This is a genomic window from Secundilactobacillus yichangensis (assembly GCF_016861565.1).
Classification (GTDB): domain Bacteria; phylum Bacillota; class Bacilli; order Lactobacillales; family Lactobacillaceae; genus Secundilactobacillus; species Secundilactobacillus yichangensis.
The window spans coordinates 169,952-227,622 of sequence record NZ_BOLK01000002.1; the positions used below are offsets into that span (position 1 = coordinate 169,952).

The window sequence follows — 57,671 nt, forward strand, 5'->3', positions numbered from 1 at the left end:
GCCAGAAATTTGCTGACCCGCCCGCACTGGAATAATTTGCGTCTTGTTGATATAAGGTAAAATCCGTTTCATAAACTGGGGATTACCATTCATACCCAACGGGATATATAACCGTTTAACGTGCATCCCTTGCAGCACATCGCCAACGTCGCCAACGTGGTCAGCATCTTGATGTGACAGGCACAGATTATCGATCTGCGAAATTCCCTGACTCTTTAAGTAGTTGATACTGATACGCTGTGCACGGCTGCGACCACTCAACTTCTTACCGCTGAAATTGACCCGGCCACCGGTGTCTATCATCGTCACTTGTCGATTATATGGTGAACGGACTAGAAAACTGTCTCCCTGACCGATATCAAAGAAAGTAACTTCACCAGAAGGCGGAAAGTGAATCACCAGAAAGCTAGCCAGATATAATACGCCTAAGGCTATACCAACCCAGCGCTTAAACCGCTGCGTCATGAGCACTAACGTTAAAATAGTTAATGCACCAACTACCCATGCAGCAGGCTTGCCAAAAACAATCATGCCAGGTAAAGCATCAATGAGATTCAAACCTTGTGTGAAGAGCGTCAATAGCCATTCTGTTGCATTGGACAGCCAAGGCATCATCTGCCCGCCTATCCCAGCCACAAGCACCAACGGGAAAATACAGGCGCTAAATAAGGGCAGAATCAATAAGTTAACGAACATGGTTAAAACATGCCACTGATAAACGTGATACAAAATTAACGGTAAGCTTAGCAGATTTAGCATAAAAGTCGTTTTAAAAACGCCAAACTGCTTAGTGAATAACAGACCGAAAGCCAAACCAAAACTCAGTTGTCCGCCTAAGTGCATCAGCAAAGCTGGCTGAACAATTAGTCCCAGCAGCAAACTAATGCCCCAAGTCGTTAACCCTGTCAGCCGCCAGCCCAAAAGCTCTGCCAGGAGGCCTAAAATCACCACAGCAACCGCTCTTAACAGACCCACTTGAGAACCAGCAATAACGTAGTAGGTAGGCAGCAGCCCCAGTAAAAATAGCGAGATCGGTGTCTGGGTAAACCCTAAGCGACGGCAAAACCAACTGACAGTGGCCACGATCCAAACAATATGAAAACCAGAAATACTAAATAGATGGATTAACCCCAAATCAGTGACCGCACTTAGTGAGTCATAAAAATCAGTCGCTCGCCAACCTAAGAATAAACCCTGGACGTACAATCTTAGGGTCTTAGGTAGCGTCTGCGTATACTGAACTAGCCGTGCCCGTAATGCATGGCAAGCATTGAGCCACCAAGTAAATGGATTGGTTGCAGTCGCTTGTCCAATAGGTGTTATTCGATCAATTTTAACCGTGTTAAAAATTCCCTGATCAATTTGATACTGGCGAAAATCAAATTCGTTGGCATTTGTTGCTGGCTGAGGCCGCGAAATATCACCATGGATCAGCATCTTAGTCGTTTGGTTAATCCGTAGTCGCTCAAGCTGCGTTTGATCATCCGAAAAATATTGTCCCTGAATCGTTCGACCATCATCGGTATGGCCGCTTAACTGAATGCGGCCCTCTTCGACCCGTAATTCATCCGGGTGAACGGTTAGCTGCAACGAAGCTCCCGTTTGATCAGGCATGGTATTCATTTTTGCCCGCTGCTGGGTCTGCCAGAAAAGGCCACTAAAAATGAACAGCACCACGGCTGTCCACACTAAAAGCTGTCGATCGCGTAAACAGAGTATCCGCACGATCCAAATCAATGTCAAAATAACCGATAGCCAGGTTAGGCCAAAGAAACAGCCACTTAAACACCCGGCCAAAATAGCTAGCCAAATAAGCTTATGATTGATGTTCCTGCAGATAGGCATCAACTGAAGCACGTTCGATTGCTTCGGAATCCAGGGTCACTTGATCAAGTTCAACACCCTTCATCTTAATTAACGACATGGCGTACGGATCATTATGATAGTTATGGAGATACGAAATCTTCTTGATCCCAGCCTGTAAAAGCATCTTGGTACACTGCAAGCACGGAAAATCAGTCACGTAAATTTCAGCACCATCCGTTGCTTCACCAAATTTAGCACACTGTAAAATTGCGTTCATTTCAGCGTGAATGGTTCGCAGACAATGCCCATCTACCAAATAGCAGCCTTCATCGATACAGTGAACGTCGCCTGAAACTGAGCCGTTATAGCCACCCGCAATAATTCTGCGATCCCGGACGATCGTTGCACCAACTGAAAGCCGGTTACAGGTACTCCGACTCGCTAATAAGACTGACTGCATCATAAAATATTGATCCCAAGGAATTCTTTTATTAGCCATAAACGGCCGCCTCCATCATCTAATTGTCTGGTTAAGTATACCAAATTTTATTGGAACATGATATTCCTAAACAGTCAGTTGCGGTTTTAGCCGTTCTAACGTCTTGTCGCCGAAACCGTTCACGTTTTTAAGTTCATCAGCTGATTTGAAACCGCCATGTTCTTGCCGATAATCCAATATTTTCTGGGCTTTTTTCTCCCCCACACCGTCCAGTTGCTGCAGTCCATTTAAATCAGCAGTATTCAAATTGACCTGAGGTGCTTGGCTTTCAGAACTGGCACCGCCGCCAGTGGCAGAAGTACCGGCGGCAGATGCAGGCACCTGTTCACCGTGCTTTGGAATATAAACGACTTGCGAATCAGTCAATTTTTGAGCCAAATTAACCTGCTTTTCATCGGCATTACTAGCAAAACCACCAGCTAACTGAACGGCATCAATAACCCGCATCGATGATTCTACTTTCTTCATCCCAGGCTGTTTGACAGCACCCTTAACATCCACGTACATTGTTGTGTTCACGCTGGTCTGGCTAGTGGCCGTAACAGCATCAGATGAGCTCGCCATACCTGACTCTGACATCATCGACTGTGATGCAATCTCTGGCTGCGCACTAGAAACGGGCCGATTCCCAAATAATAAAAAGCTAACGGCAATCATGGTCGATAGACTGAGGCCAATAATCAGCCAAGTCTGACGGTTACTATTCTCTAGCAGTTCCCTTAACCTATCCACTTTTCTCCCTCCCTTCTTTCTAGAACTAACTACGGGAGAAAAATGAAGAACGTTCCAAAAAGCCAGCTGACTTTTTGAAACGTTCTTATTTAATGATGGGTATTCAGATAATGAACCGCTTGATTGAAGGTTGAAACCGGAACAACTTTCATGTGCGGTGCCACTTTTTTAGCCGTTTTTTTAGCTAATTGATAGTTTGTGACGTGCCCAGGCTCAAGCTGCAAAACGGCTTTAGTCGGCTTTAAATAAGGCGCAAAGAAGATGGTTGCACCAGCCTTTTTAGCAGCAACGACCTTTTTATCGATGCCCCCAATTTCACCCACCGTACCATCTGGATTAATGGTCCCGGTACCGGCGATATTTTGTCCATGTCGAATATTTTTATTCGTCAACTGACCGTATATCTGCAGACTGAACATTAAGCCACCAGAGGGCCCGCCAATTTGGCCGGGGTTCACTTTGACGTTGGGTTTAGTCTTGATTTTGACATTGTCAGTCAAAATAATGCCGATACCAGTTTTACCGCTGGATAATTTAATGAGGGGAGCCGTTGTGGTTTTCAGCTTACCATTATGCTGATACTGAACGCGCAGCTGATCACCGACAGATTTCTTGGCAATGTACTTTTGAAAGCCAAACGCATTTTCAAAGTGGTGACCATCCACTTTGGTGATGGTATCCCCCACTTTTAAGTGACGTTTGAACTGCGAATTTTTCTGCACGTCCATGACATAAATTCCTAAGTAATTCTTGGTCACTTTTTTATGGGCTGCTTTAACGGCCACGGCTTTGGCTTCGTTAATAGCACTTTGCATGTAAAAATCCTGCATTTTCACATATGTATCATTACTTTGACCACCCGTAACACTTTGGGCGCTCTCAATTGAAGAATACGGGGATACCTTAGCCATCAGGTAGGTCACGGGATGCGCTTGTGCTAACTTAACTGAAGTAATCATAAACTTGCCAGCATGCTTATCAGGGTGGTCCTTAATCTTAACAAATGATTTCAAGTTGTCAGCAGAACCAGGTGATTCGATGTATTGAGGCATTGGCCAAAAAAAGCCCACCAGAATCAAAATGGCTAAAACAATGCTGACGCCATACTGAAGAATTTTTTTTCGAGTTTGTTTTTTCATATTATTCTGACCTTTGCTTTTGATTTAAAGCTTCGGCAACAGTCGGCGGAACCAATTTAGAAACGTCACCTTTGAAATGAAGCACTTCTTTAAGTAACGACGAAGAAATAAAGGCGTACTTGGGGTTGGTCATTAGGAAAACTGATTCAATCGAAGCATCCAAATAATGGTTCATGCTAGCAATACCTGCTTCATAAGATAGGTCCCGTGAATCACGAATACCACGAATAATCACGTGGGCCCCCACTTTTTTTACAAATTTCACGGTTAGACCATCTTCCGCCTGAACGGTAACGTTTGGTAGATAGTCAACACTCTTTTGAATCAGGGCAACCCGTTCCTCAGGAGTAAATAACATATTTTTGCTAATATTGATGCCAACTACAACGATCACCTGGTCAAATAATTTACTGGCCCGTTCAATGATGTCTAAATGGCCTAAGGTAAGCGGATCGAAACTGCCCGGATAAACTGCTACTGTCATTGACTGGTGCCCCCCTGATAACGATAAACTGTAATTTTGGTAATGCCATAAGATTTTTCGACAATTCGGGTGCAATCACCAATTTCAGCTGGTAAATCAGCTTCTTGATTAGTTTCACACATAATCCGACAATCTGGGTTCAAGAGCTGACTGGCAATCAATTCATGAATCTCCTTAACGATCTTTTGTTCGCGATAAGGCGGATCAAAGTAAACCATGTCAAAACTCTGATGCTGTGTTTGAAGCTGCTTTAGCGCAATCTCAGCATCACGTTTAATCACCGTAAACTTGTCGGGTTCTTTGGTCACTGCAATATTTTGATCGATTGTTTTGATAGCTGCACCCTGTCGATCAATCAATACTGCGTGCTCAATTCCGCGCGACACACCTTCAATACTTAGGCCACCAGAACCGGCAAACAGGTCTAAGCTTCTCCCGCCATCAAAGTACGGCCCAAGAATATTGAAAACTGCTTCCTTCACTTTGTCTGTCGTGGGCCGAGTTTTCATCCCGGGCACCGCTCTTAACCGACGGCCCCCATACTCTCCTGCAACAACCCGCATTACTCTTCATCCTCCTCAAAATTAATTTGGTCGTCCTTGGCTTCGGGTTCACCAGATAATCCCAGTAAATCCATTAATTCATTGCGAGGAGACTCAATAATCCGTTTAACAAAGCGCAATTGTTTGAGACGGCTGATCGTTTCTTTAGCATCTTCTTCATTAACATAAATGATGGCGTACCGCATCCGCTTTGAGACATATTCAAGGTGTCCATAGCGCTTAAGTTGACGAACTTGACGCAGACTGGACACGTAAACAACTAAACTGGTTCGTGATTGAATATCCATGATTTTAACCCCGCTTTCTGCGTTCCTGTGCGCTGATATTTAACACAATTCCTAACGAAAGTGTCAGTGAAAACATACTTGACCCGCCGTAACTGATAAACGGAAATGTCACACCGGTAATCGGCAGCCAGCCAATCACCCCACCAACGTTAATAAACGCCTGTACAGCAAAGTAAGTGGCAACTCCGTAGCAAACCAGCGTATTAAACGAATCGTTTGATCGAATACCAATCCGGATAATCTGCCAAATGATAATCCCTAATAAAATCATAATAATCACAACACCGATCAGCCCAAGCTCTTCGCTGGTGATTGCCATGATGAAATCGGTGTTCGGTTCGGGTAAATACCCCCGCTTTTGAATGGAGTTACCCAGTCCAACACCAAATAACCCACCGTTGCTTAACGCATAATATGAATTAACAAGTTGCTGACCAGAACCGTTGGCATGCCCAAAAGGATCAACGAAAGCAACTAGCCGCGCGAGCTTATACGATTTAACTGTTCCTGATTCCGAAAGTTTTAGGGCGATGGGAAAAATAACCGCAACGATTGCAGCGGCAACCCCGCCTAAAATCCAATAACTTTTGACAAATGAATAACCGCTGCTTAAGCACATAATAAAGACAATGGTCGAAATGATCACGGCACTCCCCATATCTGGCTGAATAAAGACCAGTCCAATCAAGACAGCACTCATGATTACCGGGACCCACATGCTTCGCCACCAATGACCGTCGACAATATCTTCAGTCACATCCGCCATGGTCAACGCCCGCCCCATTAACAGAATCAGGACAACTTTAACAAATTCAGCGGGCTGAATGCTAAATGGACCGAGATGGAACCAGCCAGCCGCACCGTTAATCGTTTGACCGACAAACAATAAGCCAAGCAAGGCACCCGCCAAAGCAAGATACAGAATAAAAATAATCTTGCCGCTCTTTAAAAAATAGTACGGGATCATAAACATAAACAAAACGATGCACATGCCGATCAGCACGAAAAACAGTTGCTTAAATAAATAGCTGATTGGAGTCGATCCCATCTGTACCGCAACGTTAGAACTGGCTGAATAGACCATCACCACACCGATACCGCACAAAATCAGATAAGGGATGATTAGCCAATAATCTAAATCCTTTAATTTTTTAAAACTGAAGGCATCCTTCGTTTCCAATACCTTTGATAATAACCAATTTCGCATCTAAAAAATCCCCAAACTACTCCACTAAATTTCTTAAATAAACTCTCTTGATTATAGCATATTGGCCGGTTTTGTTGTAAATCCGTATCAAACCTTTAAAATTTAACGGATTAATAATATCAAAATCAACTGCAACAAAGATTATTCTCAAAACACGCTGAAAACACAAAAATCGCACTTCAAATTGAAGTGCGATTTCATTACCTTACTTTAAAACACTTAGTCATTACCGTGCTTTTTCCGCTTAGCTAATCCAAGTAAACTCATAATGCTCATCAAACCAATGCCTAATGCTGACCAAGCACCGGCAGTTTGTTCATTAGTTTGCGGCAACTTCTTCGTGCTACCTGACGAAGCGGTATAACTCTTTGCCGACTGTACAGTACCACTAGTCTGAGCCGACGTTGGTTGAACTAATTGTCCTGAAGCATCCGCCTTAACGTTCCCAGAACCGTTCGTTGCCATCCCGCCATTTGCTTGAGTGGCGGTTTGAACGTTATTTGATTCTGACTGGTTTGGCGTCCGGTCGTGATCAGTGGTCTTGCCGTTCGGCTGATTAGGTACGGATGTCCCGCCATCGGTTGTATTCTTCGTTTCCGGTGTGGTTGGCATTGGTGTCTCTGGTGTGGTTGGAGTCGGTGTTTCCGGCGTATTTGGTGGTGTTACCTGATTATCAGGTGGTGTTACCCCACCGCCATTATTCGGAATTACTGGATTTGGTGTGTAATAAACCGTGTCAGTGAGATTTTCACCGCTCTTGCCAGCAACTGGCTTTGGATACTGTCCGTCAACACTGGTATCGTCAGCAGTATAACCCGGAATAATCGGTGAAGTTACCTTGCTATAACCGCCTTGAGGTGTTGCGACACTTTCACCAGTCACCTCATCCGTCTCAACGTTCCAAGTCAGTGTCTGAACAGTTGGCTCGTGAACTGGCGTTGTGGTTCCCTGAATGTAATAATTGATCGTTCGAATTGTTGTGGTAGTGGTGTGAGCAATGCCGTGAACAAGGTGAATCGTTATCTTGTTCTGAGCCTCATCCGGCGAGAACTTATAATCAACATTACCCTTTTGATTCTTGCTCAGTTCATACCCGTTTGGCACGATCACATTAAACTGACCTGTCTGGTCAACAACACCATCTAGGGTAGTCCCTTCAACAACCTTGCCGTTTTCTACGTCGTCAACATACGTGACAATCATTTTTGCTGAATTTGGATTGTACGTAACCGTGACTGGTGTTAGTGCCTTGTTGGCAACATCAGTCTGGCCTACTACTGCTTGACCAACTGAAACTTGATCCGGCGTATAACCCGTAAGCGTACCTGACGTTACCGCATTAAGACCTTCGCCAGTTCCGGTAGTTGGCGTCCAATCACTATAGGTGATAGTGCCAGTAACCTCATCAACGGTTCCCGTTCGGGTGTAGTCCTGATGCTGGTTAACCGGATTGAACGCCTGGTCACCCTTGTGATGATCAGTGGTGTCATTGCCGTAAACGTAGTTGATTGTCCGGGTGATTGTTGCTTTCAACTGATTATTCTTCGGGTCATTCGTTGGCGTAATTGTCTTAGTGGCGTGCTTAATATAGACGTTATAGCTTTGGTCAGTTTTGCTGTCTTTATCAAAGAAACCACTGGCCGCACCATTATCCTGGCCGACCTTAACGTAATTTGCCGGCAACGTAATCGGATTGGTATAAACGCCATCCGTCGTACCATTCAAGGTTTGTTCGGCCGTTGTCACCTCATCACCATCAGTTGGTACCCAGCCTGACGTCTTCGTTGAGCCCGTGACATCAATATAGTGGATCTGAACTGCCTGAGCGTTCGGATTATACTTTACTGTAACTGGTGTCAATGCCTTGTTAGTCACATCTTTCAAATTAACTACTGCTTGCTCAACCGAAACTTGATCCGGTGTGTAGCCAGTAAGCGAATCTGAGGTGACCGCGCCAAGACCTTCACCGTCTCCGGTCGTTGGCGTCCATGCAGTGTACATAATATTACCTGTAACTTCATCAACAGTGCCCGTTCGAGTATAATCCTGATGTTGTTCAACTGGGCTGAATGCCTGATCACCCTTACGGTGGTCAACGGTGTCATTGCCGTAAACGTAGTAGATTGTCCGCGTAATGGTTGCTTTCAGCTGATCATTCTTCGGATCGTTCGTTGGCGTGATGGTCTTAGTCGCATGCTTGATGTAAACGTAGTAGCTTTGATCCGTCTTATCATCATTATCATACGTACCGCTGGATGCACCAGCATCGGCTGCAACCTGAACGTAATTTGTTGGTATCTTGATGGTATTCGTATAGGCCTCATCAGTTGTCCCGTTCAGTGTTTGCTCAGCAGTTGTTACTTCTGTGCCATTGTTTGCGGTCCAACCTGAAGTCAGTTTCGATTCAGTCACATCGATGTAGTGTATCGTCACTTTTTGTGGATTAGCGGTATATTTAACTGTCACTTTTTGGTCCGTTGGCTTGATAGTGACTGTCGAATTTTTAATTTTTGACACTGTTGACTGGTCTGGAGTATACCCCGCAACTACAGGTACCGTGACTTCTGCATAATCACCGCTAGGCGTATAAGTCGTCGTCTTAGAGACTTCATCCGTGGTTATTGCCCAAGTAATTGGCTGAGGTGTATCTCTTGGAGTCTTATTAGCCGGCAAACCAGTATAAGTGATTGTCCGCGTAGTTGTCATGCTACTCTGGTCAATTTTATGAGCCAGTTTGATGACAATGTTATCAGTATCATCAGTGGTTAATGTATATGGCACCATGTTAGCTTGACCCGTTGCCAGAACGTACCCATCTGGTACCGTTACGGTATATGACCCAATGTCATTGATACCACCCGAAATTGTTTCCGGTGTACCAACAGTTTTATTATTATCATCGGTATCAACGTAGGTAACCGTTAAATCAGCAGCATTGGTTAAGTCATATTGAACGATATCGCCATCAAAATAATATTGTGAAGTAGCACCAAATGCCGCAACCTTATTAGGTTTATCCGTCCCGTAATCACCATGATCTGAATTGACGATGGTCGTCTTCAGGCTGCCATCTGAATTTTTAACCCAGTAATAACCCTTTGAAATCAAAGTATTAATCAAAGCTTTATCGGTATCACTCAAACTGCTTTCAGCAGCGGTTAATTTATCCTCAGTTGAAGGGAAATCACTGGCATTTAATCTATCCGTATTATTAACGAGTGTTTTGCTTAAACTATCAAGCGGAATGTAGTGATCGCCAGTGGCGTCTTTGTAGTGAATTCGTGCATTGACCGTCGACTTACTGATGATGGTAATGGACGTAGCCTTATTGGTCACTGATGCAGCCGCTCCATTCTCATACAAAATCGTCTGTAAATAACCAATTTGCTTATCCGGGGACGTAATGTTATTAAAGTTGGCCGTGGTGCCAGTCAATTTAATTCGACCGGTAGCTGCATTGTTTGGTACTTTACCTACTTGAACAATTACCGACCGTATCGCTGACCAGTCACTCACTTGGTCAGCCGGTACGTATCCGGTAGTATCTACCGCCGTGCCCGTCTTACCGTAACGATTGGTGCTGTAAAGAACGGTTGATGTCAACGGATCACTACCAGTTCCTGCACTTGTTGTAAAGGTTGTTGGTACGGTAACAGCATTTGGCCCACTCAGCTGGAAGGTATAGGTTGAGCCCTGATCATCACCCGTTTCTGGCAGGTTAATAGCAACTGAAGCATCCTTAATTGCTGAGGCTGCATTCACTAGATTGGTATAGAAATCAAGCTCATTATTGCCATTGGCAACGGCCGTTCCAGCATTCTTAGGCATTTCATCTTGGTTGCCTTGAGCCATTGAAGCCACATACGTACCGGTGGCTGCGTCGATGGTCCAAAGAAATCGATTGCCTGCCATTGCTACCGCGTTAGCATCACCATCAACAAATGTCAGGTCGGCGTTAGGATTAGGATTGGTTTCACTCTTATCATTAGCAGGATCGCCAATTTTCGAATCTGTTGCCTTAGTCGTATTTGAAATAGGTGTAGTCGGCGAAGTCACATAGTAATATACGTAAGATTTACCCGGCAACGCATCAGCATCATTGCTTAAATGAATGACATCCTGAAATGTGTCATCGGTAAATACTGACAGTCCAGTGCCCGAAAAATCGACTTTAACACCGGTTTGCCCGTTGCTGGTTTGGTAATATGAAATTTTAGCGCCATTCGATACTGTATTGCCCGAAGCATCCCTTGCTTTCATATCTAAACTATAGATATTAGTTCCAAGGGGTAAAACAAAGTACAGCGTTGGCTGATAAATCAGGTCGATGGTTTGACCACTAGAGCCATTAGCGACAACACTAATATAACCACTATCTTGCTTACCTGGTGCAGTATTATCTGTACCGTCTTTCCAGCCCCAAGCGCCGACACGTCCCATAGGGCTAGAAACTGTCTCGTTCGCCCAAGAATCCATGCTATGTGTATCTTCTGGCATTTGAATATTGATATTAAACTTCAATCCATCACCGTTTTTAACGTTTGAACCATTTTCATATTTGGCATCAAGTTTACCCAATAAATGAATGTAATTGTCCTTGTGAGCAGCATCTAGATTACCTGGCTCAGTCCCCGTTGTCGCGCCCGGTGCTAGGTAGTTTGGCGTCAGTACGATTTGCTTTATTAGCGAAGTCGTGTTGCCTTTGGAAATGGTCCCGCCTGCGGCTACGGTTCCCGTTTCAGTCGTTCCATCTGCAAGTATTAAGGTGTACCCATATTCAGTTGTTCCAGGTAAGTAAGCGTTCCGATTGACGATTTCCTTTGGTACCACAACACCTGTAGCATCGACACCATCCGGAACCGTAATCGTCATTTTAGCATCGGTAACAGGTGTTGACGATGTAACACCAAACCCAAAACTGCTCAGATACAGTGGATCATTACTGGTATCTGTATCAAGCACTAATTTGTCTGTAGCCTTACTACTATTCCCAGCGGCGGTAACACTGCCAACGGCTGGCGCTACGCCATCACCCTTAGCTGCAAGTTTTTCAGTCCAAGGATTACTTGTTGCCGTTAACGTTTGACCATTAGGGATCTTTTGAGTGATCGTTGGATTTCCAGTGGCAGTTAAAGTCTGTACAGTATCAGTTAATTCGTTCGTGTACTTACCAGCAAGATAAAAACCATCCTTACCCACTGCAGTGTTTGCGGGTACTGTGATAATAATATTACCACTGCCAGCATCTTGTTTGATCGTCGCAGTTCCCGCTGCAAATCCATTCATAGTATCAGTCAACGCACTATCCAGAGTAAACCCTGTTGGTACCGGAATCGTAATGGTCGTGCCGTTTGTGTTCAATCTCGAATTGATACCGTCGCCTGAATCATCTTTGAGTCCTGTGGAATCGGTGACGTTAACCTTATACACGTAGTTCGTATTAGGAATAACGGCGTCTACTGAAAACGGATTGCCATCAGCATCTTTACTGGTTAGTGCCGGCAACACCCGCGTTGGGTTTGAAATTGCCACACTTGGCTTGATCGTTTGCGTTAACGTCAATGGGTCTACTGGACTGCCATTAAGTGTTGCCGTGACTTCACCATTAGTATCTTTACCAATTTGATCCGGAGTCAATTTAGGCAACTCCCCTGAATCTACTCCATTATCTACCTGTTTCAAGGTGATCTTTTGCGTAAAAATACCGCTTTGATTAAACGTATTAGTTACCGTATAGGTGCCATCAGTATTTTTCACGTACTGAGTAGTTCCAAAACTATCTTGCAATTTTTGAATACTGCTCCACTCTAAGTCGTCTAAGTTGGTGGGCACGGTGATAGTGACGGTATCTCCTGTATTAACTGTCATCTTAGCCGTGATCACGACATCACCAGCCTGCTGACCATATCCTACCTTGTTGGTCGAGGTAGTTAAGATCACCGTTGACTTTACATCACCTGCCACCGCTGCAAATTGCTGCGGCTTACCCGTCAGCGCGTATAACTGAGACGCAACCGTCTTCACCTGCGTTAAGTCTGCTTCACTTGGATCAACTAACAATGATTTTAACTGTGATTCAAGCTGAGCTACTTTAGCGGCATCAACCTTAGTAGCCACTGTATCCGTAGCTGCCGTCTTTGACTGGACGGCTGGTTGAATCTGTGCATTCGTTGTTTTAGCCCCAGTACTTGATTCCACCTTAGTCTTGCTAGTATTAGCTGAGTCATTTACAGCACTACCCGCTGCTTTAAAATCAGTTTCGGGAACCTCAGCCTGCTTGACTTTACTTGCTGAATCATCAAACCCGTTATTTCCGGGATTAGACTCAGAATCTTTTGTAGACTGATTCTGTTCTTGTACATCGTTCTTTAATTCTGCTTTCTGATCAGTTGACGTTGATGCCGCTATAGCTGTTGAATCTGTCTGCTTAGTTGCATCTGTACCATTTTTAGAAACCGGGTGATTAGAACTATTACTATCAGAAGCGGTTACATTTGTAGCCGATGACTCGGTTTTCTCTGCTGCACTATTAGTTGCTTGCTGTTTCGATGGTGTCAACGTAACAGTTTTAGTGGCCGTTGCTGCAGTAGCCGAAGTTGCTGTACTATCCGTTTGCGTATCCGGCGTGGTGGCAGTGCCTGTCGTCTCTGCATAACTCGTTGTGGCAGCACCTAGAAACATTGCTGCTCCCAACGATAAGCTAGCTAAACTGGCAAACACCCACCGTCTCCCAACTTTATACGCTTTATAATGTTCTTTAAGATTTGTGTGAATCATCTTAGTATGATTATTTTTTCCAACCATAAATTGTCTCCCCCTTAACAATACTTACACATGTTAAACGTCTCCTGGTTAATCAAGATTTCAATTATGTCTACCAGATAAACGTAACAATTTAAACTTAAATTCTTTCATAGGATCCCCACCCTTGAAATAAAATTTTTAAAAATCGCGAACTATTCAGATAATTATTCTGATCAAGTAGTTAATTTACGTCATTAACTACCCTACACACAGTCATTATAATTCGTTACCTATCATTTGTATACAAATTAATATTTCATTTTATTTACAAAATACCGTTTAAAACATTCTTTAAATAATGTTTTATTTATTAGGCAAGATCAGAAGCTTTGAAAATTCCCCCTTTAAATTTAAAAATACTTACTGGAGTATCAACGTTTGTGTCATTTTAACAAAAAATTTGGACTGACACAACGACTTAATTACAGCGACTAATATTCTAATACCGCCAAGCCTGGTAAGTTTTAGTTAGCCGATCATGTTTTAAATACAATAATCCAGTTAATAATGTATTTTGAATGCGTATATTGCTAGCATTCGCCATATTAATCGCATTTTGTACTAATTAAAAAATCCCCCTGCAGTAAACTCGATGAACGCAATCGTTCATCCGTCTACTACAAGGAGATTATTTTTAAATCGGCTAAAATTCACCGATTAATTTTTAAATTTAGTTATGACGAGCCCGCTTAGCAGCCTTTTCACGTTCGTTGGTATTCAGAATTTGCTTCCGAAGACGAACGTAGTGAGGGGTAACTTCACAGTATTCATCCGTGTTCAAGAATTCAAGTGATTCTTCAAGTGACAAATGCGTAGGGGTCTTGATCCGAGCCATGTCATCAGAACCAGCGGCACGAACGTTAGTTAAGTTCTTACCCTTAGTGATGTTAACGGTAATATCGTTTTCACGGCTGTTTTCACCAACAATCATACCTTCATAAACATCAGTACCTGGATCGATTAATAATGTCCCACGACTTTCAATACCCATCATGGCATAAGTCGTAGCCTTGCCAGAGTTCATAGAAACTAAGGTACCCTTCTTACGACCAGGGTTCCAGTTCTTGATAACTGGGGCATATTGCTTGAAGGTATGGTTCAAGATACCATATCCACGAGTCATTGACATAAATTCAGTTGAATAACCAATCAAACCACGTGAAGGTGCCAAGAAGGTCAAACGAGTCTGACCGTTGTCAGTACTTTCCATGTTTTGCATCTCACCCTTACGTTGTGACAGGGAATCGATCACGCTACCAGTATATTCGTCAGGGGTATCAATTTGAACTTCTTCAAATGGTTCTGACTTAACGCCATCAACGTCTCGGTAGATAACTTCTGGACGTGATACTTGAAGTTCAAAGCCTTCACGACGAAGTGTTTCAATCAAAATTGACAAATGTAATTCACCACGGCCTGAAACAACCCAAGCACCTGGTTCGTCAGTATTATCAACACGAAGCGAAACATCAGTTTCAAGCTCAGTCTTCAACCGTTGTTCCAATTGACGACTCGTTACAAACTTGCCGTCTTGACCAGCAAATGGTGAGTTGTTAGTCCGGAAAGTCATTTGCAGTGTTGGTTCGTCAATCCGTAACAGTGGTAAAGCTTCCTGCGTATCAGTGGCAGTTACCGTTTCACCAACGTTAATGTCTTCCATCCCTGAAACGGCAATCAAGTCACCAGCTTTGGCTTCGTTGATCTCAAGCCGCTTCAAGCCGAAGAAACCAAACAGCTTAGTCACCCGGAAATTCTTAGTAGTACCGTCTAACTTCATAACCGTTACGTTATCACCGACTTTGATCTTACCACGGAAAATCCGGCCGATACCAACCCGACCAACGAAATCGTTGTAGTCAAGTAAGGCAACTTGGAATTGAAGTGGTTCGTCTGAATTGTCAATTGGTGATGGGATCTTTTTGATAATCGTATCGAAAATTGGCTTCATGGTGTGCTCTTGAGTTGCGATGTCTGGATCGTAACTTGAAGTTCCGTTCATAGCTGAAGCATATACCACTGGGAAGTCAAGTTGATCTTCGTCAGCACCTAATTCAATGAATAAGTCCAAAACTTCATCAACAACTTCTGAAGGACGGGCACCTGGCCGGTCGACCTTGTTGATCACAACGATTGGTGTTAAATGTTGTTCCAAGGCTTTCTTCAAAACGAAACGGGTTTGTGGCATGGTTCCTTCAAAGGCATCAACGACAAGTAAAACACCGTCAACCATCCGCATGATCCGTTCAACTTCACCACCGAAGTCAGCATGTCCTGGGGTATCCAAAATATTGATCTGCTTGTCCCCATAACGGACTGCAGTGTTTTTTGAAAGGATCGTAATCCCACGTTCCTTTTCGATATCGTTAGAATCCAACGCACGGTCCGCAATCTCCGTATGTTCATCTAAAGTATCTGATTGTTTCATTAATTCATTAACCAAGGTTGTCTTACCGTGGTCAACGTGGGCAATAATTGCGATGTTACGAATGTCATCTCTGGTTTTCAAAATCTTGTTCTTCCTTTCATAAACGCGTGAATCTTCATTATCTAACGGTCAAACTGTAGCGCAGTCTCCACACTCTACACCTTGACTTAACGCCATAAAAAAACTGTGACCAGCGTCACAGTCAGACGTTTGAACCGATGATTGGCAGAATGTCTTGTTGTGCTTGTACCGTTGCTACCATTACGAAGTCTGATGATAGCATATCTAGAGGCTTCCCGTCAACTGTTGTCACCGCAAGACCCAGACTTTCTGCCAAAATCTTCCCTGCACCAAAATCCCAGGGTTTTAAATATGAAATGTACGCGACAATTTCCCCCTTTAATAAATGGATCATTTCAATGCCAGCCGAACCATAGATTCGTAACCCCGAACTGGTTTCCACAACCTTTTGAAAGTTAAACCGGTTATGCATTGCCATTGGACCGCTAACACTGATGAGACCATCGCGCAAACTCAGGTTATCCGGCGCAGTTAATTGATCATCGTTTTGAAAAACGCCTAAATCTGGTCCGCCGGAAAAGAGCTGATCATTGATCACATCATAGATATAACCTAAAACACCCTGACCATCAACATAAAGGGCAATCATGATGGCAAAATGATCACGCTGTTTAACAAAGTTCATCGTACCATCAATTGGATCGACGACCCAAACCCAGCCCTTGGTCTGTCTAATCTGATCGCCAAAGCCTTCTTCACCTAAAATCTGACTGTCAGGTGCAAAAGTCCGAATCTTGCTAATAATCAGTTTTTCATTTTCTTTATCAACGTTTGTCACTAAATCTTTTCGACTCGTTTTTTGTGAAACGTTTAGGTTCTGACCCATTTTAGTCAAAATAAATTCTCGCGACGTCCGCAGCCATTGCTTGACCGTTCGATCAATTCGGTGAAGTTCTGTTTCGTTCATGAGCTTAACCTCCTATCGTCATTTTAACCGACTTTTTAGCAGTCTCACGAGCTGTCTTCAACGTGCGGTACCAACTATACCCAGTTAGCTGCTCGAACTGCTTGCCAAGCTGTTTTTCTTGTGATTTAGACGTCACGACGGTTTTAAAGGCGGAATAGGCAGCTAACAATTTATCAACTAAAACACCTTGTGAAAGCTCGTAGGCATCCTCGACCTGCCGATAAAAAGCTGTAACAGTAATAATCTCGTCAGTTGTCCAGTCTGATGCTAAGGGATAACTAAAATTCTTCAAAATGGCACCCCATCTACTTAATATTGTGAATTCTTCCAGCTCATTATACAGCAAAAAGGGACTGGACACACGGTCCAGTCCCTTCCTGTTTAATTCTGTAATCAAGTTGGCTTAGATATGCGTTGGGAATCCAATCGCAACATCAGCAGCTTCTTGAATTGGTTCACTCAGCGTTGGGTGCGGGTGAATCGTCAAAGCAATATCTTCAGCGTTCATGCCGCTGTTAACTGCTAAACTCAACTCAGCAATCAGGTCTGATGCACCTGGTCCAACAACTTGAGCACCAAGCAGGTTATGATTGTCATCCTTGGTTGTTACCAGACGAACGAAACCATCTGGCTGATCAAGTGAAACAGCCCGCGCGTTACCAGCAAATGGGAACTTAGCCGTGCTGACTTCAATTCCCTTATCCTTAGCTTCACTTTGAGTCAGTCCAACAGTAGCGAGTTCAGGGTCTGCAAAGCAGACAGCTGGAACGCCGACCCAGTCATTAGCAGTCTTCTTACCGGCAATTGCTCCGGCAGCGGTCTTGGCCTCAAAGAAGGCTTTGTGAGCCAATGCTGGACCTGGCACAATATCACCAATAGCATAGATGTTTGGTACCGATGTCCGGCCTTGCTGATCAACTTCGATCAAACCATGATCGCCGACTTTAATATCGGTCATTTCAAGACCAAGGTCATCGGTGTTCGCTTTACGGCCAACCGTAACCATGCAGTAATCAGCTTTAATGGTTGATTCCTTGCCATCTACGGCATAGGTAACGGTAACAGACTTATCGTCTTGTTCAGCTTTCTTTGCCATTGCACTGGTAATGACGTCGATACCCTTCTTCTTCATTTGGCTAAGCACAACCTTAACCATATCTTTGTCGAAGTTAGGCAGAATCGAATCAGTACCTTCGATAATGGTAACGTGTGAACCTAAGTTAGCGTAGGCACCAGCTAATTCGGTACCGACGTAGCCACCGCCAATGACAACGAATTCTTTAGGAATTTCTGGCAAGTTCAAGCCGCCAGTTGAGTCAATGACCCGACCTTCGAACTTGAATCCAGGAATTTCCACTGGACGGCTACCAGTTGCGATGATCAAATTCTTAAATTCAATGGTTAAACCATCATCAGCACTCATGAACTGCTTTGGCCCGGTTGAAACAACCCGTAACTTGGTGTTTGAATCAAGTACGGCTTCACCTTGAATGATGTCAACTTTGTGCTTCTTGAGCAGCATCTTGACACCACTGGTCATCCGGTCAACAACCTTCTTTTGTTTCCATTCCTGCGTCTTGCTAAAGTCAATTGAAGGCGCCTGAGTAGTAATACCAAAGGTTGAAGCATCCTGAGCTTCCTTAAAGCGGTGGCCGGCGTTAATTAAGGCCTTAGAAGGCACACAACCAACGTTTAAACATACACCACCAACATTACCTTTTTCAATTACCGTCACGCTTTGGCCAAGTTCAGCAGCCCGAATGGCAGCTACGTAGCCGCCGGGACCTGCACCAATAATGACAGTGTCACGTTTTTCAGCATCTGACATATAAGGGTCATCCTTCCATTAATAGCAATTCTGGTTCATGAAGCAAATCGTTTAACATGTTCAAGGCACGTTGGGCTAATGCGCCATCGATCAAACGGTGGTCATAACTCAATGACAACTTCAGCATGTTGCCAACTTCAATTTCACCATCGTCATTGACATATGGTTCCTTGGCAATCTTACCAACACCTAAGATTGCAACTTCTGGTTGGTTGATAACCGGAGTGAAGAACCCACCGCCAATTGAGCCAACGTTACTAATGGTGATCGAACCGCCAGACATCTGAGCAGCACTCAGTTTGTTATCCTTAGCAGCCTGGGTGTTTTCAGAAATTTCCTTAGCAATTTCGAAGAGGCCCTTAGAATCTGCGTTCTTAATGTTCGGAACGTACAAACCATGGTCAGTATCAGTTGCAATTCCAATGTTGTAATAATGCTTGTAGACAATTTCTTCTGAAGCACTGTCAATTGAAGCATCGAATTCTGGGAATTCTTTCAAAACAGCCACCAGTGCCTTAACAATGTAAGGTAAGAAGGTCAAATGAATGTCCTTATCAGCTGCCATCATCTTGTACTTCTTCCGGTTAGCCATCAAAGCAGAAACTTCAACGTCCTGGAAGGAAGTAACGTGAGGTGAAATATCCTTTGAAGTCCGCATAGCCTTAGCAATAACCTTCCGAACCATTGACATTGGTTCACGGGTTTCAAGATCAGGTTGTGCTTCCTTATAAGGCTTGATTGGAGCAGCAGCTGGTGCGGCAGCGGCTGCAGGTGCGGCGGCTGCGGCCGGAGCAGCAGCGCCGTTAAAGTTATCAATGTCAGCTTTTAAGATCTGACCGTGATTACCTGTTGGCGTTACGGCGGTAATGTCAACACCCTTATCACGTGCATATTGACGAACAGAAGGCATTGCCAGTACTAACTTGTTAGGGTCAGACTGTGCAGGAACCCCTGTTGGTGCAGCTGGAGCAGCGGCTGCGGCCGGAGCGGCAGGTTCTGGTGCTGCCTTCTCTTCTTTAGGTGCTTCATCAGATGACGAATCTGATGCGTCATCGTCAGGAGTATCAGGTGAACCATCATCGATGACAACTAATGTGTCACCAATTTCGGCAGTTTCACCCTCCTGCTTAACAATTTTTTTAATGGTACCAGCCACTGGTGATGGCAGTTCGGAAACAGACTTATCGTTTTGGATTTCAACTAAAACGTCGTCTTCCTTAACGGTGTCCCCTTCTTTAACATCCCATGATGCAACTTCACCTTCAGCCATACCTTCACCAAGCTCTGGGAGTTTGAATGCATAAGCCATGGAAAAACTTCCTTTCTTTTACAAAGTAGTCGTTAGAATTAGTAGTTCAAAATTTCACGCGCTTTTGCTTCGATATCGTCCGCATTTGGCAGCCAGTCATTTTCAACTTGTGCCCATGGGTAAACGCTATCTGGAGCAGCTACACGGCCGATTGGTGCATCCAAGTTCATGATGGCATTTTCAGCAATCTCAGCAGTAACCTGAGCACCGACACCGGCCATCTTTTGAGCTTCTTGAACAACAACTACTTTGTGAGTCTTTTCAACTGACTTGAAGATCGTGTCAGTATCAATTGGTGACAATGAACGAAGGTCGATCACTTCAGCAGAAATGTTGTCCTTTGCCAATGCATCAGCAGCTTTCAAAGACTCATTAACTTCAGCACTATATGCCACGAGAGTAATATCGGTACCCTCACGAGCAACCTTAGCGGTATCTAGTGGAACAGTGTACTTACCTTCTGGAATTTCGTCCTTCATTGAACGATAAAGCTTCAGGTTTTCCATGAACAGCACTGGGTCGTTGTTTTCAACGGCTGAAATAATCATGCCTTTAGCATCGTATGGGTTAGCAGGTGTTACGACCCGTAGCCCTGGGGTGCCAACGAAGTAGTTTTCAAGGTTGTCGGCATGCATTTCAGCGGTATGAGTCCCACCGCCAAATGGTGTCCGTACGGTGATTGGCATCGCACGCTTGCCACTAAACCGGAACCGGTTACGTGACATTTGACCGCCTAATGAGTCAACGGCTTCAAAAGTGAAGCCCATAAATTGAATTTCGGGAATTGGACGCCAGCCGGTTGCAGCTAACCCAATTGATAATCCTAAAATTCCTGATTCAGCCAGTGGTGTATCGAAAACCCGGTCTTCACCGTACTTGTCTTGCAGACCTTCAGTAGTCCGGAACACACCACCGTTTTTACCAACGTCTTCACCGAAGATCAACGTCTTTGGATCTTCGCCTAATACAACGTCTAAACCATCTGTAATCGCTTTGATATAAGTTAATTTAGCCATGGTTACTTCGACTCCTTTGCTTCGAATCTTGCAATGTCAGCTTTGATTTGTGGAGTTGGTTCTTCGAACGTGGTCTTCAACATATCAACAACTGATTGCGTAGGTGTATTTTCAGCTTCTTTCATTGATGCTTTAAAGCTGTCCTTATATTCCTCAACAAGTTTGTCTTCTTGTTCTTGTGACCATAATCCCTTGTCGGTCAAAATCTTACGCATCCGAATCAAAGGATCAGCATCGAACCAAGGTTTTTCTTCTTCCTTAGTCCGGTAACGGCTAGGATCATCACCCGCACTGGAGTGAGCACCGTAACGGTAGGTCAAGGTTTCAACTAAGACTGGTCCGTTACCCGCAGCAGCAAATTCACGTGCTTCTTGAGTAGCAATGTAAACTGCCAGTACATCCATCCCATCAACTTGGACAGAAGGAACACCAGAAGCAACGGCCTTTTGTGCCAAGGTTTCAGCAGCGGTTTGCTTCTTACGTGGTACGGAAATTGCCCAGCCGTTATTTTGAACCATAAATACAGCAGGAGCTTGGAATGAAGATGCAAAGTTAACACCTTCGTAGAAGTCACCTTGTGAAGTCCCACCATCACCGGTATATACAAAGGATACGGCATCTTTTTCACCGTTCTTCTTAATCCCTAATGCGGCGCCGGCAGCTTCAACGTATTGTGCACCGATAATAATTTGTGGGAACCAGTTACGCTGGTCACCATAGTCATCACCAACTGCGTTACCCTTTGACCATAAGAAGCCTTGAGTAACTGAAGCGCCATGTTGAATTAATTGTGGCAAGTCACGGTAGGCAGGGAACAGGAAGTCTTGATCCTTGAATGCTGAAACTGACCCCATTTCACTTGCTTCCTCACCAAAAGTCGGTGCGTAGAACCCTAACCGGCCTTGACGAGAGAAGTTCATGGTCTGTTCATGCAGTGCACGTTCCCAAACCATCTTTTTCATAAAATCGACTAACTGATCATCTGAAAAAGTATCGAAAAGTTCTTGATTTACGATCTTCGCATCTTTGTCCACAATCTGGAACGTTTTTTTATACGGATCGCTCATCGTGGCTTTAATTGACGCAAAATCAATTACTTGCCCAGTTTTCTTCGCCATAACTAACACTTTCCTTTCCGTTTGTATGCAATCAGTTTCAAAATTACTTTCATCTTTTTGAAACCGTTTGCTTTTCTCAACTACACTCTTAAATTAACACGCTTTCAGGATTCGTGCAAGCCCTTACATTGCTTTTAAAACGCAAAGACTGTTAAGTTGCCTACAGGTATGGGAATATCTTTTTCTGAAAAAATGCTTGTAATTTTCTTCACATTTTTTTGATTTCATTTTTAAAGCCTGATATGCTAGAATTAATTGATAAAGCACTTGTTTTTTCAATTTCGGAGGTAATTTTCGTGATTTTAATGAAAGACATCGTCAGAGACGGCGATCCCGTTCTCAGAAATGAAGCTGCAAAGGTTAGTTTCCCATTATCTGACGAGGATCAAAAGTTGGCTGACGAGATGATGGAATACTTAAAGGTTAGCCAGGATCCAGATTTATGTAAAAAATACGGTTTGCGTGCCGGGGTTGGATTAGCAGCACCGCAAGTTGGTGTTTCAAAAATGATGGCTGCTGTTCTGGTTCCTGCTGAGGAGGGCAAAAAATCCCCCTTTACGGATGTGATCATCAATCCGGTCATCATTAGCCATTCAGTACAAAACGGTGCGCTGACTGAGGGCGAGGGCTGCCTGTCAGTTGACAAGGAAGTTCCTGGATTCGTACCGCGTCACGATCGAATCACATTACGCTACCAGGATACTAAGGGTGTAACGCATAAAGTTCGTCTGAAGAATTACCCCGCCATCGTTTGTCAGCATGAAATCGATCATCTTCACGGTATTCTGTTTTACGATCACATCAACAAGGACAATCCATACGAAGTGAGCGACGATACCATCATGTTCGAATAATCTTCATCTGATAAGTTTATTAATAATAAAAGCAGCCTGCTGATTGGTCATTTTCGACGTTTCAGCAGACTGTTTTATTTTTGTCATTGATATTCTTTAATTTGTGACTTTGTTTTTGGAGTCTAAACGGTGCAGGTCTTGAATGTATTCAATCGTTGCTTCATTAACGAGGTAGGCAACGCCCAAATGAATCCGTTTAGTATGCCGCCAAACATCCGTCACCAAGAAGGCTGACTCTCCCGGTTCAACCACGGAAGGAATTTGGTGGTCCTGACAAAATTCAGCTAGGATATGATTCAACCGCTGCCTTAAAATTGGCAATTGATCAGCCGTAACCTGATCGATCAATAATAAGTATTCGAAAGCCATGACCCCTCTGCCCCAGCCATCAGGAATAATATTGGCATCTAGTACGGTCGCCGGGCTCGCAATAAAGTGCTCATCAGCTAACCGCTGGAGGGCTGCCTTAACTGCCACATTGGTTTGTTCCAGTGCTGCGCTTTGCGCTTTTTGAGTGTTACGCCGCACAATTAAGTGGTGAATCAGCAAATACAAGCCCACCGCTATCACTACAGCAATTAAAATCGTTATGGTTCGATTCATGGCCATCCCTCCTTTTAAAATTATACTACCACAATTTAAATTCCAACTCCTGCATTCTGCGGAAAGCCTCGTGAAAACAACCGTACAACCGGGCTCGCTGTTACTGCAAAACTATACAATTTTATTCATATATGATAATATGTTAGCAACTGTTGTTCATTAACAACGAGACGTTCGGTACAAATAAAAGATCGGTTATCGATCAATGCAGTAGATCACTGTATTTATAGAAAGGAAGTAGACAATTTCATTATGATTTTTAAAGTTTACTATCAAGAAGATCAGGTTCGTAACCCTAAACGTGAGGATACGAAGTCTCTTTATATCGATGCTGCCACAGAAGTTGAAGCACGCGCTTTAGTTGCTGAAAACACTAAGCACAACATCGAATTCATCGAACCACTTGAGGGCAAGTTCCTTGAATACGAACAAGAAAACCCGGACTACAAGTTGACGGAGTTTAATAAATGAAAAAATTAAACGTCAAAAACAATGAAACAGCGATTTTTGGCGTTGGTGGTTTAGGTGAAATTGGGAAGAATACATACGGTATTCAGTTCCAGGACGAGATTATTTTGATTGACGCCGGAATTAAGTTCCCTGAAGATGAATTGCTTGGAATCGACTACGTTATTCCAGACTACCATTATTTAATTGCCAACCAGCAAAAGATTAAAGCACTGGTCATCACCCATGGTCACGAAGATCATATCGGTGGTGTTCCCTACCTATTAAAGGACTTAAACGTGCCAGTCTATGCTGGACCACTAGCGCTTGCGCTAATCAAAAATAAATTGGACGAACATGGTTTGCTGCGAACAGCCGAACTTCACGAAATTAGCGACGATACCGTTTTAAAGTTTCGTAAAACGAGTGTGGAATTTTTCCGAACGACCCACTCAATTCCCGATACGTTAGGTGTCGCTGTTCACACACCATCTGGGGTGATTGTCCAGACCGGGGACTATAAGTTCGATCTGACTCCGGTTACTAACCAGCCGCCTGATTTGCAAAAGATGGCACGGCTTGGTGCAGAAGGTGTTCTTTGCCTAATGTCAGATAGTACTAACGCTGAACGGCCAATTTGGACGAAGTCTGAAAAATGGGTCGGTAAATCAATTCGCCGAATCTTTGATCAGGTTGACGGCCGTATCATCTTTGCGACCTTTGCCTCAAACATTTCCCGGATGGAAACCGCCTGTGAAACTGCCCTCGCCCATGGCCGTAAAATTGCGGTCTTTGGCCGAAGCATGGAAGCTGCCATCGTCAACGGCCGTGAACTGGGATATTTGAATATTCCAGATGACGCGCTCATTGATGCCAATGAATTGAAGTCCCTACCAGCCAATAAAGTTATGATTCTTTGTACTGGTTCTCAGGGTGAACCAATGGCTGCCCTTTCACGAATTGCCAACGGGACTCACCGCCAGATCTCAATTCAACCCGGCGACACCGTAATCTTCTCAAGCAACCCTATCCCTGGTAACACTGTTAGCGTTAACCACGTGATTAACGAACTTGAAGAAGCCGGTGCCAACGTCATTCATGGTAAGGTCAACAACATTCATACTTCTGGCCATGGTGGTCAAGAAGAACAGAAGTTGATGCTGCGTTTAATGAAGCCTAAGTACTTCATGCCGATTCACGGTGAATACCGGATGCTTAAGATTCACACAGAATTAGCTGAACAATGCGGCGTGCCGCTTGATCACAGTTTTATTATGGAAAACGGTGACGTCTTAGCATTAACTAAAGATTCAGCTCGAATTGCCGGTCATTTTACTGCTGGAGATGTTTACATTGATGGTAGTGGAATCGGCGATATCGGTAACGTGGTTCTGCGTGATCGGCAACTGCTTTCTGAAGAAGGTCTAGTTGTTGTGGTAGCAACGATCAATCTGAACGATAAGATCATTCAAGCTGGTCCTGACCTTCTCTCACGCGGTTTCGTTTATATGCGTGAATCAGGCGAATTGCTGAATGAAGGCCGTCGTTTGGTATTCTCAACTATTCGTCGCGCCATGCGTTCTAAGAAAGCCAATGAAGCTTCAATCCGAAATGCGATCATTGACGACTTACAAAACTTCCTTTACGAGAAGACGGAACGTCACCCAATGATTTTACCAATGTTAATTATGGACTAATCTATCCCAAAAGATCATCAGCTTTTAGCAGGTGGTCTTTTTTGTGATTAAAAAAAGATTCAGCTACTCCCATGATTTTCTCATCACATTCTAACTGAATCTGAACACTTTCTGAATACTTCAATCTAGCTCTGATAGACAAAGTCGGCTATAATGATAAAGTATGATTTTTTAAAAGCTATTGGAGGATGAGTTAGGTGTCAGTAAGTTACTACATCATTTTAAATGAGTTTGCCGGCGGGGGAAGCGTAAAAAATCTATGGCCTAAGATCCAAGCTGAATTGGATCAGCGTCATGTAGATTATAAAATCGTCCGTTCCACTTACTCCGGGCACGCTCAACTCTTAGCAAATCAGTTTGCTAAAGCACATGCTGATGATACACCTACAACTGAGCCGCGATACGTCGTTTTAGCAATTGGCGGCGATGGCACGCTTCATCAAGCTATCTCTGGTTTAGTTGAAGCTAATTTAGAACACCCGATTCCAGTAGCCTACTTGCCTGTGGGGTCCGGCAACGATTTTGCTAGAGGAATCAAAATGGCAACTAATTGGCACAGTGCGCTCAATCAAATATTAAACTGTACCGCTGAAAATTGGCTCACAATCGGTTCCTATTTTGACACTAATAAACAGGCTCGTGGTGTCTTTACAAATAACGTAGGGATCGGTTTTGACGCTGCAGTGGTGACGGCAGCAAATGGGACACAAACCAAAAGCCTTCTTAACCGATTACATCTCGGAGGTCTGAGTTATCTCTCAGCCATAATTGGTGTTTTTTATAATCAACAGGCTTTTCCGTTGACTGTTCATATTGGGCAACACAGAGATATCTATTCTAAAGCTTATTTAGTAACTGTAACCAACCACCCCTACTTCGGTGGTGGTGTGAAAATTGTCCCACCTGCTTCAGTAAGTGATCCTAACCTCGACTTGGTAGTTATCCAAAGATCAAACATTTTTAAACTGCTATTTATATCATTCATGCTATCAATGGGTAAACACTTAAAGCTTAAATCCGTTCATCATTACCACAGTAATAAAATTCATTTAATTGTTCCTTCCATAGAATATGGTCAAATTGATGGTGAGGAAATGGGCGGTCGCTATTGGGACACCTACTTTGAAACTAAGCAGTATCCTTTCTGGATTGATCCAACCATTTAATCCTTCTTTGCCATGACAATAAAAGAGCTGCAACAACAGTAATTGACTGTTGTTGCAGCTCTTTTATTGATGCTCTGTCTTCAGAAGTTAATCTTCTGATGCAGCCATTGCTTCCAAAATCATGTTCAAATAGTCGCATTTTGCTGAAAGTTCTTGCATCTGCCGGCCATATTTTGGCTCGATGGTAATCGTCTCATGATGACACGGTTCAACCTGTCGAGCTTCAGTCGCCTTTAATTCATCTAATTGCTCATTTGCTTTCCGATATTCGGTGAGGATCTCTGAACGATTACTCATCAGTTACACGCCTTCTTAATTGCAGAATAATTGTTTAAGTAATTTTAAAACAAGAATGACTATAACACCAAAATACTACTTTGTGAACCACCTTTTAGCAGAAAGTTCTTAAAAGCATTACAGATTAAAATTCACTGAAAAACAAAAGACCCGAGCGCTTGAATAACAAACCTCGAGTCCCAGAATATCAAATTATATTATCATTAATCTATTAGTTAACCGTCCCGGCAAAACTTGGCTTAAAGTAAGAATTGGTCGATTGAATCTGAACGTTTTCACCAGGTTCGGGTGCAGCAACATACTGGTTATTGCCAATATAAATGGCAACGTGATAAGTAGCACCTCTGTGCCCCCAGAATAGAAGGTCGCCAGGAACCGCTCTACTAATAGAGTGAGCACAAACATGCGCTTCTTGAGCAACTGTATTATGTGGTAACGATGTCCCAACAGTATGCGAATAAACGTAACTAGTAAAGCCTGAGCAGTCCATTCCTCTAAGTGATGAGCCACCCCAAACATACGGAATCTTTTCCGAAGCTAGTTTTACGGCATATCCCGTTACTGATGAAGAAACCGGTGTACTGGCAGCATCTGCTTTAACCGTCTTTTTAGACTTTGGTGTCTTAACTGTCGTTTGCTTAGTGGTGGTCGAAGCAGTTGATTTAGTACCTGCCGGATTGACTACTCGCTTAGGCGTCGTTTTCTTAACGGCCGTCACACCAGGTGTTGCCGCTGACTTTGTCTTGGCTGCAGTACCCTTAACGGCTAATCTTTGACCAGCAAAGATAGTGTTTCCACTCAGGTGATTCAAAGACTGCAATTGACTTACAGTAAGCCCAAATCTTGCACTTATCTTACTCAGCGTGTCCCCCGACTTAACTTTGTATGTAGAGGCTGTGGCTGTTGTCTTAAGTGATGATACATGACGTGTAGCAGCATTAGTTTTTGTTGATGCCTGTGTGTTTTGATTATTTGTTTTAGTCTGTTTCAATGACTTAACTGGTGCCGACTTGGTAGCTGGTGTCGTAGCAGTTGTTGTCGCTGACGAAGAACCTAAAACAATCTTTTGACCTGCAAAAATCGTATCTTTGCTTAGATGATTGGCCTTCTCGATTGAATTAACCGAAACGCCATACTTATTAGCTAGTCTCCAAACAGTATCCCCAGATTTTACAGTAATCGTTTTAGCGCTGGCTTGAAGTGGCCCGGCAAACATAAAGCCAGCAGCTCCAATAACACCAGCGGTGATGACTTTGGTCGTTGTGTGTTGTTTTCCCAAATTAGATCACCCCTCCTAATTAATCTTTCGTGAATGCGCTTTATAGAAATTACATGTTCATAGTAACACACTTTCCAAAAATTCAGCAAAAAAGTTTAAGATTTTCTTGCGATTAACAATTTTTAAAATTATTTTCATCTTTGCATGATCCCATCATTACGCTGTTCAGCGGACTTTGTAGCATACAAAAAAACTAGTTGCTGTTTTCATTAACCTTGGCAACTAGTTAGTCTTTTAATGATTATTCAATTACTTTTTGCTTAACAAATGGGCCAATTTTAGAACAAATTGTTAAAGAAATCGACAATTGACTGCCAAATTCGGCTTAAAGTTCCCATAATACCGCTGGTATCCGCATTACTGGCAAAATCCTTTAATTGCGCCATTTTGTTACCTACCGAATTACTAATGTTACTTGCAACTTGTTTTGCATTATCAACGTAACTAGACGTTCCGGAAACCGGTGCCTTTTGAACGTTGCCTAATGCTATAACAATGTTGTTGATGACCGTCGTGGATGTTTGAGACTGAATACCCTGTTTGGCTAACGCATTATCCAACATTTGCCTAATTTCATCTTTGGTAGCGTACTGATTATCCTGTTGACGCTTCTTGGCCAAGTCAGACGATACGCTCCCAACCGCTGCCATCAGCTTACCAGGATACTTCTTATCGCCTTGATTTTGATTAATTGCTGGTTGAGTAGCATCCATAATGCCATTGGCAGCTTGCGTGTTCTGCTGGTTTAACGTCAACCCATCAGCAGCCAAAGCCTTGTATACTCCCGTTAAGGCTGATTCTCCAGAAACCGTTTTATCAGCCGTAACCGTAATAATAACATCTTTAACCCCGGCCATCGTTGCTACCATGGCATATTGCTGCGAGGTAACCTGAGTAATGTTGTTCTGGCCGTTAAAATCAGCAATGTTTACCTTAACTCCGGTACCCGGATCAGCTGGGGCCAGCGACACTGAACTGATCATGCTGGCATCACTGGTTCCCGCTGAATTAATGTAAGTCGCGTAATCCGAACCGGTCACAGTCAAGCTTTGATAGTTAGATTGGACGCCCAGAGCCTTTGAAACGGCATCCTTGTCTTCAGAAGCCAAGCCTGAGCCATAAACAACGTATGGTTTTGACAATGCCTTAGTCTGAACGGCCTGTCCAGACGATGCATTAGCTGAATCAGAAGTTGACGTCACGTCATTAGTGTTATCAGCAAGTGCCCGAGCTGGCACACTGGCACCCAATAGTAGTAACAACGCCCCACTTATGAGACTAATACGAACTACTTTCTTCATAATGAAATCCTCGTTTCATATAGGTTTACTTTAGTGTATCACGACAAATAAAAAGGCTGAACACTTCTTCAGCCCTTTTAACAAATTCATAATGAGCGATAAATCAACTGGCCAATCTGCGCCATCAGTGATATCACAGCTAATCGATCCGTAATCCCCCAAGTAAGTATGGCAACGTCAATAAAATGACCATTCTTAGAGAACCGTGCAACGTCATGGTCGATTAATGGCCCTTCGCCGGTTTTATTGTAGATTCTGACATCCGTGGCAGTTTCATCCATCATTAAAGGAAGTTTACCCCGAAATTGCTGGTTTAAAAACCAGGTTTGAGTCTGCGGATACTGCTCCATTAAAAATCTGAAAAGCCGTAACGCATTATCTGCAGAAATCAGGTTTTCACGGCCTTGAGCCTTGGCTTCAGTATCCATTAAACGACGCTGAAGTTTCGTGTCTGCATAACCGTTTTCACCCAGCCATTGATTTACAGCTGTCATGGATAAGTGGTCGATCATCACATTAGCAGCGTAATTATCAGAAACAGTGATCATTAATCCCAAAAGAGCATTGAGCGTCCACTGCGACTGGCCCATTAATTTTAAAACCCCTGCGCCGTCAACAACCGGAGTGTTTGAAATATTAATTGTTTGATTCAAATCTTCGTGACGCTCTAATTGAGTAGCTAAAATTGCCAGTTTAATCAGCGAAGCTGCTGGAACTTGTTTATGCTCTTGGTGGCTGTAAAATAGCTTATCTGTATCATACATATAAATACTGGCTGAATTTTTGTACGGTGCAATCAACTCGTCTAACTTGGTTTGAATACTCATTGCCAATACCTTCTTGCAGCGACGAATTCTGGCGCATATCGCATCTCAGTTAAGCTGGCAATATCCACCTGCTTACCAGGTGTTCGTGATTGGATCATTCGGCCATTACCGATATACATGCCAACGTGATGAACGAAACCCTTGCCGTGCTCGTACGCGAAGAACAGCAAATCACCAGGCTGAAGGTTTTCCAGTTTCACTGGTTGACCATTGTTTCGCTGATCATCAGCGTCTCTCGGAATGCGATAACCCATCACGCGATGCAACGTATACATTAAGCCTGAACAGTCGAATCCGTATGGTGAAATACCCGCCCACAAGTAACGTAAGCCCAAAAATTGCCGCGCCATAGCAACCATTTGCTCACCGGCCGTAGCACCTTCAACATCAATCAACGTGCTTTTACCTGAAATGTAGCCTTCACCCAGCGGTGTTGCAACTCGTATCAAGTCGCCTTCTTCACCCAATTTGGTTAACTCAGTACCCATGACCAGCTCAAGCATTGGCTGACGTTGCTGATCATACAGTGTCGTGAACGGTACCGTGATATGAACAGTATTGCTCCCGTTTGCATCAGTTACTTCTGAAGCCGACAGCAATTTCGTTGGCAGCCAGCCAACATATCCCCTTTGGTCAGCATCGTCATCCTGACTGGTGAGGGACACTTTAGACCAATCACCTTCCGTGCTGTCAATAATGACTTCATCATTAAAGGTTGCCTGCGTCTCCAGCCGCTTAGCATCGCATAAATCGATAGTCTGTTCTGTGGTCATACTGGCCACCCACTGCTTGGTATCGCCATCCAGCGCTAATCGATCAATGTCTCGTGGCGCCTTGGGACTGGTCCACAGCGTTGCAACAGGTACAATAACACGTCTTTTTTCCATCCGCTCACCCCCACTTACTTTGCCTGAAAATCAACACCTAAACCAACGTCGTTAGGAATGGTGATCCGCGCACCTTCATGCGTAATACCACCCGTAGCTGGCTGGGTTTTAAACATCATTGCTGCATCTAAATCATAGTATTTAATGTTAGATTTGGCGGCCGCCATTTCTGCTGCTGCCGTTACGGAAACCTGCGATTCAATCATACTGCCGACCATGCAAGGCACCCCAAAGGACTCCGCAATAGTATTAATCTTTAAGGCGTTATCAATACCGCCCGCCTTCATTAGCTTGAGATTAATAATATCACAACCATCCATTTTTAGTAGTCTTAACGCATCCTTCACTGAAAAGATGCTTTCATCGGCCATAATCGGCGTATCCGTGTTGGCCGTTACATAGGCCAGTCCTTCAAAATCGTCGGCTGGAACCGGCTGCTCAACCAGTTCAATGTCCAGCCCTTCTTCAGCCATTTGGTTGATCATTTTAGCCGCCTGTTTCTTCCGCCAGCCCTGATTGGCATCCAACCGAATCTTAATGTCAGGACCAACCGCTTGGCGAATCGCACGAACCTGCTTCAAATCTTCGAATGGTGACTGACTGCCGACCTTAACCTTTAGGGTATCAAAGCCCTCAGCCACCAACCGTTCAGCGTGCTTGACCATCTCTTCAGCAGTTCCCACGCTTACCGTGTAATCAGTAGCAACAGTTTGGCGATAACCGCCTAATAGCTCTGATAGCGGCACCCCATAGTGCTTTGCCAGCAGATCGTTAACCGCGATATTCACCGCTGCCTTTGGGCTGTGATTACCAACCAATGCCGTATCAATAATCTGTTTTACCCGTTCTGGCTGACTTAAAGAAGCTCCAATCAGTTTGGGTGCAATTACCTGTTCCACAGCGTACTTAATACTGGCCGAAGTATCCCCAGTAATGGGTGCGGTTGGTGCCGCTTCGCCTAAACCGGTGAAGCCATCCGAATCGGTCAATCTCACTAGTAAACTACTGGCCGTGGTCACGGTTCGCAAAGCCGTTTTAAACGGTAATTTCAGCGGTACAGCAATTGGAAATGTTTCAATACTTTTTATAGTTAATGACATCAAATAGCCCCCAGCTTTTCAATTAAGATAATTTTAACTTTGATTAATCCGCTTTAAATCTTCAAATCATTTGGATCAAACCGAAAGTGCTTTTTATTATAAGTCAGTTTACCGGCAACTTCTAACTTAGCCACGACCTGGCCGGCCGTTTCACGAGTCGTACCGCTCAACCGTGCTAGTTCAATCAACGTAATTGGGTACGGAATCAAAATATCGCCTTCAGGTGTTTTTTCACCCATATCAGTACCAAAAATACTGATTGCTTGAACCACCCGGCCAGAAGCACTGGAAGTAACTAATTTTTGCAGCCGATTTTCCATCCGATCCAGCAGCTGACTCATTGAACTGATCACCTGTCGACTCACCAACGGATTTAAGAAAACGATTGCTTCAAAACTGGCCATGGGCACAGAGGCAATTGTAATCTCCGTTAGTGCCGTTGCTGTGTAAGGATAATCCTCATCGGTATAAAGCCCCCGATACGGAAAGCCCTTGATTGCCTTCACGTAGTTAATGAACGAAAAATTACCCGTTTCATCTTGCCGCTCCAGCCGAACCACACCCTTGATCACGTAATAAAAGCGTTGTCGCGGATCGCCATGGTCAAATAGTACCTGACCCTTTGGATAGGTTTTAACGCTTAAATCATGGGTTAATTTGGCAAACTCATCCCCAGTAAAATCGCAAAACTCAGGCAGTTGACGTAAATAATGACGGTACGTATCATCCGACTGCAGCATGAAACAGGCCCCTTTCTTATCTGGCTATTATTATACGCCAAATGGATTTAAATTTAAGTTTGAACTGAAAAAAGACAGCCCTGCCAAACAGGACCGCCTTTATCATTTATACACTAAACATTTGATTCTGCACTAACCGTTGAAACGACCGTTCCTGAGCCGTTTTCAATAAATTGACCGAGGTTGCTTAACGACGTAATCACGGCTTGTCCCTCTGGTCGGTGAGTGACAAATTCAATCGCTGCTTCAACCTTTGGCAACATGCTGCCTGCCGCAAACTGGCCATCAGCAATATGGTGCTGAAGCTCAGCTACCGAAATTGAAGTTAACTGTTCCTGCTGCGGCGTATTGAAGTTGACGTATACGTGATCTACCGCCGTTAAAATGATCAGTTGGTCAGCGCCCACCCGTTCGGCTAGTTTTTCTGACGCGAAATCTTTATCGATCACCGCCTCGCAGCCAACCAGCCCGTGACCGTGACGAACTACCGGAATTCCGCCTCCACCAGCGGCGATTGGGATCACCCCAGCATTGACTAAGTGGTTCACGGCACCGGCTTCAATTACGTCAATTGGCCGGGGTGAAGGGACTACCCGCCGATAACCACGACCGGCATCCTCGACAAAGTGAAACGCAGGATTAGCAGCCTGAATAACACTGATTTCTTCCTGGTTATAAAACGGACCGATTGGTTTAGTCGGTGCCTCAAAAGCCGGATCATTTTCATCGACTACCACTTGCGTGACCACCGTTGCAACGTCCATTTCCAACCCCAGGGCTGCTAGCTCTGCGGCCATTGCGTTTTGTAACCAATAGCCAATGCTGCCTTGAGTCATAGCCACAGCTGTATCAATCGGCATTTCTGGATTATCTGGAGTACTGCCCGCTGCCTGCTGCAATAAAATATTGCCAACCTGAGGGCCGTTACCATGAGAAATAATCAGCGAATCACCCTGCTGAATAAACTTAACCAGGTACTTGGCGGTTTCTCTTAAGGCGCGTTGTTGCGCTGCTGCGCTGGCATCGGTAGCTAAAATGGCATTGCCACCCAGTGCGACCACAATTTTTCGTCCTGTCATGGGAAATCATCCTCTCTGTAGAAGTGCCTGTTAATAATAAAAGGGGCGCTCAGCAAAACAGCACTACCCGTTCTGCCAAGCCCCCCTATTTAGTCGTTCAATTAAACCTGTTTAGTTTAAACCGTTGGAATAAACAAGTTACCCAAGGTTGCGGCCATCATGGCCTTGATGGAGTGCATCCGGTTTTCAGCTTCTTCAAACTGACGCGCATACTTGCTGCGGAAGACTTCATCCGTAATTTCCATTTCAGTCAAACCGTACTTTTCTTCAATCTCTTTACCGTAATCAGTGGTTGTATCATGGAATGCTGGCAGACAGTGCATCACGATCAATTGATCATCAGGTGTACCCGTCTTCTTCAACGCTGCCATGTTCACTTGATATGGCTTCAGCAGATTAATCCGTTCCTGCCAGTTATTCTCACCCATGGATACCCAAACGTCCGTGTAAACGATATTTGAGCCCTTCAAGCCTTCATCAAGATCATCAGTGATCAGTAGCTTAGCGCCTGAATCCTTGGCAAAACCATTGGCGATGTCCTGAATCTCCTGCTCTGGATGTAATTCATTCGGTGCCACGATGTGAACATTTACTCCGAGGATTGCTCCGGTAACGAGTAAGGAATTAGCCATGTTGTTACGACCGTCACCCATATAAGTCAACGTCAAGCCCTTCAGGTGACCAAAGTTTTCCTTCACCGTCATGAAGTCAGCCAGCATCTGAGTTGGGTGCCATTCATCAGTTAAACCGTTCCAAACGGGAACCCCTGAAAATTCAGCTAACTGTTCAACCACGTGCTGGCTGAAGCCCCGGAATTCGATGCCGTCAAACATGCTGCCAAGTACCTTAGCTGTGTCTTCAACCGATTCTTTTTTACCTAGCTGAATGTCGTTGGCCCCTAAAAATTCTGGGTGGGCACCAAGGTCAATCGCTGCAGTGGTAAAAGCTGAACGAGTCCGGGTCGAATTCTTTTCAAATAGTAACGCAATGTTCTTACCTTCTAGGTAATGATGCGGAATGCCCGCTTTTTTAAGGGCTTTCAAATGCAGTCCAAAATCAACTAAATAATTTAATTCAGCGGCACTAAAATCTTTTTCGGCCAGCACTGACCGTCCTTGAAAAACGCTATTTTTAAAGTCTGTCATAGTAATAGCTCCTTTTTTTAGGTTATAGATCTTCTCGTACCAGCGGCATACTCATGCATCTTGGACCACCACGTCCACGTGAAAGCTCGCTTGAGAGAACTTCCAGAACTTTGAGCCCATGGTCACGAAGTACCTGATTTGATACGTAATTTCTATTATAGGTGACTACAACGCCTGGTGCAATTGCCAATGTGTTAGAACCGTCATTCCACTGTTCACGGTCAGCAATCAATGGATCACCACCACCAGTCGGAATTAAATCGATTTCATCAAGGTTAAGAACGTCTTTCAAGACTTGTTTTAAATCTAGATGATGGTCAACGTGCAGTTCACCGTCTTTATCTTCAGTAATGGTCCACGTATCAATTTGACCGCCCTCACCCAAAATTCCCGGATGAACCGTAAATTGATCGTGATTAATCATTGTGAAAACCGTGTCTAAGTGCATCATCGCGTGATTATGCGGAATCCGAATTGCCAGCACTTTTTCAAAGCCGCTCTTGTGTTCGAATAATCTGCGGGCAATATCTTCAATCGCGTGAGCCGATGTCCGTTCCGATACCCCAATAGCGATGACGGTATCGCTAAGGACTAACTCATCGCCACCTTCAATTCTGCCTGGCTGATCACGGTCACGCCAAACGTGCAGGCCCTGGTTAGCAAACCTTGGATGATAGTTGATAATCGTTTCCATAAAGAATGATTCACGTTGCCTAGCAGGGAAAGTCATGTGGTTGATACTCAGGCCATCGCCTAACGAAGCAGCCGGATCACGGGTGAAATACAAGTTAGGCATCGGGTCCATGAAAAATGGGTAATCTTGTTCTTCCGCTGCGCTCACTAAGTCCCGCGGCACAAAATCTAACTCATTTTTCCGTACACCGGCCATGATTTTAACAATCATCTCAGTGGTTGTCATGCTGGATAAATAATCCTTTAATACATGGTGAATCATCCCAGCTGCATAGCCGGATTCAACCAGCATTTTGTCTAGGAAGGCGGCCTTTACATCTGATCCGCCAGCATCTAATGCTTCCACCACTAGCTTTTCGAGATACAGCACTTCAACACCGTTATCCCTTAAGGTATCTGCAAAATTATCGTGTTCTTTTTGAGCAATGGGTAGGTAAGGAATGTCATCAAACAAGAGCCTTGGCATCATTTCAGGGGTAAAGTTTTCAACTTCGGCACCTGGTCGTTTTAACATTACAACGTCTAACTTGCCGATTTCTGATGTCACATGAATTGGTTTTGTCATGGTAGTTACCTCCTATCTCTTTTGGACATCTTAATCATAAAATTTATAGCAATCGCTTTCATCGAATGCTTCACAGTTAGAATGCCAAGAATTTCACATTTTGAACCTCATCTGCATATTGACAAAAAAATATGCAGAAAATTCGGGTAATTTAAGCTAACATCGCTTAAATATACACTGTTTTCTGCATATTATTAGATTATTAAAATATGATTAAATGTTTATCACCGTTAATATTTGCTTTAATATAAGGGTAATTCGCATTTTTAACAATTTAAATTCATATTTAGTTCACATTTTTATTGTATATCAGGTTGAATGTGATTTACACTATCCCGTGTCATCAGTTCCAGGGGTAACTGCTTATCCTGATGTGGTAATCTCGGATTATTCAATCGTTCGATCAGCAGCTCAGTGGCAACCTGCCCCATTTCAAAAGCGGGTTGATGAATCGAAGTTAACTTAGGGGTAATAAAATTAGCTAGATCAATATCGTCATAACCCATGATGGAAAGATCATTCGGAATCTTTAGTCCCCGTTCTTGGACACCGCGGTAAAGGCCAATAGCCATTTCATCGTTGATACAGAAAACGGCAGTTGGCTTTTTCGCCAGTACGTCAGCGGTCGCGTCATACCCGCCAAGTTTGGTCATTGACGTCTGTACCACCATATCATCAGGTAACGTTAATCGGTACTTAGCCATACCAGCCCGAAAGCCGCTGATTCGCTGTTGAATATTGTGAGTAATATCTTCGCCTACTACCACCGCAATTCGGCGATGACCCCGAGACAGTAAGTAATTAGCGGCCATTTGACCGCCCTTGTAATCATCGACCCAAACTCGGTCACCAATCTGAGCATCGTTTTGATCGAACAGCAAATATGGAATGCCATTTCGGGTCAGAATCCGGTCAATATCATTGGCGTCGAGTGTCGCGCTCGCAATGATTAAACCGTTAGCAGCCCGTTTAATCAGCTCTTCAATGTACATACTCTGCAGTTTCTGATTCTGATTGGCATCGAAAATAATTGGTACAAAATGATGCGTTTGTGAGGCTTGCTGAATTCCCTTAATAAACATACTGAAGAAGGGATTTGCCAAATTTGGCACTAAAACACCAATGGTTTGGGTAGACCCCATAATCAAATTACGGGCGTTATAATCAGGAACGTATCCTAGTTTTTCCTGTAATTTAAGAACGCGATCCCTTGTATCACTGCTAAACCGCTCACCCTTACCGTTTAAAATTTGCGATACAGTAGTTACTGATACCCCAGCAGCTTCGGCTAGATCCCTAATTGTCACTTTTTGTGCCACGACGTCCTCCTCACTGCAACCTGGTTGAATTAAAGCGGTTGCCCGGCTTACTCAGGTTGTCCTGAAACGCTATGTACTAAATCCCCCATTTCAAGTTACTTTGAAATGGGGGAAAAACTATTTTATTAGCCCTTAATAATTGAATCGATTTTTTCTATTTCGTCAGCTGAGAAACGAATGTTTTGAACGGCCTTCAAATTATCCTCCAAGTGAGAAACTTTTGAAGCACCGGTAACAACACTCACAACCACTGGATCCTTTAGTAACCAGGCTAATGACATTTGTGCCATGGTTTGGTCACGGTTCTTAGCAATTTCATTAAGCTGATTCAACTTTTCCGTTAACTTCGCCCGGCCCTGATCCATAACATCGGTACTGCTCCAGTGAATCTGGAAGTCTTCTGGAATACCGCCTAAATACCGGTTAGTCAATAAGCCTTCAGCTAAGGGTCCATAGGCCACCATCCCAAGATTATTTTCCTTGAGCGTATCCAAAACCCCGTCATCTTCAACTTCTCGGTTCAGCATGTTGTATGATAGCTGATTAACGACAAACGGCGTGTGTAATTCCTTAAAAATCTTCATTATGGCCTTGGTTTGAGCATTATTGTAGTTTGAAATACCAATGTATAGTGCTTTACCAGAACGCACAATGCTGTCTAGTGCTTCAGCGGTTTCTGCAGGATCCGTGTTTGGATCAAAGCGGTGGCTGTAATAAATGTCAACGTAGTCTAAGCCCATCCGCTTTAAGCTGCCATCCAGCGCATTGATCAGCGTCTTGCGGGAACTCATTTGACCGTATGGCCCCGGCCACATGTGATAACCGGCCTTGGTTGTGATCACCAGTTCATCACGGTAAGGCTTTAAGTTAGCCTGATAAACTTGACCAAATAACCGTTCTGCAGCACCTGAACCCGGACCGTAGTTATAAGCCAGATCAAAACTGAAAATACCGCTATCAAAGGCCTTTAAAATTACCTTTTCACTGTCTGAATAGTTGGCTTCATCTCCGAAGCTGTGCCACATACCAAAGGACACTGCAGGTAACTGCAAGCCCTTGTTGCCAGCACGGCGAACGGGCATTCTGCCATCGTAACGATTTTCATCCGCTGCATACATATTAATGATTCTCCTTCTCTTATGATTGGTACATATCAATTTTAAGAGGAGAATAACACCCGGTCAAGGGGAAAACCATGTGAATCCACCTACAGCGTTGAGAATCCTAACAGATTCAAGTTTACGATCGCAAACTCAGCTTAACTGCATCACTCACGTGCCCGCCAGATTGCTTCAGTAACGCTTTAGCTTCGGCAATTGTTCCCTTGGTTTCAATCAGTAAGATGGCCAAGGGAACGTTATTATCGGCTCGGTCCAGTGCCCTTTCAGCAGCCAAGGTTGAAGTCTGAGTTGCAGCCGCAATAATCCGTTTTGCCCGTCGATTCGTCTTTTCATTTGTCGGCATAACATTAATCATGAGGTTTTGATAAACTTTCCCGGAACGAATCATAATGCCACTAGAGACCATATTCAAAACCATCTTTTGAGAAGTCCCGGCTTTCATGAGCGTAGCACCAGTAATCACTTCTGGACCAACGATTGGGCAAATCGCCACGTCAGCGTAATGTTCCAACGGACTATCAATGACACAGGCCACCGCAATGGCCAGTGCCCCGACCTGCTTAGCATAGTGCAGTGCTTCAACCGTATAAGGCGTTGCACCACTGGCGGCAATTCCTATGACGATGTCTTTTTTATTTAAATGAACCTTTTTCAAATCAATTTCCGCTGCTTCAGTGGAATCTTCGACGCCTTCCAAAGTATGAAACATCGCTTCTGGTCCCCCAGCGATAATGCCAAAAGTTTGGGATTCCTCCAATCCATAAGTCGGTCGCAGCTCAGTGGCATCCAAAACACCTAATCGGCCAGAAGTCCCTGCACCAATGTAAATCAGTCGACCACCAGTATCAAACCGCTTTGTCGCTAAATTAATGGCCTTCGAAATTTGTGGCAGCTGTTTTTGAACTGATCGCGCAACGCGTTGATCCTCACGGTTAATGATTTCTACCATATCATCCGTATCAACCTGGTCAATATGGGTCGAATGGCGATTACGCTGTTCAGTTAATAAATCTTCAAAATTCATTTCAAATCCTCCATTTTCATAAAATGCTCCTGAGGTGGAAAAGACCATTTATATTTGTTATCGCTTTCATTTCTTACTATTCAGGTATATCATGTTTCAATGAAAATTTCAAATTAATTCCGATTGTCGGCTTATTTTTTCATGTTTTATTGAAAATTTGGAGACGATAAGTAATTTCCTTTGTAAGCGATAATATATTTATTGGGTTTGAAATACACCAAAAAAGCTAACTTGTCAGCTGATTGGGCCGATGAGTTAGCTTTTTACTGAATCTAATCTTTATTTAGTAATGTAGATACTCTTTAAACCGCGGCTCATTCCAGCTGGGTTCCAAACGTAACCATGGACGTTCGGCCGCCAAAGTTCAGTCGTAGATGGCTGATACAGCGGAATAACACCTTGATCCTTCATTAGGACTTTTTCGGCATTAACCAAGTCTTCATAACGCCGTTGCTGATTATTGGCATCAGTCGTTTGAGAGGCATTAATCAATTTATCATATTGACGGTTCGACCAATTACCGTTGTTAGTTGGATTGTTGGATTCCTGCAGACTCAAGAAGTTGATTGGATCCGCAAAATCGGCGCCCCACATTGAAACAACCAGGTCAAAATTACCATTGGATGACCGGGCCAAACGGTTCTTATATGGCACATTATCAATGTTAACTTTCAGGCCAGGCAGTTTTTCAAACTGGTCTTGAAGATACTGAGTCGTGGTCTTCGCCTGATCAGTATCATCACTTAAAAGCGTCAATGTCAGTTTCTTTTGACCCGTTTCTTTTAATCCTTGAGCCCAAAGCTTTTTGGCGTTGCTGGCATTATAAGTCACACCGGATTTAACGTAAGCATCCATTGCAAAATCAGCCTTCGTTTTCGGATTCCGAGTAAGATTGGTTGAAACGAACCCCTTTGGCGCGGTGGAACCGTCTCGCAGCACCTTGGTTGCCAGTGCCTGCTTATTCACGATTTGAGAAAGTGCCTGGCGAATTTTAACGTTTTGCAGTGCTTTATTTCGCTTTTGGTTCATTTGCAGGTACATCATCGAGCCGCCTTCGAACTTCTTGAAGCCCTTACTCTTTTGGTAATTAGCGACTTGAGTTCCAGTCAGTGGCGTCACGTCAAGCTTATTTTGGTTGTACAAGTTCAACCCAGTACTTGGGCTCTTGACAACCTGGTATTTAATTTGGCTTAAATGAACGTGCTTTTTATCCCAGTAATTAGGATTCTTCTTCAAACTCCAAGTATTATTCGTACCGTTCCAACCAGTCGCCTTAAACGGCCCGTTGTTGGAGACGTTTTGGCTGTTGTTACCATACGATTTACCGTATTTTTCAACGGCAGACTGCTGTTCAGGGAAGAACGTTGGAAACGCCAGTAAAAGCTTGAAATAAGGTACTGGCCGGCTTAACGTCACCACCAGCTTGTCCTTACTTGGAGCAGCAATGCCCAATTCCTTAGGACTCATCTTGCCCTTTTGAATGGCACTAAAGTTCTTAATCCCGTTAAACAAGTAGGCGTAGTTAGCAGCAGTCTTTGGGTCAGCCGTTCTCCGCCAAGAATAAACGAAGTCTTGGGCCGTTACCGGTTTGCCATCACTCCACTTATCGTTGTTACGAAGGTTAAACGTATAGGTTAACCCGTCCTTTGAGACCTGCGTCTTAGTTGCTAACGCGTTTTCAATCTTCGAATGGTTACCTAACCGGTAAAGCCCTTCATTCGTTGCATACAGAGTCGTTAAACTCACTGATTCAGACGCAGCTGAATTATCTAGGGTTGAAATCGTATCGGAAGTGCTAAGATTCAGCACCTGCTTGTTTGCCATCTGCTGATCACTGTTACTAGACTTCGACGAACCGCAGGCAGCAAGCGTCAATGCCAGCGCAATGCTACCAATACCAACCAAGAATTTTTTTAATGTCATGATGCTAACTCTCCATCTCTAGTCTGAAATTTTTCCAGCCTTAATAAACTTCATTATTTCGACAAGTCATCTATCGGCACCAATTATTACATGAAAGCGTTACTGAATAAACAGCTTCCCCACACTCTGTTCGGAATAAATTCGCCGAATTGCTTGTCCCATTAAGTTGCCAACCGAAATAATCTCCAGTTTATCAAATTGTTTTGATTCTGGCATCTGAATCGAATCAGTGACGATTACCTTTTTTAATGGTGAGTCCTTCATTTGAGTAACGGCATTCTTACTAAACACCGGGTGGGTAGCTACGGCATAAATATCGTTTGCACCCGCATTCTTCAATGTTTGTGCTGAAATTGAGATTCGGACAGCCGTATCAATAATATCATCCACTAAAATAGCGTTTTTACCTTTAACAGAACCAATCACCGCCTCCGCAGAAGTCGTTGATTTATCGGGGTCTCGATTATCGATAATGGCCAGCGGCGCGTGCAAGAGGTCCGCCATTCGGCGAGCTTTTGAAACCCCCGCATGATCGGGTGAAACAACCACCAAATTATCCGTTAAGCCACGGTCAATGAAATACCCCGCCAATAGCGGTGTTGCTTCCAAATGATCCATGGGAATATCAAAGAAGCCCTGCAGTTGAGCAGCATGTAAATCAAGTGTAACGACCCGGTTAACCCCATCGTCTTCTAGCAACGATGCAATCAGCTTGGCCGTAATCGGTTCCCGAGAACGTGCTTTACGGTCAGCACGGGAATACCCGTAATAAGGAATGACTACCGTAATGGAATGGGCGCTGGCACGACGAACGGCATCCACCATGATCAGCAGCTCCATCAGATTGGTATTGACCGGATCTGAAACCGACTGAATCAAGAAAATGTCGTCGCCACGAATACTTTCATCCACCGTAATTGAAATTTCACCATCGCTAAAATGTTTAACTGTTGCCTTTCCCAACTCGACACCAGCTGCTGAAGCAATCTTCTCTGCTAACGGCTGGTTTGAATTTAACGCAAACATCTTTAATGGATGTTTAGTTTCACTCTGATTTGGCATGTTTTTCCTCCACAATCTAAATTATCGACTAAACCACTTAACCAAATAGTACACTATCACTATTTGTTAGTAAAGGATTTTGGCGTGACTTTTCCCATTCCGATCATAGGATCGATTTGCCCGCTGCTGACCAGCGACATGGTCAGAACGCCATTATTTAGCAAAGCGGGAGTTTCATCAGTAACTGGCTCTTTTATCTGTTCTGCTGATTCCTTTTTAACCGACTGACTAACGGGTTCCTCCTGGTCGGCTTTTTCAGCAGCTCGCTGGTCAGCAACTGACTCCTGCACCTCACTAATAGTGGCTGTTAACCGGTCAACTAACGCCGTATGACGATTAACCGACTGCCGTTTCACACTTTGTTCGAAAGCCGACTGCTCGCCTAACAGGATCAACGTCGATTTTGCTCGGGTGATGGCAGTATACAGCAGATTACGTTGCAGCATCCGTGAATATTGCATTACCATTGGCAAAATTACCATTTTAAATTGGCTGCCTTGTGCCTTATGAATCGACGTACAGTAGGCCAGTGTCAGCTTATCCCATTCGTTTCGCGGATAGGTCACTTCGGTTTGGTCAAAAGCCACGGTTAGTTTATCGACTTTGTCGGTATTGCCCTTCGCTTTAGCAAAGGTGATCCCGACAATTGAACCAATATCACCGTTAAAAACGTTATTTTCCGGACTGTTGACTAAGTGTAATACCTTATCACCGATCCGAAATTTTTCACCCCGAAAATCCACTTCTTTTTTACGGGTGTCACTCAGCGGATTCATAATATCCTGAATAATCGTATTTAACCGAGTTACTCCTGCTGGGCCGCGATACATTGGCGCCAGTACCTGAAAATCATCCGCTGAAAAGCCCCGTTCTTTTGCCTTACCTACGATTTGCTCAATCACGGAAGGCATCTGATAGGCGTTGCAGCGAATGAACGACCGATCAGATTTGTTTTGCGTAAAGTCAGCGGGTAACCGCCCCATTTTCACATCGTGAGCCAGGGGAATAATCGAAGAATCATCGTCTTGCCGGTAGATCGTATTCAGCTCCATGGCTTTGATCCGGTGGCTGCTTAATAAATCAAAAAATACTTGGCCCGGTCCAACCGATGGCAGCTGATCCTTATCGCCAACTAGAACCACTTGCATGGAATCCGGGATTGCCCGCAGCAACGTCCGGAATAAATAAATATCAACCATGGACATTTCATCCACGATCAACAACGACCCCTCTAGGTCTTTAGCAGTCACATCATCGTTATTTTCCCGGCCTGTTAAGCCTAACAAACGGTGAATTGTGCTGGCTGGCAACCCGGTGGTTTCACTCATCCGTTTAGCAGCCCGACCAGTCGGCGCAGCTAACAGGATTGGAAACGGCTTATCCTTATACTGATTGATGTCTAACGACAGTTCGTGCAGCTTAGCGTACAGGTTAACAATACCGTTGATAATTGTCGTTTTACCGGTACCCGGCCCACCAGTCAGTAAAAACACGTGGGATTGAATCGCTGATAAAATGGCTGATTCCTGAGACTCATCATAGGTAATACCTAAATTACGTTCAACAAGCCGCATTTGCTTTTCAATCACGTCATCATCAAAGGTAGTCAAATCCGATGCCTGAGAAATTCGGTTAAGGTGTTCAGCAGCCTGCCACTCAGCGTCATAGAGGCCCTTCAAGAAGATCCGGTCACCTTCACCAACAACTTTTTGCTCCTTTCCCAGCTCCACCAGCTGATCGGCAATCAACTGAGGATCCACCGATTCATTGCGGCTTTCCTGTAATAGCCGAATGGTCCCGTTTAGCAACGGTTCAGCGCTGGTAAAAGTATTCCCATCTGACATGGCCAACTCGCCTAGCGTCTGTAACAGTCCTGCCCGAATCCGCTGTGGGGATTGCGTACCAATCCCTAACTGTTCAGCAATCTGATCAGCACGTTTAAAACTAACACCATTAATGTCTTCCACCAGCTGGTAAGGATTTTCCTGAATCACCTGCAGCGTTTTTTCCTTATACCGTTCAAAAATTGTGCTGGCTAGCCGGCTACCAAAACCGTAACCATTAAGGCCAATGATAATTTGCTCAACGCCGTTGTTACTGGTCAAATTATCAATCAAAGTCTGCTTGACTTCAGCTTTTAAGTTCAGCGGATCCAGTACTGACGGATCCTGGTTGATTTGATCAATTGCCGTCAATCCAAGCAAGGCGACGATTTTTTCAGCCGTTTTTTTACCCAAGCCAGGGAAATCATCTCCTGAAAGGTATTGGATAATGCCTTCCTTAGTTGTCGGCGCTTCATTTTGATAGTTATCAGCCTGAAACTGCTGACCATACTTAGGGTGATCTACCAGTTTACCAAAAAAGCGGTACGGCATTTCTTCAGCAACGTCAGCAAAATTACCGGTGACTACAATTTCATCCCCATGCCAGTTCAGGTTGGTTGCTGACACTTTCACCAGCAGTACCTTATAAAAACTGTCGGGACTCTCGAAAAACGTAGCGACCACCGTACCGACAATATAGGACTGCTTGGGCTGCTGATCCGCATCAAATAAATTTATATTTTCACTGGCCATTCAGTCCATCCCACTTTCAGCTAAGCATTTGATTGATCATTTTGCTTTTTGGTAAACGCAGCTTGAATATCCGCTAGTCGCACCTGACCTTTTTCGTAGTACTTCGGGTCCAACTGCTTAGCCCGTTCGAAATACTCAGCAGCGTCTTCGCCCATGACAACCGCTGCAATTCCGCGGTCAAACTGTGCGTGACCATTTTTAGGATCACTAGCTAAGGTTTTATCGTAGTACTTCGCAGCCTCTTTAAAACTCCCTACCGCCAATAAATTATCCGCAATGAGCTGATTGACCTGCGGATCCTGCTGATGGTTCTCCGCTGCCGTTAAAGCGAACGCCAACGCTGTTTTATGGTCGTTGTTACCCATATAACTTTGAGACAGCATCATGTAAGCATCACTTTTAAGTTTCGTATCTTTCACTTTATTAAACTGTTCAATCGCCTTCTGATACTCGCCAGCTTCGTAGTAAACGTTACCTAATCCATAGGTTAAAGTATCTTTGGCCGCACGGCTCTGATCAGCAAACAGCCCCAGCGCTTTCATCATGAGTTCTTCCGCTTGGGAATAACTCTTAAGTTCAACTAATAAAGCACCCAAGTCATAGTACGTATGGTAATTATTCGGATCGTCATCGATCTCTTTAATCAACCGATGAAGTAACTTCTCTGATTCTTTTTGCTTTTTCGCCCGTTCGGCCTTTTTTAACTCAGCCTCTCGTTTATCCGTTTCCGTCATGTTGTCGCCTCTCTAAATGGTGTCTGTTGCATCAAGTTTACGTTTCAAATAGTCGGTTTTATTCCAAGCCACCAAATCATAGTGAGCTCCAGAATCGTGTGTCTCTAAAATAGTTGTTGAAGTATTGCTTAAACCGCCACGGTCCCGCAAATGCGCCAGGGGGGTCCCTAATAGTGCGTTAATTTCCGCATTTAAGGCTGCCCCGTGGCTCACGATGAGTACGTTTTGATCATCGTTTGGATAGTTTCTAACGATAGTTTGGATGGCTGGCGTCATCCGATCAATTAATTCCTGAAAGCTCTCTCCGCCAATTTCCACTGGCCGATAGTCAGCGGGTGCGTTACGAAATGCGTCAAATTCTTCCGGAAAACGGCTCTGTGCTTCTTTGAAAAGCATTCCCTCCATCTTGCCAAGATGAAACTCTTCCAGGCGGCTCAATAGACTGAGCGCCGGTCTTCCCGGCAAATACTGCCGAACAGTATTTGCCGTATCCCGTGCCCGTTTAATTGGGCTGGCATAAATATGCGCAAATTTAAACTGCTTTAAATAAGTGCCTGCTTGTTTGATTTCAGCATAACTTTCAGGTAAGAGCGGTGAATCACCACCGGCACCCTGGTAGCGTGATTCGAGGTTCCACTCGGTTTTACCATGTCGTAAAAAAAATAGTCTCAATGCTTTTCCCTCTTATCTGAAGCTGGTTTTGAAAAATTAAATCAGTACTATTATGACAGGTTAACTCAAAAAAACCAACCTAAGTTCAATGAAGAACTCAGGTTGATTTTAATCAAATTCTAAACGTATTGAAGTTGACGGTCCTTACTATAGGCGGCGTCAATAATGGCACTTCCTAAGCACTCCTGACCATCGTAAAAGACGACGGCTTGACCAGGCGTAATTGCCCGGACTGGATCATCAAATTCCACGGTTACCTTTTGACCATCATCGGAAAGATGAACGGTCACGCCAGTATCGACCTGACGGTAACGGAACTTAGCAGTTGCCCGGAAGTCCTGACCGCGATCAATATTATTGACCCAGTGAATATCCGAAGCATCTAGATGAGTAGCGTAAAGGTGCGGGTTGTGGTAACCCTTACCAACATAGAGAATGTTCTTCTTTAAATCTTTACCGATCACGAACCAAGGCTCGTTATCCTCACCGTCACCACCGATACCAAGACCGCGCCGCTGACCGATAGTATAGTACATCAAGCCAGCATGTTCGCCCTTAATTTCACCGTCGACCGTCATCATCTTGCCAGGTTTAGCTGGTAGGTAGTGACCGAGGAAACCCTTAAAATTCTTCTCACCGATAAAACAGATCCCAACGGAATCCTTCTTGTGAGCAGTTGCCAAACCAGCTTCTTCAGCGATTCGACGAACTTCCGGCTTGGTAATGTCACCAATTGGAAACATCACCCGGTCCAGCTGTTCAGTTGAAAGCTGACTGAGGAAGTAGGTCTGGTCCTTGTTAGTATCTACCGAACGCATTAAGTGCATATGCCCATCAGCATCGCGGTTTAACTGGGCATAGTGGCCAGTTGCAATGTAGTCGGCACCGAGATCCAAAGCGTAGTCTAAAAACGCCTTAAACTTGATTTCCTTATTACAGATCACATCAGGATTAGGGGTCCGGCCCTTCTTGTACTCATCTAAGAAATAAGTAAAGACCCGGTCCCAGTACTCCTTTTCGAAGTTTACAGAGTAGTAAGGAATTCCAATTTTAGCAGCGACTTTAGCCACGTCTTTGTAATCCTCAGTAGCCGTGCAGACGCCGTTTTCGTCAGTGTCGTCCCAGTTTTTCATGAACACACCAACAACGTCATAGCCCTGCTGCTTTAAGCGCAGTGCGACAACCGACGAGTCAACCCCGCCACTCATGCCGACAACCACACGCGTTTGGCTGTTGTCTTGCATAAAATCACCATCACTTCATAACAGATTCTGGAGAATCCACGAGTTGAAGGTCGCAAAAATCCAGTATAAATGATAATACACGCCAATCATAGTGATTGCAAGCGTTTAGTGCTCTACCGGAACAATGATGTCGCGCTCCGCCAAGTTCTCCATAATGTAGTGGAACTGTTCCAAAAAAGCGTCTTTACGATCCATTTTGAAAATATTAACTTCCCGCAAACCATTCCCGGCTACAGCAGCCATTTTAAAGCCGCTTAAGTCTGAATTTACCATGACTTTTAACTCAACAGTTGCACTATAAGGTGACGTTGGGTCCAAGGATCGCAGCAGCGTAAAACTGCCATTTTTACTTTCGTTGAAGCCAACATCTCTTAGTGAAAACTTTTTAATGCCGTCACTAATCGTATAAGCCTGGTCATCACCCTGTAACTTAGTTGTTTTATCAAATGCCATCTTACTTCACCTCACTGCGTGCCTTTACGCGAGACACAATTTTTGAAATATTGCTTACCAATGCTGAAATATCCTTTTCAGTCGTGTAGCGGCCAAAACTGATCCGGATCGATTCTGAAATACGGGGACTGTCGGCACCAAACATCGCCATTAAAACGTGTGATGGTTCAATCGAACCCGCCGTGCAGGCAGACCCGCCAGAAACAGCAATACCAGCTAAATCTAGGTTAGTTTGCATCACATAAGTTGAAACCCCTTTGATCCAAAGGTTAAGCACGTGCTGCAGGTTATCACGATCCAGTGACCCGTTGACTTCAAAATCGACGCCAGCGTCCGTCAAGCCCTTAACGATATCCTGCTTAAACTGATAATACTTAGCTTGCCGATGCGCTTTCTCTTCAGTGGTAATTGTTTTAACCGCTGCAGCCATCCCTGCTATGCCAGGAACGTTTTCGGTACCAGCGCGCCGTTTTTCTTCCTGGTCACCGCCCTTGATAAAGCTCGGGAAGTTAATTCCGGTTTTCCGGTACAGGAAGCCGACCATTTTAGGACCGTTAATCTTATGGGCTGACGTGGACAGCATATCGATATGGTCCCGTTTAACATCAATGTCCAGTAAACCATAGGCCTGAACGGCATCCGTATGGAACCAAGCCTGATGGTCCTTCAATATTTCACCGATTTCGTGAATCGGCATATGAGTCCCCACTTCATTATTACCCGTCATAATGGTAACTAGAATCGTATCATTCCGTAAAGCATTTTTGAAATCGTCTAAACTGATCTGCCCGGTTTCATCAACCGGCAAATAGGTCACTTCAAAGCCCTGTTCTTCCAAAAAATGCAGTGGCTTCAAGACAGCTTCGTGTTCGACTGCTGTAGTGATAATATGCTTTCCCAACGACTGACGGGCATACGCCGTTTGCATAATTGCCGTGTTATCACTTTCGGTGCCGCCACTAGTGAAGATAATGTCATCTTCGTCAGCATTAATACTTTGCGCGATAATTTGACGGCTATCTTCAAGCACAGTGTGCGCTTGTCTTCCTAATCCGTACAAAGTTGATGCATTGCCGTACACATTTTGCAGCTTATCCGTCATTTCGGCGAGTACCTCGTCGGAAATCGGGGTAGTGGCTGCGTTATCTAAGTAAATTTCTTTCACTTTAAAAAACTCCTTTAAACCATTAAGCTGCAAACAATGCCAATAACATTTGAGCGGAGCGTTTACCCGCTTCTACAATGAAGTCGTCAAAACTGACACCGGCGTTTTCATCGCCAACATCTGACATTGCCCGGACAACCACGTACGGTGTATTAAACTGATGTGCAACTTGACCGACCGCAGCGCCCTCCATTTCACTAGATAAGGCATCTGGAAAATGGCTTAAAATCTTTTCAACTGCTTCATGGCTGGCAATAAACTGGTCACCAGAAACGATCAGTCCCGTTTTAACGTTCAAACCAGTCGATTCAGCAGCCTTTTTCAGTAGCGCAACCCACGACTTATCAGCATCAAAGCGAGCGGGCTGACCAGGCAGTTGACCATAAACGTAGTTAAACGCACGAGCGTCCACATCGTGGTAAGCAGTTTGGGTGGACAAAACAACGTCACCAACGTGCAGTCCCTTACCAATACCACCTGCAGATCCAGAATTAATTACCACGCTGACATTAAACTGGGTAATCAACAGCGCAGTGGTCAAACCAGCTTGCACTTTACCAATACCTGAACGAACTAAGACAACGTCCTGACCACTAATGGTACCTTCATAAAATGACACACCAGAAATATCAACAACGTGCTCGTCAACCAGTGCTTTTTTCAAAGTTTCAATTTCTTCATCCATGGCACATAAAACTCCATATTTCATAATAATGTCCTCACTTTATTAGCTTTAAAATTCAACAAAAAATAGGATCAAGAAGACCGCAATAATGCCTAATACTAACCAAAAAATTGCCCAGTTTAAACGAGTTTTCAGTCGATTAACCTTATCAGACACCACCGCTTCTTGCTGTTCTGGATCATACTCTGGTTCACTATGCTCTTTGGCGTAGCGCTTTTCAGCCCTCAACCGTTCACGGTCACGGCGATCAAACTCCTCTTGCTTGCGTCGCTGCGCTTCTCGATAAGCACTTCGGCTCAACGGTTGCCCGTCGTTGCCTGACTGGTGATCATCATTTTGATATGCGATATGCTCCACCTACTTTTTTAACGCCATCATTTCAAACCGCCAAACGGCCATCACTGTTTTAGCATCTTCAATCTCACCATCAGCTACCATGGTTTTTAGTTCTTCTAACGAGTAAGCGCGAATATTCAGATTTTCACCCTTGTCACGAGGTAATTCTGATTTAACCGGCTGCAGATCTGTTGCTAAGTATAACGTCATGTATTCGTCTGAAAAACCAACCGAAGAATAAAACCCGACCAGCCGTTCCAAATGGTTTGGATGCAGTCGAATTTCTTCGTTTAGTTCCCGAATAGCGGCGTGTTCAGGATCATCGCCGTCCCGCGAGTCTAGTTTGCCTGCTGGAATTTCCAATGTTGTCCGGCCAATTGGTGACCGCCATTGGCGAACCAGGATCAGCTTGTTTTCCGAAGTGATGGCCATTACCGCGACAGCACCTGAGTGATGCACAATTTCCCGGTAGGCTGTTTCACCATTTGGCAGTTCAACGGTCTGACGTTCAACATTAATAATGGCGCCATCGTAAATAGCGTCATGTGACACAACTTTTTCTTCTAAGTTCATTCAATCATCCCTTGTAAATCAATCTGATAGCTACGCTTCGGAATCAGGATCATTTGCCTCTTGAACTGGACGCACCCGAGCTGCTTGTGGTCCCTTCTGCCCCTCAACGATGACAAATTCAACTTCTTGACCCGGCGTTAGTTTTTTGTAACCGGCCATTTCAATGCCCGTATAATGAACGAAGACTGATTCGCCGGCTTCACTTTTGATGAAACCAAACCCGTTTTGTTCGTTGTATCGTTCTACTTTTCCCTTAATCATATAGCCACTCCATTCAAGTTAAGATCATCATTTGATTTATTATCCACATCATTTTTCTTGAAAATTAAGCAGCGTCAGTTCAATTTAGCCGTTTCTACCCTAAATAATTACTCAAGGTCCGTTGGACGGCATTAATGAAATAACTCGCTTTTTATTCTAAACTACCATGACCATTTAAATCAAGGCAACGGTGTTTTTAAAGCCGAACTATTAAGTAAAATTGATAATTACTAAAAAAAGAACGGGAACGAGGCAAACAGTATTTGTCTCATTCTCGTTCTTATTTTAAAACAGCATTATTTTTCGTCGAAAGCGACTCCTACAGTTTCTGGAAACTCTTCGCGCACAATTTTAGCACAACGGTCACAGAAGTGTGGGTAGTCCTTATCATCGCCGACCGTTTCACGGGTCATCCGACAACGTTCGCAAACTTCACCATCCGCTTTAGCAACAACAATGGCGACACCATCGTTGAAGTTTTCAGCTTCAGCTGGTGCGTCTGCCATTGCAGCAACCGTTAAACCTGAAACCAGCAGTACCTGACGGACGTCCGTATCTAAGTCAGACAAAAGTTTAGTTTGCTTGTCATCCAAGTATAACGTCAACTTAGCTTCAGAAGCCTTACCAATCAGCTTTTGATCACGAGCTTCTTCCAACGACTTCAAGACATCGGAACGGATTTCCATGAACGCATCCCAGTTAGCAACCAGCTGATCTTCACCATTAAAGTGCTGAACAGTTGGCATCTCAGCCAATTGAGCGTAATCTTCCGGTTCCTTCAGGAATGGCCAAATCTGTTCTGCTGTATGCGGCAGAATTGGTGTCAGCAGCTTAGTCAAACCAGCAGCGATATCATACAAAACAGTCTGCATTGAACGGCGTGAACGGCTGTCCTTAGCATCGATATACAAGATATCCTTAGCAAAGTCCAAATAGAAGGCTGACAAATCAGAGATCACGAAGTTCATTACTTCCTTATAAATATCCAAGAAGTCATAACGATCATAGTGACCCTTGACGCTTTCAATCAGCTGGTTGAATTGCGCCAGCATATACTTATCAGCTGAACCTAAGTCTTCAACTGGAACCGCATCGCTCTTAGGGTCAAAGTCACTTGTGTTAGCCAACATGTAACGCATGGTATTTCTGATCTTCTTGTAAGCATCAGAAATCTTCGTAAAGGCGTCCATTGAAACCCGCACGTCGGCGCTGCTATCAACGGAAGCAACCCACAAACGAACGATTTCAGCACCCATTTTCTTGATCACTTCAGCCGGTGCAATCGTGTTACCCAATGACTTACTCATCTTGTGGCCTTCGCCATCAAGGGTGAAGCCTTGTGACAGCACTGCCTTGTATGGTGCGTGACCAGAAACAGCAACACTGGTAATCAAACTTGAGTTGAACCAGCCACGATATTGGTCTGAGCCTTCAAGGTAAAGGTCAGCTGGATATTCCAGTTCCGGCCGTTCGACCAGTACACCTTGGTGAGATGAACCGGAGTCAAACCAAACATCCATGATGTCAGTTTCTTTGGTGAACTTGCCATTTGGTGAATGAGGTGAGGTAAACCCTTCAGGTAACAGGTCTTTAGCATCACGAGCAAACCAAACATCTGAACCGTACTTCTCAAATAATTGAGCCACGTGTTCAATGGTTTCTGGTGTAATGATGGCTTCACCGTCTTCGCCATAGAAAATCGGTAGCGGAACGCCCCAGACACGTTGCCGTGAAATGACCCAGTCACCACGGTCAGCGATCATATTGTGCAGGCGCTTCTTGCCCCAATCTGGGAAGAACTGAACACCTTCAATAGCATCTAGAATTTCATCACGCATCTTGTCCACTGAAGCAAACCACTGCGGCGTTGCCCGGAAAATAACCGGCTTCTTAGTCCGCCAGTCGAATGGGTAACTATGCTCGTATGGCATGTAGTCCAACAGCAGGTTAGCAGCCTTTAATTTATCAAGCGCAATTTTGTTAGCATCATCGTAAAAGACGCCTTCAAAATCAGGACCGGCTTCACTTGTCATGTACCCTTTATCATCAACTGGGACTAAAATTGGCAAGTCATACTCCTTACCAACGTAAAAGTCGTCTTCACCAAAGCCAGGAGCGGTATGAACGAGTCCAGTACCGGCATCCAGTGTAACAAAGTTACCCAGCATCGTTACCAGTTTACGATCAGGATAGAAAGGATGTTGTGCCAAAACGCGGTCGAGTTCTTTACCCTTTACCGTTTTCAGCGTCTTAACGTCTTCCCAGCCAAACTTCTCGGCACAATCGTCAACTAGTTCCGCTGCCAAAACGAATTTACGGTCTTCACCTTTAGGCTGAACGACGGCGTAATCGAAGTTGGCATCAATTGTGATCCCTTCTGAAGCTGGAATCGTCCATGGTGTCGTTGTCCAAACAACCATGTATGTATTGCCGTTCTCCAAGACACCCTTACCATCAACAACTTGTTCAGCGAAAAAGGCAGATGGTGAAGTGACATCGTGATATTCAACTTCAGCTTCAGCCATTGCTGACTCAGATGACCATGACCAAAAGACTGGCTTCTTACCCTTGAAAATTAAGCCGCGCTTGGCAAAGGCGCCAAAGACCCGAACTTCTTGTGCTTCAAATTCTGGTTTCAATGTCAGGTATGGGTTGTCCCAATCACCGGTGACACCTAACCGTTTGAATTCTTCGCGTTGACGGTCAACCTGCTCCAACGCATACTTCCGGCATAACTTCCGGAATTCAACCGTAGACATCTTCTTACGATCATAGCCCTGTTGTGTCAGCTTTTGTTCGATTGGCAGTCCGTGAGTATCCCAGCCGGGAACGTATGGCGCACGAAAACCATTCATTGACTTGTAACGAACAATGAAATCCTTCGAAATCTTGTTCAACGCATGCCCCATATGAATATCACCGTTAGCATATGGTGGGCCATCATGTAAGATAAACGTTGGTTTACCTTCGTTTAATTTTTGTCTTAATTGATATACTTTATTATCAGCCCAAGCTTTTTGTAAATCAGCTTCTTTGACTGGTAAATTACCGCGCATTTTGAACTTAGTCTTACCTAAATTCAGTGTGTCTTTTACCCGCAATTAGGGTCCCTCCTCGAATTATTGAATGGTACAAAAAAAGACCTCACCCAAGGGACGAAGTCTTCGTGGTACCACCCAATTTTAGAATCAATATCTTTCTTATCTTAGCCATTAACGGAGCCGACCCGTTCTGACTTACGTTTCAGTCAGACAGCTAGAAGATGATCTGCATATCAGTAGGGGCTACCGGATTTCCACCATGACACCGGCTCTCTGAAGCTTACTGCTGTGCTTTCTGTTCTCCATACCGCTTTAAAGTTTTACTGCAGGCTACTGCTTATCATCGTCTGGGAAAATAACCACTGTTTCAGTCTCTGGATCCTTGTTTGGATCAACTGGCTGATCAGCGTCATAAATCTCATCCGAAGAATCGGTTTGTTCATCTGCCTGTGAAGTCGAGTTTACGCCATCTTCATTCTCATTGTCAAGCTTGTTCTTCTTAATGGCGTTTTGAATTTCATCATAGGTCGACGAACCATCATCTTTAAGCAAATTATCCCAGCTATCACTCTTGATCTCCGCTAACTGGCTTTCAAGCATCACTTGCAAGCGCTGACGGAAAACCCGTGTACTCTTCTTTAAGTCATCGGTCTCAACGGCTAAGTTTTGAGCACGCTTAGAAGCTTCGGACATCAGTTGGTTAGCTTTTTCAGTAGCTTCGCTTACCGTATCAGTAGCTTGTTTTTGAGCTTCCTGATTGATGATTTCAGCTTCCTTTTGTGAATTGGATTTTACTTTATCAGCGGCTTCTTGCGCCACAATAATTGACTGGTTCAAAGAATCCTTTAAATCGTTGAAGTACTTCAGTTTTTCCTCTGCTGAGGCTAACTGATCGGTCAACTTCTTGTTTTGATCCAAGGTAATTTGATAGTCTTTAATAATTTGCTCTAAAAAATCATTAACTTCATCAACGTTATATCCCCGTAATTTCGTTGAAAACTCTTTATTATGAATGTCTAATGGGCTAAGTACCATAACTTGTTCCTCCCCGATTGCAATTATTTATGCAGCACTGCCAGTGTGACCTTCAGTTTATCCTTCTTAGTCACGCCGTTAACACTTGTTAACCTAACACGTCCGAAACCGCGAACTGAAATAATATCTTGATGTTCCAACTGATAATCTGGTCGGCTAAAATCATTCCAGTTCAATTGAATTCGACCGGCTTCTATTAACTCTTTAGCGTGGTGTCTTGATAGATGAAAGCCGGTTGCCACAACGTTATCAAGCCGCGTTGAGGAAAGCGTGGTACTCTCCTCCTCCCAAGCATCAAGTGGTGCAAGGTGGTCTGCCAAATCGAGCTGATTTAAGCGAACCTTAATTTTCCCCATTCGATCAACTTGAGCAACAACGTAACGACTCATATCCGCAGTGATAAAAAATTGCCAGTGATCACCGTCAGTGATGATATCGCCAAGAACATCCCGATCGATTCCAGCCCCCAAAATAGAGCCTAGAATCTGACCGTGCTGAAGTTGCGTAAACTTTCTTGGATAGTCAATATCAAACAAATTGATTTCAAAATCAAGCTCATTTGAATCAACATAACCCGGATAGATGGCTGCCCGTTGCATTTCTGCACCAGGATAGCCCCCCTGAAACTTGAGTTTCAGCTCCGAATCACCGTTGACTAACGTCGATAAGATATACTGCTGTCTCGGATTTAAAAAATGGGTTAAAATTGGCCGATATTCATCACTGGCCTGTTGAATCCAACCCGTTGCACTTTCAATGAAAGGTGCTTCTTCTGCTCGAAAATGCTGCGCGATGCGATCAGCCAAAGTCAACTCCTCCTACTACATTCCCATGAGTCGAAAAACAATTTGTTCAACGTAAAATAATCCGCTACGCACAATGCCTAGTACAAAGATAGCAACCAGCGGTGCAAAACCAATCATGCCAATAGTAGCAAAGTTGAACCAGCGTTGAAACGGTTCAACGATTGCTCCTAGAAGCTGTCCTAGCTTAGTTTGATAAGCCCCTGGAAACCAGCTCAGCAGTGCATAAACAACAATCGCCATGATATACAGGTCAATTGCCTTACTTAATAACCAAAAAAAGAACGTCACAAACGCGACCAAATACTCACTCCTTACTTCAGTTTCTCGCCTAAAGTGGCTGAGAGATCTCCATTTATTTCAAAATTTTTAGGCGTGCATAAAAAGATGGCATCCCCGATTCGTTCAATATCACCGTCGATAGCGAATACAGTTCCCGTCAAAAAATCAACGATTCGACGGGCATTAGCGTCATCAATTCGGCCAAAGTTAACAATAACCGCCTGCTGATTCAGCAATTGCCTGGCAATATCTTGAACATCAGCATAAAGCCGAGGTTCAAACAGCGAAATCTTGCTGGACTTACTAGCAGCCGCACGGGATGCATTCAATGACACAACTTTATTATTATCGTGCCGCTGATGCAGATTGTGCGCCAGTGATTGATTAGCTATCTGCTGCTGAGTGTCTTGGGGAGTATCAGCTTCATCTTCGTAATTATCATCCATGCCGAAAAACCGACTCATACTAAACTTTCCC

51 protein-coding genes (2 of these 51 running past the window's edge) are annotated in these 57,671 nt (G+C 44.1%); 4 read left to right on the forward strand and 47 right to left on the reverse strand.

Going from position 1 to position 57,671, the window contains the following annotated elements; all coding sequences use genetic code 11:
* The 16 genes from JUE95_RS02730 to pdhA all read right to left on the reverse strand — a co-directional run.
* On the reverse strand, positions 1 to 1,845 hold the 5' portion of the coding sequence (locus JUE95_RS02730; protein ID WP_235995122.1) for a DNA internalization-related competence protein ComEC/Rec2. It extends 414 nt beyond the left edge of the window; only the first 1,845 of its 2,259 coding nucleotides appear in the window; its start codon is at positions 1,843 to 1,845; the stop codon falls past the left edge of the window.
* Positions 1,817 to 2,305: a ComE operon protein 2 gene (locus tag JUE95_RS02735; protein ID WP_203649014.1), complete on the reverse strand. Its 489-nt coding sequence runs from the start codon at positions 2,303 to 2,305 to the stop codon at positions 1,817 to 1,819. The genes JUE95_RS02730 and JUE95_RS02735 overlap by 29 nt, the downstream gene beginning before the upstream one ends.
* Before the next feature lie 66 nt (positions 2,306 to 2,371).
* A complete protein-coding gene (locus tag JUE95_RS02740) occupies positions 2,372 to 3,037 on the reverse strand; it encodes a helix-hairpin-helix domain-containing protein (RefSeq protein ID WP_203649016.1) in 666 nt (221 codons plus the stop codon).
* Positions 3,038 to 3,126: 89 nt separating this feature from the next.
* Complete coding sequence (locus JUE95_RS02745) at positions 3,127 to 4,176, reverse strand: SepM family pheromone-processing serine protease (protein ID WP_203649017.1); 1,050 nt, start codon at positions 4,174 to 4,176, stop codon at positions 3,127 to 3,129.
* 1 nt (position 4,177) lies between these two features.
* On the reverse strand, positions 4,178 to 4,660 hold the full coding sequence (gene coaD, locus JUE95_RS02750) for a pantetheine-phosphate adenylyltransferase (protein WP_203649019.1): 483 nt from the start codon (positions 4,658 to 4,660) through the stop codon (positions 4,178 to 4,180).
* Entirely contained in the window at positions 4,657 to 5,223 is a 567-nt protein-coding gene (gene rsmD, locus JUE95_RS02755; RefSeq protein WP_203649021.1) for a 16S rRNA (guanine(966)-N(2))-methyltransferase RsmD, read from the reverse strand. The genes coaD and rsmD overlap by 4 nt, the downstream gene beginning before the upstream one ends.
* Positions 5,223 to 5,510 carry a YlbG family protein gene (locus JUE95_RS02760; protein WP_203649023.1) on the reverse strand — a complete coding sequence of 96 codons (288 nt, stop codon included), beginning with the start codon at positions 5,508 to 5,510 and terminating at the stop codon, positions 5,223 to 5,225. Before JUE95_RS02760 ends, rsmD begins: the two co-directional genes overlap by 1 nt.
* A gap of 4 nt (positions 5,511 to 5,514) precedes the next feature.
* Complete coding sequence (locus JUE95_RS02765) at positions 5,515 to 6,717, reverse strand: FtsW/RodA/SpoVE family cell cycle protein (RefSeq protein ID WP_203649024.1); 1,203 nt, start codon at positions 6,715 to 6,717, stop codon at positions 5,515 to 5,517.
* 219 nt (positions 6,718 to 6,936) lie between these two features.
* Positions 6,937 to 13,521: a mucin-binding protein gene (locus tag JUE95_RS02770; protein ID WP_203649025.1), complete on the reverse strand. Its 6,585-nt coding sequence runs from the start codon at positions 13,519 to 13,521 to the stop codon at positions 6,937 to 6,939.
* Between the two features lie 670 nt (positions 13,522 to 14,191).
* Complete coding sequence (gene typA, locus JUE95_RS02775) at positions 14,192 to 16,027, reverse strand: translational GTPase TypA (RefSeq protein ID WP_203649026.1); 1,836 nt, start codon at positions 16,025 to 16,027, stop codon at positions 14,192 to 14,194.
* A gap of 121 nt (positions 16,028 to 16,148) precedes the next feature.
* The gene (locus tag JUE95_RS02780) at positions 16,149 to 16,934 is read right to left on the reverse strand and encodes an inositol monophosphatase family protein (RefSeq protein ID WP_203649027.1); all 786 of its coding nucleotides are present in this window, start codon (positions 16,932 to 16,934) and stop codon (positions 16,149 to 16,151) included.
* Between the two features lie 4 nt (positions 16,935 to 16,938).
* Positions 16,939 to 17,226, reverse strand: coding sequence for a UPF0223 family protein (locus tag JUE95_RS02785; protein WP_373305660.1), 288 nt, complete (start codon positions 17,224 to 17,226; stop codon positions 16,939 to 16,941).
* 111 nt (positions 17,227 to 17,337) lie between these two features.
* Entirely contained in the window at positions 17,338 to 18,762 is a 1,425-nt protein-coding gene (gene lpdA, locus JUE95_RS02790; RefSeq protein ID WP_203649028.1) for a dihydrolipoyl dehydrogenase, read from the reverse strand.
* Positions 18,763 to 18,769: 7 nt separating this feature from the next.
* The gene (locus JUE95_RS02795) at positions 18,770 to 20,071 is read right to left on the reverse strand and encodes a 2-oxo acid dehydrogenase subunit E2 (protein ID WP_203649029.1); all 1,302 of its coding nucleotides are present in this window, start codon (positions 20,069 to 20,071) and stop codon (positions 18,770 to 18,772) included.
* A gap of 38 nt (positions 20,072 to 20,109) precedes the next feature.
* Positions 20,110 to 21,087: an alpha-ketoacid dehydrogenase subunit beta gene (locus tag JUE95_RS02800; RefSeq protein WP_203649031.1), complete on the reverse strand. Its 978-nt coding sequence runs from the start codon at positions 21,085 to 21,087 to the stop codon at positions 20,110 to 20,112.
* A 2-nt stretch (positions 21,088 to 21,089) separates the two neighbouring features.
* The gene (pdhA, locus tag JUE95_RS02805; protein WP_203649033.1) at positions 21,090 to 22,205 is read right to left on the reverse strand and encodes a pyruvate dehydrogenase (acetyl-transferring) E1 component subunit alpha; all 1,116 of its coding nucleotides are present in this window, start codon (positions 22,203 to 22,205) and stop codon (positions 21,090 to 21,092) included.
* A 296-nt stretch (positions 22,206 to 22,501) separates the two neighbouring features.
* Between pdhA and def the strand changes: the two genes are divergently transcribed.
* Positions 22,502 to 23,059: a peptide deformylase gene (gene def, locus JUE95_RS02810; protein WP_203649035.1), complete on the forward strand. Its 558-nt coding sequence runs from the start codon at positions 22,502 to 22,504 to the stop codon at positions 23,057 to 23,059.
* Between the two features lie 96 nt (positions 23,060 to 23,155).
* On the opposite strand, the gene JUE95_RS02815 is transcribed toward def, so the two are convergent.
* On the reverse strand, positions 23,156 to 23,662 hold the full coding sequence (locus tag JUE95_RS02815) for a hypothetical protein (RefSeq protein WP_203649037.1): 507 nt from the start codon (positions 23,660 to 23,662) through the stop codon (positions 23,156 to 23,158).
* A gap of 252 nt (positions 23,663 to 23,914) precedes the next feature.
* Between JUE95_RS02815 and JUE95_RS02820 the strand changes: the two genes are divergently transcribed.
* The 3 genes from JUE95_RS02820 (at position 23,915) to JUE95_RS02830 (ending at position 26,972) form a co-directional block, all read left to right on the forward strand.
* Positions 23,915 to 24,133: a DNA-directed RNA polymerase subunit epsilon gene (locus tag JUE95_RS02820; RefSeq protein WP_089109193.1), complete on the forward strand. Its 219-nt coding sequence runs from the start codon at positions 23,915 to 23,917 to the stop codon at positions 24,131 to 24,133.
* Positions 24,130 to 25,806, forward strand: a complete 1,677-nt coding sequence (gene rnjA, locus JUE95_RS02825; RefSeq protein ID WP_203649040.1) for a ribonuclease J1 — start codon at positions 24,130 to 24,132, stop codon at positions 25,804 to 25,806. The genes JUE95_RS02820 and rnjA overlap by 4 nt, the downstream gene beginning before the upstream one ends.
* A 197-nt stretch (positions 25,807 to 26,003) precedes the next feature.
* A complete protein-coding gene (locus JUE95_RS02830) occupies positions 26,004 to 26,972 on the forward strand; it encodes a diacylglycerol/lipid kinase family protein (protein ID WP_203649042.1) in 969 nt (322 codons plus the stop codon).
* 87 nt (positions 26,973 to 27,059) lie between these two features.
* Here the strand turns inward: JUE95_RS02830 and JUE95_RS02835 are convergent, their stop codons facing one another.
* The 30 genes from JUE95_RS02835 to JUE95_RS02980 form a co-directional block, all read right to left on the reverse strand.
* On the reverse strand, positions 27,060 to 27,269 hold the full coding sequence (locus JUE95_RS02835; protein ID WP_203649044.1) for a hypothetical protein: 210 nt from the start codon (positions 27,267 to 27,269) through the stop codon (positions 27,060 to 27,062).
* 211 nt (positions 27,270 to 27,480) lie between these two features.
* Positions 27,481 to 28,548, reverse strand: coding sequence for a C40 family peptidase (locus tag JUE95_RS02840; protein WP_203649046.1), 1,068 nt, complete (start codon positions 28,546 to 28,548; stop codon positions 27,481 to 27,483).
* 278 nt (positions 28,549 to 28,826) lie between these two features.
* Positions 28,827 to 29,849, reverse strand: a complete 1,023-nt coding sequence (locus JUE95_RS02845; protein ID WP_203649048.1) for a DUF1002 domain-containing protein — start codon at positions 29,847 to 29,849, stop codon at positions 28,827 to 28,829.
* Positions 29,850 to 29,935: 86 nt separating this feature from the next.
* A complete protein-coding gene (locus JUE95_RS02850) occupies positions 29,936 to 30,676 on the reverse strand; it encodes a serine hydrolase (RefSeq protein WP_203649049.1) in 741 nt (246 codons plus the stop codon).
* Entirely contained in the window at positions 30,673 to 31,563 is an 891-nt protein-coding gene (locus tag JUE95_RS02855; RefSeq protein WP_203649051.1) for a C40 family peptidase, read from the reverse strand. The genes JUE95_RS02850 and JUE95_RS02855 overlap by 4 nt, the downstream gene beginning before the upstream one ends.
* A gap of 14 nt (positions 31,564 to 31,577) precedes the next feature.
* Complete coding sequence (locus tag JUE95_RS02860) at positions 31,578 to 32,663, reverse strand: mandelate racemase/muconate lactonizing enzyme family protein (protein ID WP_203649052.1); 1,086 nt, start codon at positions 32,661 to 32,663, stop codon at positions 31,578 to 31,580.
* Positions 32,664 to 32,716: 53 nt separating this feature from the next.
* Positions 32,717 to 33,403: a Crp/Fnr family transcriptional regulator gene (locus JUE95_RS02865; protein ID WP_203649054.1), complete on the reverse strand. Its 687-nt coding sequence runs from the start codon at positions 33,401 to 33,403 to the stop codon at positions 32,717 to 32,719.
* 113 nt (positions 33,404 to 33,516) lie between these two features.
* Positions 33,517 to 34,482 carry a carbamate kinase gene (arcC, locus tag JUE95_RS02870; protein ID WP_203649055.1) on the reverse strand — a complete coding sequence of 322 codons (966 nt, stop codon included), beginning with the start codon at positions 34,480 to 34,482 and terminating at the stop codon, positions 33,517 to 33,519.
* Between the two features lie 116 nt (positions 34,483 to 34,598).
* Complete coding sequence (argF, locus tag JUE95_RS02875) at positions 34,599 to 35,627, reverse strand: ornithine carbamoyltransferase (RefSeq protein WP_203649057.1); 1,029 nt, start codon at positions 35,625 to 35,627, stop codon at positions 34,599 to 34,601.
* A 22-nt stretch (positions 35,628 to 35,649) separates the two neighbouring features.
* Entirely contained in the window at positions 35,650 to 36,885 is a 1,236-nt protein-coding gene (gene arcA / locus JUE95_RS02880; RefSeq protein ID WP_203649058.1) for an arginine deiminase, read from the reverse strand.
* Between the two features lie 299 nt (positions 36,886 to 37,184).
* Positions 37,185 to 38,204 (reverse strand): ribose utilization transcriptional repressor RbsR, encoded by a 1,020-nt coding sequence (gene rbsR, locus JUE95_RS02885; RefSeq protein WP_203649060.1) that lies wholly within the window; start codon positions 38,202 to 38,204, stop codon positions 37,185 to 37,187.
* Between the two features lie 125 nt (positions 38,205 to 38,329).
* Positions 38,330 to 39,322 (reverse strand): aldo/keto reductase, encoded by a 993-nt coding sequence (locus JUE95_RS02890; protein ID WP_203649061.1) that lies wholly within the window; start codon positions 39,320 to 39,322, stop codon positions 38,330 to 38,332.
* Positions 39,323 to 39,443: 121 nt separating this feature from the next.
* Entirely contained in the window at positions 39,444 to 40,349 is a 906-nt protein-coding gene (murQ, locus tag JUE95_RS02895) for an N-acetylmuramic acid 6-phosphate etherase (RefSeq protein WP_203649063.1), read from the reverse strand.
* Between the two features lie 279 nt (positions 40,350 to 40,628).
* Positions 40,629 to 42,272, reverse strand: coding sequence for a peptide ABC transporter substrate-binding protein (locus JUE95_RS02900; protein ID WP_203649064.1), 1,644 nt, complete (start codon positions 42,270 to 42,272; stop codon positions 40,629 to 40,631).
* Between the two features lie 99 nt (positions 42,273 to 42,371).
* Entirely contained in the window at positions 42,372 to 43,334 is a 963-nt protein-coding gene (locus JUE95_RS02905) for a ribose-phosphate diphosphokinase (protein WP_203649066.1), read from the reverse strand.
* A 59-nt stretch (positions 43,335 to 43,393) separates the two neighbouring features.
* Positions 43,394 to 45,910 carry an SF1B family DNA helicase RecD2 gene (gene recD2 / locus JUE95_RS02910; RefSeq protein ID WP_203649067.1) on the reverse strand — a complete coding sequence of 839 codons (2,517 nt, stop codon included), beginning with the start codon at positions 45,908 to 45,910 and terminating at the stop codon, positions 43,394 to 43,396.
* A gap of 20 nt (positions 45,911 to 45,930) precedes the next feature.
* Positions 45,931 to 46,644 carry a tetratricopeptide repeat protein gene (locus JUE95_RS02915; RefSeq protein WP_203649069.1) on the reverse strand — a complete coding sequence of 238 codons (714 nt, stop codon included), beginning with the start codon at positions 46,642 to 46,644 and terminating at the stop codon, positions 45,931 to 45,933.
* A gap of 12 nt (positions 46,645 to 46,656) precedes the next feature.
* On the reverse strand, positions 46,657 to 47,316 hold the full coding sequence (locus JUE95_RS02920; protein WP_203649070.1) for a histidine phosphatase family protein: 660 nt from the start codon (positions 47,314 to 47,316) through the stop codon (positions 46,657 to 46,659).
* Between the two features lie 119 nt (positions 47,317 to 47,435).
* Positions 47,436 to 48,560: a tRNA 2-thiouridine(34) synthase MnmA gene (gene mnmA / locus JUE95_RS02925; protein WP_203649072.1), complete on the reverse strand. Its 1,125-nt coding sequence runs from the start codon at positions 48,558 to 48,560 to the stop codon at positions 47,436 to 47,438.
* Between the two features lie 105 nt (positions 48,561 to 48,665).
* Positions 48,666 to 49,013, reverse strand: coding sequence for a DUF1831 domain-containing protein (locus JUE95_RS02930; protein WP_203649073.1), 348 nt, complete (start codon positions 49,011 to 49,013; stop codon positions 48,666 to 48,668).
* A gap of 1 nt (position 49,014) precedes the next feature.
* On the reverse strand, positions 49,015 to 50,178 hold the full coding sequence (locus JUE95_RS02935) for a cysteine desulfurase family protein (protein ID WP_203649075.1): 1,164 nt from the start codon (positions 50,176 to 50,178) through the stop codon (positions 49,015 to 49,017).
* A gap of 22 nt (positions 50,179 to 50,200) precedes the next feature.
* On the reverse strand, positions 50,201 to 50,887 hold the full coding sequence (locus JUE95_RS02940; RefSeq protein ID WP_203649076.1) for a 5'-methylthioadenosine/adenosylhomocysteine nucleosidase: 687 nt from the start codon (positions 50,885 to 50,887) through the stop codon (positions 50,201 to 50,203).
* 24 nt (positions 50,888 to 50,911) lie between these two features.
* Positions 50,912 to 51,220, reverse strand: coding sequence for a hypothetical protein (locus JUE95_RS02945; protein WP_203649078.1), 309 nt, complete (start codon positions 51,218 to 51,220; stop codon positions 50,912 to 50,914).
* Entirely contained in the window at positions 51,221 to 51,772 is a 552-nt protein-coding gene (locus JUE95_RS02950) for an NUDIX hydrolase (RefSeq protein ID WP_203649080.1), read from the reverse strand. It lies immediately after the preceding gene.
* Between the two features lie 30 nt (positions 51,773 to 51,802).
* Positions 51,803 to 52,033 (reverse strand): cold-shock protein, encoded by a 231-nt coding sequence (locus JUE95_RS02955; protein WP_235995125.1) that lies wholly within the window; start codon positions 52,031 to 52,033, stop codon positions 51,803 to 51,805.
* Between the two features lie 296 nt (positions 52,034 to 52,329).
* A complete protein-coding gene (gene ileS / locus JUE95_RS02960; protein WP_203649082.1) occupies positions 52,330 to 55,134 on the reverse strand; it encodes an isoleucine--tRNA ligase in 2,805 nt (934 codons plus the stop codon).
* A gap of 270 nt (positions 55,135 to 55,404) precedes the next feature.
* Positions 55,405 to 56,109, reverse strand: a complete 705-nt coding sequence (locus JUE95_RS02965; RefSeq protein ID WP_203649084.1) for a DivIVA domain-containing protein — start codon at positions 56,107 to 56,109, stop codon at positions 55,405 to 55,407.
* Positions 56,110 to 56,132: 23 nt separating this feature from the next.
* Entirely contained in the window at positions 56,133 to 56,915 is a 783-nt protein-coding gene (locus tag JUE95_RS02970; protein WP_203649086.1) for a YlmH family RNA-binding protein, read from the reverse strand.
* A gap of 15 nt (positions 56,916 to 56,930) precedes the next feature.
* Positions 56,931 to 57,215 carry a YggT family protein gene (locus JUE95_RS02975; protein ID WP_203649087.1) on the reverse strand — a complete coding sequence of 95 codons (285 nt, stop codon included), beginning with the start codon at positions 57,213 to 57,215 and terminating at the stop codon, positions 56,931 to 56,933.
* Between the two features lie 11 nt (positions 57,216 to 57,226).
* A protein-coding gene (locus JUE95_RS02980) for a cell division protein SepF (protein WP_203649089.1) crosses the window boundary here: on the reverse strand, positions 57,227 to 57,671 show its 3' portion. Its footprint extends 2 nt past the window's final position; the window shows 445 of its 447 coding nt (coding positions 3-447); the start codon is cut by the window's right edge — 1 of its three bases falls inside, at position 57,671; its stop codon occupies positions 57,227 to 57,229.

Bases quoted from the DNA above. Each gene is read 5' to 3' on its own strand.
- JUE95_RS02860 (WP_203649052.1), bottom strand. From the start codon at position 32,663: ATGTCATTAACTATAAAAAGTATTGAAACATTTCCAATTGCTGTACCG.
- JUE95_RS02835 (WP_203649044.1), bottom strand. From the start codon at position 27,269: ATGAGTAATCGTTCAGAGATCCTCACCGAATATCGGAAAGCAAATGAG.
- JUE95_RS02760 (WP_203649023.1), bottom strand. From the start codon at position 5,510: ATGGATATTCAATCACGAACCAGTTTAGTTGTTTACGTGTCCAGTCTG.
- JUE95_RS02795 (WP_203649029.1), bottom strand. From the start codon at position 20,071: ATGGCTTATGCATTCAAACTCCCAGAGCTTGGTGAAGGTATGGCTGAA.
- JUE95_RS02745 (WP_203649017.1), bottom strand. From the start codon at position 4,176: ATGAAAAAACAAACTCGAAAAAAAATTCTTCAGTATGGCGTCAGCATT.
- coaD (WP_203649019.1), bottom strand. From the start codon at position 4,660: ATGACAGTAGCAGTTTATCCGGGCAGTTTCGATCCGCTTACCTTAGGC.
- JUE95_RS02940 (WP_203649076.1), bottom strand. From the start codon at position 50,887: ATGAAATATGGAGTTTTATGTGCCATGGATGAAGAAATTGAAACTTTG.
- JUE95_RS02855 (WP_203649051.1), bottom strand. From the start codon at position 31,563: ATGGAAAAAAGACGTGTTATTGTACCTGTTGCAACGCTGTGGACCAGT.
- JUE95_RS02900 (WP_203649064.1), bottom strand. From the start codon at position 42,272: ATGACATTAAAAAAATTCTTGGTTGGTATTGGTAGCATTGCGCTGGCA.
- JUE95_RS02845 (WP_203649048.1), bottom strand. From the start codon at position 29,849: ATGAAGAAAGTAGTTCGTATTAGTCTCATAAGTGGGGCGTTGTTACTA.
- arcC (WP_203649055.1), bottom strand. From the start codon at position 34,482: ATGACAGGACGAAAAATTGTGGTCGCACTGGGTGGCAATGCCATTTTA.
- JUE95_RS02865 (WP_203649054.1), bottom strand. From the start codon at position 33,403: ATGCTGCAGTCGGATGATACGTACCGTCATTATTTACGTCAACTGCCT.
- lpdA (WP_203649028.1), bottom strand. From the start codon at position 18,762: ATGTCAGATGCTGAAAAACGTGACACTGTCATTATTGGTGCAGGTCCC.
- JUE95_RS02770 (WP_203649025.1), bottom strand. From the start codon at position 13,521: ATGGTTGGAAAAAATAATCATACTAAGATGATTCACACAAATCTTAAA.
- JUE95_RS02950 (WP_203649080.1), bottom strand. From the start codon at position 51,772: ATGAACTTAGAAGAAAAAGTTGTGTCACATGACGCTATTTACGATGGC.
- JUE95_RS02780 (WP_203649027.1), bottom strand. From the start codon at position 16,934: ATGAACGAAACAGAACTTCACCGAATTGATCGAACGGTCAAGCAATGG.
- rsmD (WP_203649021.1), bottom strand. From the start codon at position 5,223: ATGCGGGTTGTTGCAGGAGAGTATGGGGGCCGTCGGTTAAGAGCGGTG.
- JUE95_RS02955 (WP_235995125.1), bottom strand. From the start codon at position 52,033: ATGATTAAGGGAAAAGTAGAACGATACAACGAACAAAACGGGTTTGGT.
- JUE95_RS02735 (WP_203649014.1), bottom strand. From the start codon at position 2,305: ATGGCTAATAAAAGAATTCCTTGGGATCAATATTTTATGATGCAGTCA.
- mnmA (WP_203649072.1), bottom strand. From the start codon at position 48,560: ATGCAAGACAACAGCCAAACGCGTGTGGTTGTCGGCATGAGTGGCGGG.
- JUE95_RS02890 (WP_203649061.1), bottom strand. From the start codon at position 39,322: ATGTATGCAGCGGATGAAAATCGTTACGATGGCAGAATGCCCGTTCGC.
- argF (WP_203649057.1), bottom strand. From the start codon at position 35,627: ATGACAGACTTTAAAAATAGCGTTTTTCAAGGACGGTCAGTGCTGGCC.
- JUE95_RS02815 (WP_203649037.1), bottom strand. From the start codon at position 23,662: ATGAATCGAACCATAACGATTTTAATTGCTGTAGTGATAGCGGTGGGC.
- JUE95_RS02800 (WP_203649031.1), bottom strand. From the start codon at position 21,087: ATGGCTAAATTAACTTATATCAAAGCGATTACAGATGGTTTAGACGTT.
- JUE95_RS02915 (WP_203649069.1), bottom strand. From the start codon at position 46,644: ATGACGGAAACGGATAAACGAGAGGCTGAGTTAAAAAAGGCCGAACGG.
- murQ (WP_203649063.1), bottom strand. From the start codon at position 40,349: ATGAATTTTGAAGATTTATTAACTGAACAGCGTAATCGCCATTCGACC.
- pdhA (WP_203649033.1), bottom strand. From the start codon at position 22,205: ATGGCGAAGAAAACTGGGCAAGTAATTGATTTTGCGTCAATTAAAGCC.
- JUE95_RS02850 (WP_203649049.1), bottom strand. From the start codon at position 30,676: ATGAGTATTCAAACCAAGTTAGACGAGTTGATTGCACCGTACAAAAAT.
- JUE95_RS02930 (WP_203649073.1), bottom strand. From the start codon at position 49,013: ATGGCATTTGATAAAACAACTAAGTTACAGGGTGATGACCAGGCTTAT.
- rnjA (WP_203649040.1), top strand. From the start codon at position 24,130: ATGAAAAAATTAAACGTCAAAAACAATGAAACAGCGATTTTTGGCGTT.
- recD2 (WP_203649067.1), bottom strand. From the start codon at position 45,910: ATGGCCAGTGAAAATATAAATTTATTTGATGCGGATCAGCAGCCCAAG.
- JUE95_RS02765 (WP_203649024.1), bottom strand. From the start codon at position 6,717: ATGCGAAATTGGTTATTATCAAAGGTATTGGAAACGAAGGATGCCTTC.
- JUE95_RS02965 (WP_203649084.1), bottom strand. From the start codon at position 56,109: ATGGTACTTAGCCCATTAGACATTCATAATAAAGAGTTTTCAACGAAA.
- arcA (WP_203649058.1), bottom strand. From the start codon at position 36,885: ATGACAAAACCAATTCATGTGACATCAGAAATCGGCAAGTTAGACGTT.
- JUE95_RS02820 (WP_089109193.1), top strand. From the start codon at position 23,915: ATGATTTTTAAAGTTTACTATCAAGAAGATCAGGTTCGTAACCCTAAA.
- JUE95_RS02905 (WP_203649066.1), bottom strand. From the start codon at position 43,334: ATGCCAAATCAGAGTGAAACTAAACATCCATTAAAGATGTTTGCGTTA.